Source organism: Desertivirga arenae (genome assembly GCF_017355785.1).
Lineage (GTDB): Bacteria > Bacteroidota > Bacteroidia > Sphingobacteriales > Sphingobacteriaceae > Desertivirga > Desertivirga arenae.
The window spans coordinates 346028-403698 of sequence record NZ_JAFEWE010000001.1 but is presented as its reverse complement, the minus strand read 5'-3'; the positions used below and the strand labels follow the sequence as shown (position 1 = coordinate 403698).

35 protein-coding genes (2 of these 35 running past the window's edge) are annotated in these 57671 nt (G+C 41.3%); 25 read left to right on the top strand and 10 right to left on the bottom strand.

Annotated features, from left to right (window positions below; genetic code table 11):
* Positions 1-639 carry the end of a sulfatase family protein gene (locus J4N24_RS01460; RefSeq protein WP_207531862.1) on the top strand. 1029 nt of this gene lie to the left of the window's left edge, so the window shows 639 of its 1668 coding nt (coding positions 1030-1668); its start codon lies off the left edge, out of view; its stop codon occupies positions 637-639.
* A 204-nt stretch (positions 640-843) separates the two neighbouring features.
* Complete coding sequence (locus J4N24_RS01455; RefSeq protein ID WP_207531861.1) at positions 844-2118, top strand: ATP-binding protein; 1275 nt, start codon at positions 844-846, stop codon at positions 2116-2118.
* An 82-nt stretch (positions 2119-2200) separates the two neighbouring features.
* Here the strand turns inward: J4N24_RS01455 and J4N24_RS01450 are convergent, their stop codons facing one another.
* The 5 genes from J4N24_RS01450 to J4N24_RS01430 form a co-directional block, all read right to left on the bottom strand.
* On the bottom strand, positions 2201-3703 hold the full coding sequence (locus J4N24_RS01450) for a TlpA disulfide reductase family protein (protein WP_207531860.1): 1503 nt from the start codon (positions 3701-3703) through the stop codon (positions 2201-2203).
* 15 nt (positions 3704-3718) lie between these two features.
* Complete coding sequence (locus tag J4N24_RS01445; protein WP_207531859.1) at positions 3719-5113, bottom strand: RagB/SusD family nutrient uptake outer membrane protein; 1395 nt, start codon at positions 5111-5113, stop codon at positions 3719-3721.
* 4 nt (positions 5114-5117) lie between these two features.
* Positions 5118-8366 carry a SusC/RagA family TonB-linked outer membrane protein gene (locus J4N24_RS01440; RefSeq protein WP_207531858.1) on the bottom strand — a complete coding sequence of 1083 codons (3249 nt, stop codon included), beginning with the start codon at positions 8364-8366 and terminating at the stop codon, positions 5118-5120.
* Positions 8367-8539: 173 nt separating this feature from the next.
* Positions 8540-9619 (bottom strand): FecR family protein, encoded by a 1080-nt coding sequence (locus tag J4N24_RS01435; RefSeq protein ID WP_207531857.1) that lies wholly within the window; start codon positions 9617-9619, stop codon positions 8540-8542.
* A 94-nt stretch (positions 9620-9713) separates the two neighbouring features.
* Positions 9714-10328 (bottom strand): RNA polymerase sigma factor, encoded by a 615-nt coding sequence (locus tag J4N24_RS01430; RefSeq protein WP_207531856.1) that lies wholly within the window; start codon positions 10326-10328, stop codon positions 9714-9716.
* A 379-nt stretch (positions 10329-10707) separates the two neighbouring features.
* Between J4N24_RS01430 and J4N24_RS01425 the strand changes: the two genes are divergently transcribed.
* The gene (locus J4N24_RS01425) at positions 10708-13101 is read left to right on the top strand and encodes a glycoside hydrolase family 2 protein (protein WP_207531855.1); all 2394 of its coding nucleotides are present in this window, start codon (positions 10708-10710) and stop codon (positions 13099-13101) included.
* Between the two features lie 248 nt (positions 13102-13349).
* Here J4N24_RS01425 and J4N24_RS01420 read toward each other — a convergent pair whose 3' ends face one another.
* Positions 13350-17387 (bottom strand): hybrid sensor histidine kinase/response regulator transcription factor, encoded by a 4038-nt coding sequence (locus J4N24_RS01420; protein ID WP_207531854.1) that lies wholly within the window; start codon positions 17385-17387, stop codon positions 13350-13352.
* A gap of 394 nt (positions 17388-17781) precedes the next feature.
* On the opposite strand from J4N24_RS01420, the gene J4N24_RS01415 reads away from it, so the two are divergent.
* From J4N24_RS01415 to J4N24_RS01360, 12 genes are all read left to right on the top strand, one after another.
* Positions 17782-20847, top strand: coding sequence for a SusC/RagA family TonB-linked outer membrane protein (locus J4N24_RS01415; RefSeq protein ID WP_242691461.1), 3066 nt, complete (start codon positions 17782-17784; stop codon positions 20845-20847).
* Between the two features lie 20 nt (positions 20848-20867).
* Positions 20868-22406: a RagB/SusD family nutrient uptake outer membrane protein gene (locus J4N24_RS01410; RefSeq protein ID WP_242691460.1), complete on the top strand. Its 1539-nt coding sequence runs from the start codon at positions 20868-20870 to the stop codon at positions 22404-22406.
* Between the two features lie 81 nt (positions 22407-22487).
* Entirely contained in the window at positions 22488-23633 is a 1146-nt protein-coding gene (locus tag J4N24_RS01405) for a cellulase family glycosylhydrolase (RefSeq protein WP_207531853.1), read from the top strand.
* A 29-nt stretch (positions 23634-23662) separates the two neighbouring features.
* A complete protein-coding gene (locus tag J4N24_RS01400; RefSeq protein ID WP_207531852.1) occupies positions 23663-24613 on the top strand; it encodes a glycoside hydrolase family 43 protein in 951 nt (316 codons plus the stop codon).
* Positions 24614-24624: 11 nt separating this feature from the next.
* Positions 24625-26367 carry an exo-alpha-sialidase gene (locus J4N24_RS01395; protein ID WP_207531851.1) on the top strand — a complete coding sequence of 581 codons (1743 nt, stop codon included), beginning with the start codon at positions 24625-24627 and terminating at the stop codon, positions 26365-26367.
* 16 nt (positions 26368-26383) lie between these two features.
* Positions 26384-26590: a hypothetical protein gene (locus tag J4N24_RS01390; protein WP_207531850.1), complete on the top strand. Its 207-nt coding sequence runs from the start codon at positions 26384-26386 to the stop codon at positions 26588-26590.
* A gap of 682 nt (positions 26591-27272) precedes the next feature.
* Positions 27273-27590, top strand: a complete 318-nt coding sequence (locus J4N24_RS01385; protein ID WP_242691459.1) for a fatty acid desaturase — start codon at positions 27273-27275, stop codon at positions 27588-27590.
* Positions 27591-27871: 281 nt separating this feature from the next.
* Positions 27872-28201, top strand: a complete 330-nt coding sequence (locus tag J4N24_RS01380) for an ArsR/SmtB family transcription factor (protein ID WP_207531849.1) — start codon at positions 27872-27874, stop codon at positions 28199-28201.
* Between the two features lie 55 nt (positions 28202-28256).
* Positions 28257-28820: a DUF6428 family protein gene (locus tag J4N24_RS01375; RefSeq protein ID WP_207531848.1), complete on the top strand. Its 564-nt coding sequence runs from the start codon at positions 28257-28259 to the stop codon at positions 28818-28820.
* A gap of 42 nt (positions 28821-28862) precedes the next feature.
* Complete coding sequence (locus J4N24_RS01370) at positions 28863-29279, top strand: arsenate reductase ArsC (RefSeq protein WP_207531847.1); 417 nt, start codon at positions 28863-28865, stop codon at positions 29277-29279.
* The gene (gene arsB / locus J4N24_RS01365; protein ID WP_207531846.1) at positions 29280-30344 is read left to right on the top strand and encodes an ACR3 family arsenite efflux transporter; all 1065 of its coding nucleotides are present in this window, start codon (positions 29280-29282) and stop codon (positions 30342-30344) included.
* Between the two features lie 245 nt (positions 30345-30589).
* Complete coding sequence (locus tag J4N24_RS01360) at positions 30590-33148, top strand: TonB-dependent receptor (protein WP_207531845.1); 2559 nt, start codon at positions 30590-30592, stop codon at positions 33146-33148.
* On the opposite strand, the gene J4N24_RS01355 is transcribed toward J4N24_RS01360, so the two are convergent.
* From J4N24_RS01355 to J4N24_RS01340, 4 genes are all read right to left on the bottom strand, one after another.
* The gene (locus J4N24_RS01355; RefSeq protein ID WP_207531844.1) at positions 33141-33476 is read right to left on the bottom strand and encodes a winged helix-turn-helix domain-containing protein; all 336 of its coding nucleotides are present in this window, start codon (positions 33474-33476) and stop codon (positions 33141-33143) included. The two genes, J4N24_RS01360 and J4N24_RS01355, sit on opposite strands and share 8 nt — an antisense overlap.
* Before the next feature lie 67 nt (positions 33477-33543).
* Positions 33544-34599 carry a PepSY-associated TM helix domain-containing protein gene (locus J4N24_RS01350; RefSeq protein WP_207531843.1) on the bottom strand — a complete coding sequence of 352 codons (1056 nt, stop codon included), beginning with the start codon at positions 34597-34599 and terminating at the stop codon, positions 33544-33546.
* A complete protein-coding gene (locus J4N24_RS01345; RefSeq protein ID WP_207531842.1) occupies positions 34599-36950 on the bottom strand; it encodes a TonB-dependent receptor in 2352 nt (783 codons plus the stop codon). The genes J4N24_RS01350 and J4N24_RS01345 overlap by 1 nt, the downstream gene beginning before the upstream one ends.
* A gap of 446 nt (positions 36951-37396) precedes the next feature.
* Complete coding sequence (locus J4N24_RS01340; RefSeq protein WP_207531841.1) at positions 37397-38455, bottom strand: NAD(P)-dependent alcohol dehydrogenase; 1059 nt, start codon at positions 38453-38455, stop codon at positions 37397-37399.
* Positions 38456-38564: 109 nt separating this feature from the next.
* Between J4N24_RS01340 and J4N24_RS01335 the strand changes: the two genes are divergently transcribed.
* The 10 genes from J4N24_RS01335 to J4N24_RS01290 all read left to right on the top strand — a co-directional run.
* A complete protein-coding gene (locus J4N24_RS01335; RefSeq protein ID WP_207531840.1) occupies positions 38565-38801 on the top strand; it encodes a hypothetical protein in 237 nt (78 codons plus the stop codon).
* Positions 38802-39173: 372 nt separating this feature from the next.
* Positions 39174-40634: a glycosyl hydrolase gene (locus J4N24_RS01330; protein ID WP_207531839.1), complete on the top strand. Its 1461-nt coding sequence runs from the start codon at positions 39174-39176 to the stop codon at positions 40632-40634.
* A gap of 462 nt (positions 40635-41096) precedes the next feature.
* Positions 41097-42233 (top strand): glycoside hydrolase family 26 protein, encoded by a 1137-nt coding sequence (locus J4N24_RS01325; RefSeq protein ID WP_207531838.1) that lies wholly within the window; start codon positions 41097-41099, stop codon positions 42231-42233.
* 290 nt (positions 42234-42523) lie between these two features.
* Positions 42524-46708: a hybrid sensor histidine kinase/response regulator transcription factor gene (locus tag J4N24_RS01320; RefSeq protein WP_207531837.1), complete on the top strand. Its 4185-nt coding sequence runs from the start codon at positions 42524-42526 to the stop codon at positions 46706-46708.
* A gap of 384 nt (positions 46709-47092) precedes the next feature.
* On the top strand, positions 47093-50266 hold the full coding sequence (locus tag J4N24_RS01315) for a SusC/RagA family TonB-linked outer membrane protein (protein ID WP_207531836.1): 3174 nt from the start codon (positions 47093-47095) through the stop codon (positions 50264-50266).
* Between the two features lie 21 nt (positions 50267-50287).
* Positions 50288-51859, top strand: coding sequence for a RagB/SusD family nutrient uptake outer membrane protein (locus tag J4N24_RS01310; RefSeq protein WP_207531835.1), 1572 nt, complete (start codon positions 50288-50290; stop codon positions 51857-51859).
* Positions 51860-51877: 18 nt separating this feature from the next.
* Positions 51878-52909 carry an IPT/TIG domain-containing protein gene (locus tag J4N24_RS01305; RefSeq protein WP_207531834.1) on the top strand — a complete coding sequence of 344 codons (1032 nt, stop codon included), beginning with the start codon at positions 51878-51880 and terminating at the stop codon, positions 52907-52909.
* A gap of 187 nt (positions 52910-53096) precedes the next feature.
* Positions 53097-54332, top strand: coding sequence for a glycoside hydrolase family 27 protein (locus J4N24_RS01300; RefSeq protein ID WP_207531833.1), 1236 nt, complete (start codon positions 53097-53099; stop codon positions 54330-54332).
* A gap of 35 nt (positions 54333-54367) precedes the next feature.
* Positions 54368-55594 (top strand): glycoside hydrolase family 26 protein, encoded by a 1227-nt coding sequence (locus J4N24_RS01295; RefSeq protein ID WP_207531832.1) that lies wholly within the window; start codon positions 54368-54370, stop codon positions 55592-55594.
* Between the two features lie 271 nt (positions 55595-55865).
* Positions 55866-57671 carry the 5' portion of a sodium:solute symporter family protein gene (locus J4N24_RS01290; protein WP_207531831.1) on the top strand. Its footprint extends 99 nt past the window's final position, so the window shows 1806 of its 1905 coding nt (coding positions 1-1806); it begins with the start codon at positions 55866-55868; the stop codon falls past the right edge of the window.

The following is a 57671-nucleotide window of genomic DNA, read 5'->3' as shown; positions in this document are numbered from 1 at the left end:
AAAGATTATTTCTCAGTGGCCAATTCGCTTGATCGCAGTATCGGTAAAATTCTCGACTTTGTTGAACAGAACGGCCTTTCTGATAACACGGTTATTATTTATGCATCTGATAACGGCTTTTATATGGGCGAGCACGGCTGGTTCGACAAGCGTTTTATCTATGAAGAATCTCTTAAAATTCCTATGGTTGTAAAGTACCCGGGTGTAGTAAAGCCTGGAAGTAAGATCAATTCCCTTGTTTTGAATAATGACTGGGCGCCTACTGTTCTGGATATTGCAGGGGTTAAAGCTCCTGGTGATGTTCAGGGAAGTTCTATCCTTCCATTGCTAAAAACCGCCACATCAAGCCAGGCAAAACCTAATTGGAGAAAGGATGCTTATTACCACTATTACGAGTTCCCTCAGCCACATAACGTTTATCCTCACTTTGGCATAAAAACCGAGCAATACACGCTTGTGCATTTTTATGGAGAGATAAATAGCTGGGAACTTTTTGATCTAAAGAAAGATCCATCCCAATTAAAAAACCTCTATGGAACCAAAGAATATAGTGCAAGAACAAAAGACCTTAAACAAAGGCTTAAGGATCTGATCATTAAATATGACGACAAGGAAGCCTTGAGTCTCTTTAACAAATAAAAAACTTATTTTTTTAATCGATAGCCAGGCTGTACGTGAAGATCGTATAGCCTGTTTTATTATCAGTCAAACATAAAAAGAAAGGGAGTTTATCTAGTTCTGATCATCTGCCTAATCCTGGCACCTCTGTATTCCTCTATCTTTAGACCAGGCTATTTGTATTTCTAGCGCACTACCATTATTTTTAGCATGTAAATTATCACAATGATTAAACACACCACGAAGCTCACATCCAGAAGTATAGAACAAGGCGGAATGCCTTCTGATTATAAAAAGGCTATAGCAGAATACATTTGGAATGGGTTTGATGCTGGCGCTACCCGGATTAATATTGATTTTTCAGGAAATTCTGTTGGCTATTTGAGCCATTTTAGTATTTCTGATAACGGTAGTGGTATTGATATCGAAACAATAGATTCGACTTTCGGGAACTTCCTGGATTCTATGAAGGTTGATTCCTATTTGAGTGATAGTTTTATCAAGGGAAAGAAAGGGAAGGGGCGTTTTGCTTTCAGTATTTTCGCAAACAAGTGTGTTTGGAATACCACTTTCCGCACTCCTGAAGCAGGGCTCCTGGAGTATAGTATTAGTATTAATAAAGGAGACCAGCAAAACTTTACGATCGAGGATAGAAGGATTTCTGCTAATACCACTACAGGAACGAAGGTGCAGTTCTTACATTTCTTTGATCTGACGTCGGATCTGCTCGAAAAGAAAGAGTTTGTAGAATATCTTGCAAGTGAATTTGGCTGGTTTTTATATCTGAATCGGGAAAAAGAATATGCCATCTACATCAACGGAACGTCCTTAGACTATAGTCCGATAATAAGCGAGCAGCAGTCATTCTCGCACGTTATTGATGAATACACCTTTACCATCAGCTATATCCGCTGGGCCAGATTGATCGGTGACAAATTCTATTTCTACTTCCTGAACTCGGGTAAGCAAGAAATTTCCAGGAAACATACTTCATTCAATAATAATACGGTGGAATTCTTCCATTCCGTTTATATCGAATCAAGCTATTTTGATAATTTCAGAGAAACGCAGACAGACGCCCCTGTTATGGCATTTGCGGAAAAAAACCAGGCTGACTTAGTATTTAGACACCTATTGAAGTTTCTAAATACCTATGTATTTCAGAAGGAGAAGCAATTTGTAAAGGATACACAGGCAGTTCGATTAATATCTAATTACCATACAGCAGGTATTTTTCCAAAGTTCCAGGATAAGCAGAATGATCTTTCGCGAAAGGAGGATCTCGAACTGGTTGTTAAAGAGCTTTACTGCGTGCAACCCAAAATCTTTCAGGGCTTGAAGAAGGAGCAAAGCAAGACATTAGTAGGATTTTTAAATTTATTATTGGCTAGCGAACAGAGGGAACAGGTGTTAGAAGTCCTTGAAGGGGTTGTAAAATTAACCGATGAAGAAAGGTCAGAACTTACAGAAGTTTTGAAGAAGACGAAGCTTCTAAAATAGCTAGAACTCTCCATTAATTTTTCAGCTCTCTTAATAAAAGGGAGTTAGCACAGGCCACCCCCTTTTATTGCCAGTTTATAGCTTAGTTCGCAGCTGTATTTCCAGATATTGATTCGATCATTGCTGATAATTCATCAACGGCAGCTTCATTGCTTCCATCAAAACCTGTCAACTTGTACCTGATATTCCCAGCTCCATCAATGACGAATTTTGCCGGTATACCATTAACCTTGTAGGAGCTAACAACTTTGTTCGCTTTAGTTTGAGGATCTTTAAGGTCCATCAAAACATCGAAGGTGTATTTGTTGCCAAGTACATAATCTTTAGCATCTTTTGTCGCATCTCCGCCTCGTTCCCAGGTGTGGATGAAGAGGAATTTAACATTTGGATCGTTCTTGTATTTGTTAACCGCCATTTGCATAGCTGGGAAAGATGCTTTACAAGGGCCGCACCAGGTGGCCCAAAAGTCCAGGATCACTACTTTACCTTTCAACTCCTCCAAAGAAACAGATTTTCCATTAATGTCCGTCAGGTTAAATCCGGGAGCTTTTTCGCTCACTTTCTCTTTAGCCAACCTCTTATTCAAATCCTCCAGATAGCTTTTTCTTAACGCCGAGGCATAGTCCGAGAATCCGGCATCGCTACCTTTAACTTTAATATAAAGTGCTTTGAAAAGATCTCCCATCTCGGGGCTTGCCTTGCCTGCCTTTACAACTTGTTCCATTGCTGCATAAGCCTCTTCATTCCTATTCAGGTTAGACAAAATAGTAGCATAACGGTAGTTTAAACCAGGATTTAGACCCTGAGCACTTTTGTACGCCTTTTCGGTATAGATCAATGCTTCGCTGTAATTTTTCTGTTCAAACAGCATGTTGGCGTAGGTGCTGGTGAGTCCCGGGTATCCGGAAGCTGCAAAGCGGGCCGCATTGCTGTTGCCTTTCTTATCATTTGTATAGGACTCAGCATTTTCCATAGCCAGCTTTGCGTATTTCGTCGCCCTCGCCAAGTCGCCTGCCTTATAAAATGCCTGTGTCAAGCCACTATAGGCATTGCCCTTCCAAAAATCCGCATAAAGCTGATTAATCATTTTTGTCGCCTTTTCGGGATTTTTCTCTGTGGCGTAAGCTTGAGCAATGTGAGCGATTACATAATCGTACTCTATCCCATCGTCTATCCCTCCAGTCGCAAACTTCTGTGGTGGAAATTTTTTCAGGGCCTGAATAAAGGCTTTTTCCATTTCTGCCGCTGTTTTCAGTGTGCTGATTTTTTGAAGTTCAATACTCCTTGCCCTTATACCGAGGGGGAATTTCTTAGTTTGCTCCGCCACTATAGAATCGCTCGTTTTGATGTTATTTAAGCGATAATAGTAATTAGCAGCCAGGATCATTTCCCGCTCATTTTTGCTTGCAGCAAGAGTGGCAAGCCTGGTATTCAATTCAGACTTTGACGATGCTTCTTTTGAATTAAGTAGGTTTTCGAGCTCTGTCCTCAAGCTGTCGGTACTGCTGTTTTTCTGTGCCAATGCTGTACTGGCTACAAAAAGGGCAGCTGCAATAGCTGCTCCCTTAAAGATCTTTGTTTTCATTGTATTTGGTATTGTTTAATTATATCCTTTATTCTGTTCATATCCAGCTTGTAGAGACTGGGAAGCCGGGATCGGGTAAAGCTGATAATCTGTTTTGTAGCCGGGTTTCAATGGAGTTAGTACTGCATCCGCCAGGCCGAGGCGTTTCAGGTCAAACCACCTGTGTGCAAATTCACCAAAAAGTTCTGCCTTACGTTCCTGCACTATGGCATCCATTAATGCAGTTTTATTAAAGGTTTGCCCTGCAAATTTATTTCCTAAGCCGGCCCTTGCTCTAAGTACCGTAAGGTCTTCATTTGCGCCGGTCAAGTTATTTTGTTGCGCTCGTGCTTCTGCACGGATCAGGTATTGTTCTGCTAAACGAAACATCACATTGAACTCGTTCCCGGTAGTAGTAGCACTGGCGGTAGCGAGTTTGTATTTATTAATACGGTAAGTGGTTTCAGTACCCGTTACTACCTCATCTATCCAATTAGTCCTGCGGGTATCACCTGCCTCGAAAGTTGTATTCACAAACTGATTTCTTAAAGCGTAAACAGGTTTATTAGGTGCAGTGGAACGGTAATTTGCAGCAATGGTAGAATTGCCGAATTGAGTCGCTTGTTGAAGGATGATCTCGGTACTTGTATTTACAAAATTTGTTACTGGTGAAGGGAGCGAGTAAACTGAAGTTTGACTAATTATAGAACTTGCTTCTTTTTCCGCGTTTACGTAATCCTTATTGTAAAGGTAAACCCTAGCAAGGAATGCAGAAACGGCAGACTTATTTACCCGGGCTCTTAATGTTGTTGGATAAGCATCACCTACAAGATCTTTTGCTGTTGTAAGATCTTTCAGAATCTGTGCGTAAACTTCCGCTACTGTTGATTTGGGGATGCCTACATTATCCAGGGGATTTGAGTTTAAAGGGATCGGTACTCCGCCAAACAGATTAGTAAGATAGAAAAGTTCGTATGCTCGCCAGAAATAACATTCGCCCAGTAACTGGTTTTTCAATGTAGGATTTACTGAATTAGGTCCATTCAACCCTGCGATTGCCTGGTTGGCTATACGGATTACGCCATAAGGATACTGCCACAGCTGACCCGCAATGAATCCGTTTGCAGGCGATATTGTATTTGTGCCGAATTCTGCGATACCCATATCCGTTTGCAGCAGGTAAACCATTTCATCAGAACTTATGCCTCCAAGGTAATTCAGATTCAGGATATGTGTCCTCGTGTTATCGGATGAATATAGAGCCAATACAGAACTCGTAGCCGCAGCATCTGTAGAAAACGCGTCCTTGGAATATATGGAGTTATCCGAAATGGGTATATCAACGTATTCTTTGCAAGAAGCCAATGAGAAGGAAAGTGATATTAGAATGCATCCTAACACAATTGTATTTTTTATAGAGTATTTTTTCATAAATTTAGAATGAGCAGTTAAGACCAATAATTAGTGTGCGCAATTGAGGCATTGCGATATATTGCCCTGTTCCAAGACCGCTTCCAGTTCCTGGAACAGTAGTTTCCGGATCCAGTGTGTATTTTTGCTTTGCCCAGGTAAATAAGTTCTGACCCTGGAAGTAGATTGACGCTGCCGAGATCTTAGCTGGTTTTATCCAGGCCGAAGGAAGTGAATAGGATAAGTTTACTGTCTTTAATTTGAGAAAAGAAGCATCACCCCAGTTTGCAGTAGAAGATCCATAATTGAAAATTGACTGCTGGAAAGAACTAAACGCCTTTGGTAATCCGGTTACTTCTCCGGCCGCTTTCCATCTGTCTAATGCCGCTCCATTTGTGTTTGTTGTTGAACTGCTTCCATAAGGGAGGCCGAGTGAATTATTAAGATAACCGTACCTATGTTCGAAACGGAAAAATACATTAAGCTCAAAGTTCTTATAACTAAGGCTATTGTTTATCCCTCCGTAGAAGGGATTACCTGTTTTCGAGAATATTCGGTCGTCATTGAAAGTAATTGCTCCGTCACCATTCTGATCTTTATACGTCGGTAATCCTGTTGTAGCATCAACTCCGGAGAATTCATACAGCCGGATTGCATTGATGGGCTGTCCAACGAAGTAACTGCTCGAGCTAAACAGGGCGCTCGGATTTTCAATGGAATGCAACTCGTTTCTTAAAAATGTGATGTTAAAATTTGTGCTCCACTGAAAGTCCGCTGATTTAATATTTGTACTATTTAATTCCGCTTCGAAACCTTTATTTTGAACGGTGATTGGAGCATTTGAGGTAATTGCATTCCATCCGACCTGGGTTGGCAGAGCCAGGGAGGCGAGCAGGTTGGAGGATCGGTTACGGAAATAGTTTCCTTTTAGTTGAATTCTGTCTTTAAAAAAGCCAAGTTCCAAAGCGAGATCTAGCTTCTTGTTCGTTTCCCATCCTAGGTTTGCATTAGGTATGGGGCCGGGGTTAAGGGTTGGTGTACCTTGATAACTGTATGCCGTACCTGAAACATTATATAGGTCAGCAAAAAGGTCATTAGGAATCTGATCGTTTCCTGTAACTCCAAAACTGGTTCTTAATTTACCAAAGCTCAACCACGGCGCATTTTTCATGAATCCTTCTGAACTGAAAATCCATGCTGCTCCTATCGCCCCAAAATTTCCAAAACGGTTTCCTTCTCCGAACCTGGATGAACCATCTCGTCTGAAAGAACCATCTAGGAGGTACTTGTCTTTAAAGTTATAATTCAACCTGGTAAAGGCAGATGCATAGCGGTAGGTAAAAGTATTACTATAATTTACAGCTACCGCTCCGGCACCTGTAAGCGTGTTTAGTAAAGCTTCAATTGGATAGCCACTGCCATTAAAAGAGTTTGATGCTGCACGGGTGTTCTGGAATGAAGTACCTGCAAGTGCAGAGATCTTACTACCACCCAATTGTAATTTATAATCGAGCTGAGGCTCTATGATAAATGTAGAGTTCTTACTATCCGCATACCTTAGCGAGCCTGTCGTAGTATTGGAGTTGGAGGCCGCTGGGTTCCTGAGTTTTTGCTCCAGGTTGGTTGAGGTGAATCCTACATTCGTTTTTAGTTTTAATGTCTTCAATACCGAATACCCCAGGCTGAGATTGCTAATCAAATTGTTAGATCTGTTGTCGAAGGTTTTCATCAAATAAGCCAGGGGATTTGTTGCGGTCCAGTTTAACGTTCCGTTGCTATTATACAGCGGATAGTTGGGTGCAAGGCTATACAAGCTACTGATATCCGTTCCTATAAGATCGTTCTTGCCGTAATTATAACTTGCTGAAAGATCTATGGAGAAAAGATTATTCTTGCTCTTATGGCCTGCATTGATCCGGTTCGAAAAATTTTGCGCACTTAGATCTCCAGGAAAAACAGTTCCCTCTTTACGGTAGGTAGAACTAAACAGGAAAGTGTTTTGTGCATTGCCTCCGCTTATGGAAGCATTTGCATTGGTAACATTTGCTGTTCCACCTATTGCCCAATCCTGCCAATCTGTGTAGGCATTCTGATCCCAAACCGTCAGGTCGGGTGCGTTAGTTGCGGTTGGTGTAGTTCCCGAATTGGCAAAGGCCTCTTTGCGAAGCTTCAGATACTCTTCAGTATTAAGCATCGGTATGAACCTGGCAACTTTTCCTGCGCCGGTGTAGACATTGAAATTCACAGAAGTTCTGCCTGCCGTGCCTTTCTTGGTAGTAATAAGCACCACTCCATTAGCTCCTCTCGAACCGTAAATTGCTGTAGCGTCAGCATCCTTCAATACGTCGATGCGCTCTATATCTGAAGGATTAATAAGGCTGAAGGGACTAACACCGCCATTAGCGCCAGAAATGCCATAAGCATTTAGATTGTCATTTGCGGGCTGCCCACCATTGAACAAAGTAAAAGGAACGCCATCTACCACATATAAAGGAATAGTTCCCGAGGATAAACTGTTGTTACCACGAATCTGTACACGCAGACCACTTCCTGGTAATCCATTATCCTGCGTGATCTGAACCCCTGACAAGCGGCCTTGCATTGCTGTAAGCAAGTTATCTACAGGCTGGGCCGATATTTCTGCACTGGTGATAGAACTAATGGAACCAGTATTTAACTTTCGTGTAGTTGTTCCATAACCGACTACGACAACTTCTTGCAAGGCCCCTGCTTTAGCCTTCATCGAAACTCTAATACTGGTATTGGTTCCCACGGCCACCTCCTTGCTTTCAAACCCCAGATAAGTGAATACAAGAGTAGCAGAGGCGTCGGGTACTGCAATGTTAAAATGCCCGTTCAAATCTGTTGCAGAACTTGTTGAACGATCCCCTTTTACGGTTATGGAAACGCCAGGTAAAGGTTCCCCGCGCTCATCTGTTACTATTCCGGTAACACGTACTGCCTGTGCTGCCTGATTCACCTTCGAAAGAACAATCAAGTTGTCTTTAAGAAGCTTGTAGCTGATCCCTGTATTTTGAAGGGTTGCAGAAAGAATCTCAGAAACCTTGGTGTCTGAAAGATTAAGGTAGACCCTGTTTTCAGGTAAAATAGTATTGCTGTATACAAACTTGTATTCAGTCTTTCTTTCAATCGTCTTGAGGACGGTGCTTATAGATGCATTATCCAGATTGATAGACATCCTGGTATCCTGAGAACGGCCTGGAGCCGCGAAGCAAATACAGGATGCCATTGTTAGCATCAGGGTTAATTTCATTACGAACAATCTCCTAAAAAAAGGGTAATACGAAACCAGGGCACGCTTAGTAGTGCTTTTTTGCATAAATTTGAATAATTAAAAGGTTGAAAAACGGGAACGGCTCGCAACTCGCAATTGATCGCTGTTCCTACAGCATTTTAAGATGGGGGAACTTTGTTCCCCTTTATTGTTTAATAGATAATTATTTCGCCATTCTCCTTTCTTCTGATTTTAAATGGATTCGATTCTTGAAGGGCCTTCAATGCCTCATTGATATTCTCTTTCTCAAAGGTTGCTGAGAAATTAAAATTTTGATAGTCTTCGTTTTCCAGAATGATACTGACCCCATACCAGGAATTTAGCTTAGCTATTACCTCAGGGAAAGGCTCATCATAAAATGTGAGTTTGTTCCTGGTCCAGTCTGTTTCAATTACACTTTTATCATCTGTGTGATGGGCAAGTGCTTTTAGCCTGATAGCATTGCCGGCTATCCTTTCGTCCTCATCCTCAATTACAGGTAGTACCAGCTTCCGGTCAGGTACAAGTCTCATTTTTCTGCCGGAATTATCATTGAAAGAAACCTCTACCGAGCCTTTCAATAAGGATGTTTCCATCCTTTGTAAATCAGGGTAGGCCCTTACGTTAAATACGGTTCCAAGAACTTTAATATTAGCCGTTGGAGTGAAAACGACAAAAGGACGTTTTGCATTATGAGTTACTGTAAACAGTGCTTCTCCTAAAAGTTGAACCTCACGTGCATTCTTGTTAAAGTTGCGTGAAATATTCAGCCGGCTTCCTCCGTTCAAAAGAATTGTCGTTCCATCCGAAAGTCTAACGGTTTTTTTACTGCCGGCCGGGGCGAAATAGCTGGTAAGAGTAGGAAAGTCCTGGCCCTTCTTACCGGGGAAGGAATAGAAATAAAGGATTGCCAGTAGGAAGGAAGCTGCAATTCCAGCAGGCATCAGATATTTCCGCCATAAAGGAATAACAGGGGTAGTAATTTTTATTTCATCAATTTTCTTTCTGTCCGGGTAGTTCAGTTGAAGAGCCTTCTTGAAATTGTTATAATCCTGAATGAAGTCCTGTGATGTAATACCTCCATTTAACGATAAATAGAAGCTTTTTGCCGTTTCAATATCCTGCTTCTTTTCCGGGTGTTTCCTGATATAGTTCTCCCAGAAGCCTACTGCATCCGTATCATTCCCTAAACAAAACTTATGGAAGGATTCATCGGATAAGAGCTCTTCTATATTGTACTTTTGGTATTTCATTTCCTCATTTTCCCTATAGAGGGAAGAAGTAAGGATTATTTACCATGAAAATGGAAGTTTTTTTTACTTTTTAACAATATTTCTCCAGAATGAGTTAGAATTCATTAAAAAGTGTGCAGAAAATAGCTAATGTGCTAATGAAATGAGATAGGTTTTGATTGTTTTTTGGGCTAATCTGCGCCCGCATTGTTTTTATTGCCTCGTTAATAATGTTATAAGCCGTTCTTTTGCTGATGCCAAGCTCTTCTGCAATCTCATCATAACTCATGTCCCTGAAAAATTTCATGGTTAGTAGTTCTTTTTGCCGTGCAGTAAGCTTTTCCATTAATTTAAATAAGCTTTCCCTCAGAACTGCGTTCTCCTGTACTCGTTCGAAATAGTCATTATAGGTTAGTTGATCACTATTCGAACCTGCTGCCATTCCTTCTTTAATTTTTCTGAGGTCCTCTGCTTTGAAATGACGCTGTATTTCTCTACGTAAACAGGTAAGGAGGTAAGACCGGGGGTTGTTCACTTCAGGAAGCTGGGTCCTGGTCTCCCATAGCTCAGATAGTACCTTTATAATGTACTCGTTTGCAAGCTCCCTGTCCTGGGTGAATTTCATGCCGTAGTTGATCAGGCCGAGGTAATGCTGGCGATATAATTCCATTAAAGCCTCCTGATCTCCCGAAATGAACTTCCCCCAGGTATGTCTCAAATTCTCCCCCATTAACCCAAAGATACTTATTTGTTAAATTTATCTATAGCTAGCGGGATGAGTGTATAAAAAAATATAGCTCCGCTATCTGCAAGATGAGACGGTGAACTGAGGTGTGAGTAACGCACTTCCGACCTTCCTCATATTCCAGAACTATTGGACTGTTATTACTATTACCTAAAAAGATCTCTTTCGCCCGCGAAAATAAGCCAGATGGCCAGGGGATTGCATTTAGTAAAGGTAATAGTCCAATCGTAACAGTTCTGATACTGAAACTTCAATAGCTTAGTAGTACTTTTGCTTCCAGTTATTCAAAATTTTCATGTTTAAATCTCTGCTCTCCGAACATACAGATCACACCTCATATATTTTTAAGCTATATTTTTTCATCATGATGCTATCATTCCCAGCGCTTACGCAGGCGAATGATAGGAAACAACTTTTTGACAAGGACTGGAAATTTTATCTGGGAGTAGCAGAGGATGCAAAAAAGGTTGAATTTGATGACAAACACTGGCGCTCATTGGACCTTCCTCACGATTGGAGCATAGAGCCCATTAAAAATCAGGTTCCAGGTAAAACGATAGGTCCATTCAGCAAGGAAAGTCCAGGTGGTGCTGCAACCGGCCAGACATTGGGAGGGGAAGGATGGTATCGAAAAACATTTACGATAGCTCCAACTGACGCCAGGAAAAGACATGAGTTGTATTTTGAAGGGATATACAACCAATCGGAAATATGGATAAACGGAAGAAAAGCATGGGAGAATATGTATGGTTACAGCACCTTCCGATTTGACATTACGCCATATTGCAATGCGCCCGGTAAAAAAAATGTAATTGCAATAAAAGTAGTTAATAAAGGAAAAAACTCCCGGTGGTATGCCGGATCGGGCATTTACAGGCACGTTTATATGATCAAGACCGGTCACTCGTATTTAGATGACTGGCTTAGTTCTATTCAGACTACCTCCATACTTAACAACAAAGCAAGGCTGAACATAAGCACAACGGTTATCCAAGCCAAATCGGATAAAGAATTAACAGTTGATGCAGAGCTGATCAGTCCCGCAGGAAAACTTGTTGGTAAGGAACACAAACCTGTCCCTTACGCCGCAAACGATACTACAGCAATGGCTTTTGATTTCACGGTGACTAGTCCGGAATTGTGGAATGTAACAACGCCGTCCCTTTACACCTTAAAGTTGACATTAACTAATAAAAACGGCGTCCAGGATATCGTTAGTTTACCATTTGGTATTCGTACCATTGCTTATTCCGTCGACAAAGGCTTTCAAATTAATGGACAGTCTCTGGATCTGAAAGGGGGATGCATCCATCACGACAATGGCATGCTCGGTGCAGCAGCATATGACCGGGCTGAAGAAAGAAAGATCGAGCTTCTAAAAGCAAATGGATTCATCGCTGTGCGATCTCATAACCCGATGTCAGAAAGTTTTATGAAAGCCTGTGATCGTCTGGGAATGTTAGTAATAAATGAAGCTTTTGATCAATGGGAGAAAAAGAAAAATCCCGATGACTACCACCAATATTTTAAAGAATGGAGTGCGAGAGACATCAGATCGCTGGTGCTAAGGGACCGCAATAAACCCTCCGTCATTATGTGGAGTATCGGTAATGAAATATATGAAAGGCTTACTGACAGAGGGGTGGAAATTGCAGCTTACCTCAGAAAAGAGGTGCTTAGATATGATACAACGAGGGCCATCACTGCCGGGGTAAACAACCAGTGGGATAAAGAACGTAAAAACAGAGTTCCGATCGACAATGCGTTTCTTTCCCTTGATGTGGCCGGCTATAATTACATGTGGCCTTTGTATGAGCGTGATCACGCCAGATTTCCAAACAGGATAATGATGGGCACTGAAAGCGTAGCCACCGAAGCCGTATCTAACTGGAATAAAGTAGAAAAATTACCTTATGTAATAGGTGATTTCATTTGGACAGCGATGGACTATTTGGGTGAATCTGGTTTGGGCAGCTCCATTGAAGTCGATCCGTCGGAAAACCTGCACTTTTTTCAGGATTGGCCCTGGTACAATGCCTGGTGCGGAGATATTGATCTGTTGGGTATTAAAAAACCTCAGTCGTACTATAGGGATATTGTTTGGAAACGACGAAACATTACGATGGGTGTAGAATTGCCTGCCCAACCAGGAAAGATTAGAAAAGTTAGCTTTTGGGGTTGGCCAGAAGAAACCCTGGCCTGGGATTTCCCGGATCATATCGATAAAAAAGTTTCTGTGAATGTATATTCCAGAGCACCAAAGATCAAGCTGTTTCTTAATGGGAAGTTTTTGGCTGAACAGAAAACAGACAGCATTTATAAAGCTACCTTTACCGTTCCTTATCAACCTGGAAAGCTTAAAGCAGTTGAAGATATTAATGGTGTAGCCGGTGATTCCATTTTCCTGGCGACACCAGGAGCGAAAAGAAAATTAAGATTATCAGCCGATCGAAAAGAGCTGCTGGCGAATGGACAGTCGCTTTCTTATGTGTTGATTGAACTTGTAGATGAAAACGGGAATGTCGTTATGGATTCAGATAGAAAGGTTAACATCTCACTAAGCGGAAAGTCAGGTAAGATCATTGCTTCTGGTAACGCCGCACCAAATGACATGGAAAGTTTCAATTCCCTACAACCCAAATTATTTAATGGCAGGGCGATAGTTGTACTCAAATCCGGGTATAAAAAAGGAAGTATATCTCTGAAAGTTGAATCAAAAGGGATAAATGCTAGTAGCTTAAGAATTAGCGTGAACTAAAATTCCTATATTGAATGTGCAGGTACTGACTGCATAAAAGTTGTACAAAGGGAATGCCTCTGCAAAAGCGCACCAAGGGTACAAAAGTGAGAATTTAATATAAAAACTATTCTCAAGTCGAAAGTGGCTTTTTGTATAAAAGGCACAGTTTTAGTAAATCTGTATCAAATGAGCAAGTCTAAGCACATGATAAATACAGATTCAGTTATATTAGAACCGACGACCTAACCTAGACTTAGATGGGGCTTTTATAAGTCTTTATTTATATTAGTTCTATTGCCATTCTTGGAGTTCGCATATTCAGAAGGAGTCATTCCAAACTGTTTGCTAAAAGACCTCGACAACTGCCCCTGAGAACTGAAACCAGTTAATTTAGATACTGCAGCTATCTTATAATCGCTTTCTACTAATAACTCGGCGGCTTTTTTTAATCTCGTGATCAGGATAAGATCTCTGGGACTTAAATTAGAGATAACCTTAATTTTTCTATAAAGAGTAGGACGGCTCATATTCATACATTCTGCAAGCACATCTACATCAAACAAAGGGTTCGCTAAGTTTTTATGAATAGCCTCGTTCAACTTTTCCAGGAATTGTTCATCTGTTTTGTTATAGGCCATCGCTTTAATATGTACCAGCGGAGAACTTGCAAAATGGTTCTTGATCTTCTCCCGGTTGGCAAGAAGACTTGAAATCTGGGTTAACAGATGCTGGGGAGAAAATGGCTTTTCTATATATGCCTCGGCACCTGTTTCCAATCCCTCTATTTTAGCCTGTACTGTACTTTTTGCTGTAAGAAGGATGATAGGGATATGGTTGAACTCTACGTTGTTCTTTACATATTTGCAAAGTTCCAGGCCATCCATCACTGGCATCATCACATCACTTACAATTAGTTGAACAGCATTTTCTTTTAGAATTTGAGTAGCCTCGTGCCCATTGTTTGCGCGTAACACAAAGTATTGGGAACTCAGCTTTTGTTCTATAAAATCCATTATCTCCACATTGTCTTCTACTATAAGTATTGCCGGAAAACCAGACTCACGTTCGTCGGGAAGATTCCCCTCCGACCGGTATTGATCTTCTTCAGCAACGGGTACCAAGTCGAAGCTTTGTGCATGATTGAAGGGAAGGATCAGACTGAACACATTCATCCTGTTGCTATCTGTGCTGAGTGTTAGCTCCCCTTCGTGAAGTTCAGCGAGCGACCTAGCCAATGGCAAACCTATCCCTGTACCTCGTTTATTTTTATCAGCCTCCATTCTATAAAAAGGCTCAAATATCTTATCACGATCGGTATCAGGAATAAGATTCCCATCACTAATTACTTCTACCACAAAAGTTTTCGGCATAGCCCGCCCAGCGTACAGTCGAAGCCTGATATGGCTGATTGCATACTTTACTGCGTTGTCAATAAGATTACTTAAGATTTTATTCATTGCTTCAGGATCAGCATAAGCTATTACAGCTTCTTTAGGAATATTGAGATCGACATTGAGTCGCCGCTGGTCCACAGCTGGTTTAAACCGGTTGTAGGTGTCAACAAGTAGTTTCGAAATATCTGTCGGTATAAAGTTCAGACGGAAGCCCTTACTTTCAGTTTTCCTAAAGTCCAGAAGCTGGTTAGTGAGATCGAGTAAACGGTTCGTGTTCTTCTTGATGGTCAATAAGTTCTTATTTACCTCAGCACTTCCCTTCACCTGATCCAATACGTCCTCTAAGGGTGCTTTTATCAAAGTTAAAGGTGTTCTGATCTCATGGGTAACATAAGTAAAAAACTCAATTTTAGCATGGTATAGTTCTTTCTCTTTTTGGCTTTCCAGTTCTTTTAAACGTTCTCTATTTCTCCTGTTTGCCCGTTGATTGTATTCGCGTATTAACAGATATCCAAGCGCCAGAGCAATTATTAAGTAAAGGAGATAGGCAATTTTACTCGCCCAGAAGGGCGGAGTTATTATTATTTTAAGCTGGGTAATATTCTCGTTCCAGATACCGCTACTATTGGAAGCTTTAACTTTGAAAACATAGCTTCCGGGAGCAAGATTAGTGAAATATACTTTCCGGTTAGTTTTAAGGTATATCCATGACTTGTCCAGGCCCTCCATTTTATAGGCATACTGGATATTTTCCGGAGCTGAAAAGCTTAGGGCGGCAAAATCTATACTAAAAGTGCTCTGGTTAAAATTCAATCTGATCTCTTTGCTCAAGGTTATCGATTGTTTTAATGGTGATCCCTCCGTTTTGATATGAAGTTCATCATTGTCTACCTGGATTCCGGTTATATATACAGGAGGACTGAACTTACTTTTGGAAAAAGTTGAAGGATTAAAACGAAGAAGGCCTTTAACGCTGCCAAAGTACATCTGGCCATCTTTACGCTTGAAGGCGGAACTATAGTTAAACTGATCAGTAAGGAGTCCATCGGATTTAGTATAATTTTCAATTTTTCCTTCTAAAGGGTTAAAACAGGCTAATCCATTTCCTGTACTTATCCATAAGTGCTTAGAATTATCCTCCAGGATCTTATAAAAGATGTTACTCGAAAATCCATCTTTTTTACTGAAAACATTAAAGTTCTGATCGCTGCTATTGTATCGGCAAAGACCATTTTCGGTGCTTACCCAAAGGTGGTGCTGCGAGTCGATAAAAAGGGAGTTTACAAAATTACTGCTCAAACTATTCTTATTATCCGGATCGTTCATAAAAGAGCCCTTTTGACGTGTGCGGGGGTTGAAGTAATATAAACCATCCCGTAACGATCCTACCCAAATTGTTCCATTTTTATCTTCAATCACAGAGACATAGTGCAAGTTTGGGGGTACTTCTTTAACCGAAGAAAAATTTTGCCGGACCCGGTTATATTTATAAAGTCCGGCACTTGTGCCGATCATAATATCGCCGGCTCTCGTTTTATAAAGAGTTTCTATAAAGTTGCTTTTAAGACTATTACTATCGGGTCCACTTGTAAATCGTTTAATGGCTTTTCCCCCGGGTAGTTGCAATACAGATATACCATCTTGAAATGTGCCTACCCATAGTTGATCACCATCCGCCAGTAGTCCATGGATATTTGTAAAGGGTACTGTAGTGGCAGACAAATAATGGGTAAATGTATGATCATCAGGGGAAAGCCTGTTTAAGCCCTCGTCCTCTGTCCCCACCCACAGATTCCCGTATTTATCTTCGGCCAGTTCCCTTACTGCTTTTCCTTTTAGTTCAGAGGCTGCGCCTTTGTTGAAGAAGTTGTGAAATGAATTATACTGCCGGGGGTAATAGTTTATTCCTCCAAAATAAGTTCCCACCCAAACACCGCCTTCCCGGTCTTTAGTTAAAGCATATACCGAGTTGTCTGAAAGAGAGTAAGGGTCGTTGTAGTAATGTCGTAGTTTCTTATAGCTGCGATTTTTGAGATCAAAGATGAAGACTCCTGCTTCTGATCCAAACCAGTAGGTGTCCCCGCCCATGTAGAGAATGTCTCTGGCATGAATAGCGGATCCATTTTCATCTCTTGGCAGAATATCCTGAAATGATTTATTTGCGGTATTAAAGATCTTGATCCCTTGTGCTGCTGTACTTACCAGAAATAAATTACTAGCTGCAGAATACATTTTTTCTATAAACAGATCATTACTTCCGTGCTGAATGGTAGAGATATTATAGCTTTCTGTATAGTTCTTACGAAAGTTGAAACTCCTGATATAACCGTTCTTTGTAGAAAACCAGATCTTATCCTGATCAATGGAACCAATTGAAGTGGCGTCTGAAGCCTCTTTGTCGTAGAAATGTACTTGCCGGGTACTTGTGTTGTACGATGTTAATATCAAGCTGGCAATAAACCAAACATGGGCTTTGGCGTCTCCTTTAATCTCCCGGATAATGTAATTTCTGGTTCCTTCTACCAGAGTGAATTTTTCTGTTGCAGGATCAAAATTATACAAGCCGCTATGGGTTCCAATCCAAAGGATTCCATTTTTATCTTCAAATAAGGAATAAATAATATTGTCTCCCAGTGCCGCTTGATTAGTAGGATCTCTTTGGTAAATCTTAAAAGTATAACCATCAAATCTATTTAATCCATTCTTAGTTCCGAACCACATAAATCCCTTCTTATCCTGCATGCTGCAGAGAACCGAATTATAGGAGAGTCCGTTTTCTATCTGGTAATGCTTAAATACAAAGGATTGCGCCTGAACCACTCCGCCACTTAGAAATGCCTGCAGAAAAAATTGCAGGATCAAGAGTCCAACTAACAGATTTCTACAAAAAAAGGCTTTTAATCTTCTCAAGGGATAATTGGTTTCAAGTAAAAATAGTACGAATTATTGGTAAGGACGAGGGCCTGAGGCTACTTTATTTATCAGATCTCTTAATTGAGATAAATGGCTAAAATAATGAGACGGATTGCGAAAAATTGTCAATTTAACATCCGGTAATCTTGCTTGATTTATCGCATTTACGGCCTTGTAAACATATTTTCTACCTTGTTTTTTGCTTTTTTGTCTCATTCTGATATGGCTGTTTGCTGGTTTTTACCGCAGAATTTGAGGCAAAATAATGCGATTGAGACAAATTGCGAAGACATTGATCAACCGAGTATTTTTTAGCTCCTCATCTTTGTTACCAGGCAGCTGATGTTTCTCAAACCTGCTGCCGAAGGTCTTTTTAAAACTAACCAGTATTATGAATGTAAGTCTATTTCTTCAGTCGAAGGGTGGCAACAGAAGTTGGCATCCTACCAAGGACAATCAGAGTAACATCAGAGTTTCATGGACAATGCTTCTGATCTTATTTCAACTGTTTATTAACCTGATAGCAGGGGCTCAACAATTAACATCAGTATCGGGAACGGTTACAGATGTTAAAGGGGAAAAGCTGATCGGAGTAAGTGTGAAGGTGAAAGGCACTAACAGGGGAGGTAGTACCGACTCAAACGGTCGTTACAGCTTAAATGCCGTTGATGCTAACAGTACCCTGGTATTTACCTACGTAGGATTTTCCACCCTTGAGGTTCCTGTGAATGGCCGCTCCAGAGTTGACGTGAAATTGCAGGATCAAACTACTGAATTGAGTCAGGTGGTTGTAGTTGGCTACGGAACTCAGCAAAAGAAAGATCTGACAGGGGCGGTATCGGTTGTTAAATCAGCAGACATCCAAAAAAGACAGGCCACCACAGTAGCTGAGGCGATGCAGGGACTCGCCTCTGGGGTAAATATTCGCGGCGGCGGCCAGCCTGGTTCTGAAGCCCAGATCCAGATCAGAGGGTTGAAGAATTTAAGTAATACAAATCCCCTTTACGTTATTGATGGCATGATAACTACTGCCAACCGCGATTTCAATCCTAATGATATAGAGTCTTTACAGATCCTGAAAGATGCTTCGGCTGCAGCAATATATGGATCGAGGGCTGCTAATGGCGTTATCATTATCACCACCAAACAGGGAAAGGAAGGTCCGATGAAAGTGGATTTTTCCGGAAAAAGTAGTATTCAGACTATTCCAAGGTATGACCTTGCCGGTACCGAGGAATTCAGTCGACTTAATTTTATGGCTTACGACAACGCAGGTGCCACAAGGCAGAATTTGAATACGGAGATAAACACTAACTGGCAGGATGAAGCTTTCAGAACCGGGAACATACAAGATTATAACTTGTCATTCTCAGGCGGAAGCAAGAACGGTGGCTATATGGTTTCTACCAACTATTATGGAAACAAAGGAACCGTTATCGATACTAAGTTCGACAGGTTGAGTTTTAGAGTAAATACAAGAGGATCTAAGGGGATTTTTAGTATTGGTGAAAACCTGGCGATTTCCAACGCGAAGGCAGATGAGATGTCGGGCAACCCTATTATAGATGTTGTAAGGTTACTTCCAACTATCCCGGTTTTCGATCCTGCAAACCCTGGCGGATACGGATATGGCAGTGAATCAAGGGCCAGAACTTTCGGAACAAATCCTGTCGCTATTGCAGATTTGGAAGATCGTACGAATGAGAACCTGAGGATAAGAGGTAATATATGGTCAGAGCTGGGTATTCTTAAATCTCTGAAGTATCGTCTAAACGTAGGCTACGAAACAAGTAACGACCACTATAACTATCTAAGAAAAAAAGGCAACTGGACTTTGAATCAACCCGCCGATCCAACTATCGTCAACGAGAATCGTGCTGGTTCTTCCAATGCACTTATCGAAAATACCCTAACTTTCAATAAGCAGTTTCAAAAACACAAGGTAACCTTACTGGCAGGTCAAACCTACCAAAATCAGAAGTATCAGCAGATATGGGGTACTAAAAGAAACCTGGTTCCTAACTCAAATGGAAGTTATTATACTCAACTGGACCAGGGCAATGAACCTCAAACCGGAGGTTTTATCCAGAAGGCTATTCTGCTTTCCTATCTTGGAAGAGCTGAGTATAGTTTCGCTGATAAGTATCTCTTAAACGCAGTCTTCCGTCGTGATGGAACTTCCCGATTAAACGAAAAGAACCAGTGGGGGAATTTCCCTTCTTTCTCCGCAGCATGGAGACTTAGCGAAGAGCCTTTCTTCAAGAATAGTCTGGTGAACGATCTTAAGTTAAGGGCAAGCTGGGGAAAACTTGGAAGCAGCAATATTGGCTATTGGGATTACCTGGCTACTATCAATAATTTCTCGACGATAGCGATGGGGCAGGACCAACACATAGAGGCAGGCGCAACACAAGTTAAGCTGGTTAATAATGATCTAAGGTGGGAAACCCTTGCTCAAACCAATATTGGTTTGGATGCTTCCTTATTGCAAAACAGGTTTAGCTTTTCTGCTGAATATTTTATTGCCGATACAAAAGACGTGTTAACTGGCATGCCTATCGCGTTAACTACGGGTAATGATGGCGGAAATCCGCTGGTGAATGCCGCAAGTTTGAAGAATTCTGGTTTCGAGTTTTCAGGTACTTATCGTCAGCATAAAAAGGATCTTGATTTTAGTGTTACTGCAAACCTTACTACCCTTAAAAATAAGGTTACCAATCTTGGTTATGGAAGAAGCAAGATCTTCGTAGGAAATACGGTAACTGAATTAGGTCAACCTATCGGTATGTGGTACGTGCTTGAAACTGATGGATTGTTTCAAACGCCTGAGGAGGTAAATGATTATAAGAATGAGCAGGGAAAAATCATTCAGCCGAATGCTAAACCGGGAGATATCAGATTTAAAGATAATAATGGCGATGGGCAGATCACTAACGCAGATAAGTCTGTTGTAGCCAAGTCTAATCCCGACTATCAACTCGGTTTAAACTTTAATGTTTCCTTCAAAAGAGTAAGCTTTAATATGGATTGGTTCGGTGCTTTTGGATCAACTATTTTCAATGGCCCAAGAAGTGTTACGGATCGTTTTGATGATAATTCTAACTACCGTGCAGGTATTCAGCCATGGACTCCTGAAAACCCTGATACCAGTGTGCCGCGGGCATACTATGGTTCTACGCTTAACTCAAGAGGTGATACGGATCGCTGGCTCGAAGATGGAAGCTTCCTTCGGTTAAAATATGTAAGCCTTGCTTATGCATTACCGGCAAGCACTATTAAAAGAGTAGGCTTAGCTAATGCCTCGATCTCTTTATCTGCTCAGAATATCCTGACCTTCACTAAATACACCGGCCTGGATCCGGAATTCAGCAACGGTAGCATCTACGAAAAAGGATATGACTTTGGTGCCTTCCCGAATGTGCGAATGATTTCACTTGGGTTGCAGCTAGGTTTTTAATCAACATTTATAACAACACAATGAAGAAGATATTTTATACAATAGCCAGTTTAAGCTTAATGCTTTGCATCTTCCTGAACTCCTGCAAGGAAGATATTTTAACTATTGAAAATCCAAATACCTTAACGGAAGCAGAGTTCTGGAAAACAGAAGATGATGCTCAAAAAGGACTGAATGCAGCATATGCCATGTTCTATAAGCCGGGTTTGTGGTCGCGTTGGATCTACTTCCGGCTCGATTTAACGTCGGACGAAGGATACAGCAAAAGTCCCTGGATAGAATTGGCCGACTGGACCCGCTTTCAATACATCAATTACAACTTTTGGGAAGGTAATGTAGTAACCTGGAGAGATACCTATAAAGCGATTTTCAGATGTAACCAGGTGTTGGATAAAGTCCCCGGCATTACATTCGCAGATCCTGCAAAACAAAAGCAAATAGTAGCTCAGGCCAAGTTTTTAAGGGCCTTACATTACTATCACGCTGCGTTGCTATGGGAGAATGTACCTATCGTGCTGAACGCGTCCAAACCCGACGACCAACCAAAGCAGAGCACCCTGGCTGAAGTTTGGGCTCAAGTTGAAAAGGACCTGACAGAAGCGGAAGCTGACCTGCCCGTTACCTGGGACGCGCCAAATGTTGGCAGACCTACAAAAGGTGCTGTAAGAGGTTATCTCGCAAGAACTTTGATGCAGCAGCGTAAGTGGAACGAAGCAAAAACTGCGCTCGACTACTTCTTTACCGGTCAGGGTAAAGATAAATATTCATTGGTGAGCAAGTTCAGAGATAATTTCACTGCTGATCTGGAGAATAACAGCGAATCTGTTTTCGAAATTCAATTCTCAGATGTGAACAAAGGTGGCGATGGAGATGATCCGAATGCTACTATGAGCAATAACAGGCCGCAGTTCTTCGCCCCAAGAAGTATTGGCTGGTCTGACGGACAAGCAAGGTTCTGGTTAGTGAATGCTTTTAAGGAAGAGCCAACCTTATCAGGTGGTATCGATGAGCGCTTAAGATACACCTTGTTCTATCCTGATCTGACCAAAGACTTCGGCGATAAGATTTACGGAAGGAACTGGGAATGGGATAATAACGAAGCCTGGTTTAAAAAGTATTCAAGAGATTATTACCGTAATAACGAAGATTACTTCGCACAGAATAATTATCGCTTAATACGGTATGCCGACATATTGCTGATGTATGCAGAAGTACTTAATGAGTTAAGCCTTACTACAACAGCTGCCCCTTATGTCGACCTGGTTCGTGCGAGGGCAAATCATGCACCACTGGCTACAGCATATCCTGCTGCTCTTCTTAGTAAAGATGCATTCAGAGAGCGCATTAAAAAGGAACGGGTATTGGAGTTGTGTGGAGAGAGCGTTCGCTGGGCCGACTTAAAACGCTGGGGAGATCTGGAGACTGCCGCAAAGGTAAGCCAGGTTGCCCAACGAGATCCTGATTTCAATAATTTTGTAGTTGGCAAACATATTCGCTTGCCGCTTCCGCAAGACGAGGTATTAAACAATCCGAATTTAGTTCAAAACCCACTGTATTAATTTCTCATGGGCTGCACCGATCCTTGTGCAGCCCTAAATTATTCGTTGATATTCTTTTTAACACTTAATAATTCTTAAAACATGCACTTAAAAAAACTTGCACTCATATTCTCCTTTGCATGCCTTCTCCTGCAACAGGGGATCGCTCAGAAAAAAACAAAAGAACGAGGGGTATGGACCGCGAAACAGGCAAATGCCTGGTATAAGAAACAGCCCTGGCTTGTGGGCCCTAATTTTCTTCCCAGCACAGCTATCAATCAACTGGAAATGTGGCAGGAGGATACTTTTGATACTGTATCTATTGATAAAGAACTGGGGCTTGCTGAGTCAATAGGGATGAACACAGCCCGTGTCTTTCTTCACGATCAGCTTCATCAGCAAGACTCCATCGGTTTGTATTTAAGGATTAATAAGTTCCTTGAAATTGCCCAACGTCATAAAATAAAACCTTTACTGGTGTTTTTCGATTCCTGTTGGGATCCTTTTCCAAAAGCAGGAACACAACGGGAACCTAAACCTTTCGTCCACAATTCAGGATGGGTCCAAAGTCCCGGACAAGTTGCTTTAAAGGATTCCAGCTCTTACCCTCGTCTTGAAGCCTACATTAAGGGTGTGATCAGAAAGTTTGCTACAGACAAAAGGATATTAGGTTGGGATGTTTGGAATGAACCTGATAATATGACCGGGCCTTCTTATGAGAAAATAGAACTACCCAATAAGGTTGATTTCGTGCTGCCTTTACTGAGAAAAACATTTATCTGGGCCCGGTCGGTGAACCCGTCACAGCCACTTACTTCTGGTATTTGGGCTGGTAACTGGTCGTCGGATCAAACTCTTAAACCAATAGAAAAATTGCAGGTAGAGCAATCAGATATCATCTCTTTTCATAATTACGATAAGCCGGAGCAGTTCGAGATGAAAATTAACCAGCTTCAGCGTTACAACAAACCTTTGTTATGTACAGAATACATGGCCCGCCCAAATGGAAGTACGTTTGAAGGTTTCCTTCCGTTGGCGAAGAAGCATAACGTAGCGATGTTTAACTGGGGATTTGTATCCGGAAAGTCGCAAACTATTTATCCATGGGACAGTTGGACAAAGACCTACACTTCTGAACCTCCGCTATGGTTTCATGATATATTCCACACGGATGGCACTCCTTATAAACAAGAGGAAACCTCTTTTATCTCCACTATCACAAAGGGAGCTACTAAAGGCAAAAAATAAACTCAAACTTTTAAAATTTAAATAATACAATGAGAAACCTTTGCTTGATACTTCTGCACTGTCTTTTAATGCTGAATGTTTCTGCTCAGCAGAACAAAGACACCCTAAAGCTTGCAGACCCAACCATTTTTCTTGATAAAGGAACTTATTATTTATACGGTACTTCTAGTCCCAATGGTTTTCTGGTTTATACTTCAAGGGATTTGAAGCATTGGTCGGCACCTGCAGGTAAAAGAAACGGACTTGCATTGTTGAAAGGGGATAGCTACGGTAAATCAGGCTTTTGGGCTCCACAGGTTTGGACTAGCAATGGCAAATATTATATGGCCTATACTGCAGATGAAAATATTGCTATTGCAGAAAGCAATAGTCCGCTTGGCCCTTTTATCCAAACAGCACCGAAACGTATCTCCGGCTCAGATAAACAGATAGATCCCTATGTTTTTAAAGACAGTGATGGGAAGCTATACCTTTATCATGTAAGGCTCCAAAGTGGTAACCGCATTTATGTAGCCCGATTGAAGGAAGACCTTAGTGATATCTATCCGGAAACTGCGATAGAGTGTATTAATGCGGAGGAACCCTGGGAAAATACAGACAAAGTAAGCTGGCCTGTAGCTGAGGGGCCTACGGTGATTAAACGGGAAAACCTTTACTACTTGTTCTATTCCGCTAACGACTTCAGGAACAAAAGTTATTCGGTAGGCTATGCAACCTCAGAGTCGCCTTTAGGACCATGGAAAAAATTTGCCGGGAATCCGATAATCAGCTATAAAAATACAGGACACAATGGTAGTGGACACGGCGATATATTCAGCAGTACGAAAGGTACGCTCTACTACGTCTTTCATACTCATTCATCTGCTCAGAATGTAGGTCAGCGAAAAACTGCCATTGTTAATCTGGCTTTTTCTAAGCAAGGTTCTGCAACTATTGATCCTGCCAGCTTCCGTTTCCTTTTTGAAAATAAACCCCGGTAAAGAATTACAAGATGAGACATCGTTTTAAGCCATTGTTATTATTGTTTATTCCACTTCTTGGTTTTACTGATTGTAAGAAGAAAGCTGCCGCGGAAATACAGCCCCAGCCCGAAGCCGCAATTTCCGCTGTACCTTATACTGGAGGAGTACGGATCTCGTGGGACTATAGTACGTTAAGGAAAATTTCAAAGGTCGCAGGTTACAATGGGTATGCCCGTATGATAGAAGCGGCTGATCATAGCTTTATCTGTGTGTATGAGTCTAACGGTAATGTTGTCGTAACCAAGAGTAGTGATAAGGGCATCACCTGGTCGCCACCGGTAACTGTAGAAGAAAAAGCAAACGGAATTAATATGTCTGTTCCCGATATCTTGCAGCTGAATGACGGAAGTCTCCTGGTTTGCTATAATCCCAGACCTTCACAGCCTACCCGAAGGTTTAGCATCCGGACAAAGAAAAGCTACGATGGTGGGCTTACCTGGACCGACGGCAAGCTTTTATATGAGGCAGATTATTATTTCGAGAATGGCTGCTGGGAGCCTTCTGCAATTCAATTGCCGGGAGGAGAGATTCAACTGTATTTTGCGAATGAAGGGACCTTTTTAAGTTCAAACGAACAGAATATATCCATGCTTCGATCGCGTGACAACGGAATAACCTGGACCAGCACTCCGGAGGTTGTAAGTTACAGAGCTGGTTCCAGAGATGGAATGCCGGTGCCCTTGCTCTTAAATAATAAGAAAGATATCGTGGTTGCGATCGAAGATAACGGCTTCTCAAACTTTAAACCCTACATCATCCGGAATAGCCTTTCCCAAAACTGGACAAGCTATGTAAATAGTTCAAGCGCTGACCGTAGCTATGCCCTGTCGCAGCGCATTGCTGATAATATTTATGCCGGGGCTCCCTTTATCCGCCAATTGGCCTCTGGTGAAACCATTCTTTCTTACCAGGGAACTGAAGGCAGGAACAATACCATGGATAATGCAGATATGAAAGTAGTTATCGGGAATACCGAGGCTCGCTCCTTCGATATTAAAAGTAGTCCCTTTACTATTCCGGAAAATAAATCTGCTTTATGGAATAGTCTGGCAGTAACCAGCGACAATAAAGTAATAGCTCTTACTTCTACCAATGCATTTTCAGCTAATTCTACTGAAGTATGGATGATAGAAGGACATGTCATCTCGAACGTTAAGGCAGAACAGTCGTCAATAAATGTTGACGGACAATTCAATGAAGATGCCTGGAATTCTCCATTCCCATTATTTGTAGGCCATAAGGGAGCTACGCAGGTAAGAGCTGGCGTAAATTATGACAATGAGAATTTATATGTTCTTACCGCTGTTAAGGATAATATGATTTCGGCTAATACTAGTCCCGATGAAAGTGACGGCGTAACTTTTTACGTAACAACGCTTAAGGATGGCTATAAGGTACCAGTTAAGGGGATCTTTTCCTTTCTTGTGACGGTCGATAATAAAATTGTGGTACGAGAAGGGGAGAATGGAGGCTGGTTGAAAAGAGAGATTAGTTCGGTTCGTAGTGAAACCACAAAAACTAATAATTCTTATAGGCAGGAAATAGCTATTCCGTGGACTCTATTAGGAGGCAAGCCTGCTTTGGATAGTGAGATTGCTTTGAATTTAGGAATCACAGAAGCCTCGGGGAAACAAGTAGCAGATTACCGCGAAACAATTACTAATTGCATGGAAACACAGTCAAGTACATGGCTTAGATTTAAAATTAAATAAAGGAATCTGCTTGCTAATGCAGAGATCTTTTGCTCCAGAAACATTCATATTGACCAATTGCTGCCTTAGAGGTTGCTCCGTTTACTATAATTATATGGTTGGGGTATCTCAAAATGGGCATTCTAACGGTACCATCAGAGATAATCAGATTTATGAGAATGGAGCTGAAGGCCTTACTATAGACATCAGGAGTCACAATAACTGTGTTTACAATATAAATTAATCATGTATAGAAGTATGAGGGTTTACTACGACTATAGGCTTTAAAATAATTATAATGGATTTTGAAAAGATTAACAAAGTAAAAAAGCGGGATTGGAAAAGAACGCGAGAAACACCACAAAAAACAATTTGTGAGTTTGTTCAGATTTACCCCAAGCCTAACAATAAAATAACAGTTAAAGATATAAGAAAAGCTTTATGATATAACCCGAATACCTTATCGCCGTCATAATTGGTTAAATTAAATTGGTTCGTTATTGCCTCCATCCGCCCGGATTGGAGGCATTAACATTTTATTTTTATTATAAATAAATCAGGGACCAGAACGGTATGACCTTGTTTCTAATAAATTTAATTACTTCAAAGATTATAAATTCAAGTAACCGCCATAAGCTGCTCCATGCCTTAAAAATAATGCTTGTTGCACGGCCTCTATTTACCAGATGGTAAAAAATGAGCTTTGGCGGACACGGGTGGGCTTAATTCATCACACTCTATTTATCCCAAGTTTTAACACCCTATTGCATTGTCATTACATGATTTTTACTCGGAAGTATACCGATCCGAAGATAGCTTATCTATTATTAGTTTCTTCTAGTTGCTAAAAAGTTGTTGTAAAGTTTCTAAGATCAAGTCAGAGGTACTACTATCGATTCTTACCTAGTTTTCGGCTAAGTCTTATTTTGTCAACAGCCCTTAGTTGGTCAAGTGCTAACTGTTTCTATTTCCAAATACACTTCCTGATTTATCATATAATTATTATGGTTATTGGCGAATTTCTGATGTCATTCTTTGCAGTTTGGACAGTTCATCATGATACTGAAGAAAACCCTGAAATGGCAAGAACACAAAGAGGAGGGTGGAAGAATAAGATTACATTTAGCATGTTCTACCATTTGGAACATCATCTGTTTCCAGCAGTACCTACAATAAAACTTCCTGAATTAGCCAAGAGAATTGATCAAGTTATACCAGAGCTCGAGAAGAAACAGACATTTTGATTAAATGATAATCGAGAAGCTTTTTGTAATTAAGGTCTGGATTACTACCATTATCTCCGACTCCATAATATAACAGAAACTGTCCTCAGCTGGGTCAACAAGTTGCTATCAAAAAGGAAAAAATACTAGTGTTTCTGGACCTAATTTTTGAACCCTACTTTTAAGTGCATCTTTGAGAGAATGGTTAAAAAGTGACAGGGGCCAAAAAGTTATGGCTTTCTCAACCTGGTATCCTTAAATATTTATTGAATAAAAAATATAATCGTAATATTGCGATGTAAATGGGAATTACAAAAACAGAAATATTTTCCGAAGAGCAGAATAAGCTGGCGGTGCTGCTGAAAGCAATAGCACATCCTGCCCGTATCGCTATTCTTCAGGAGATCATTAAAGCAAATGCTTGTATTTGCGGAGATCTTGTAAATGAGTTGGGGTTGGCACAAGCCACTATATCCCAACACCTGAAGGAGCTAAAGAATGCAGGCTTAATACAAGGAACGATAGAAGGTGTAAGTGTATGCTACTGCATTCATTCGGAAAATTGGAGGTTACTCGAGAATCAATTAGGACATTTCTTTGCCTCCTATAGAGGACCATCAAGCTGCTGTTAAAAAAATTTGAGCTATTATATCGCAAAATTACGATAGATAATAAAAACAAAAGAACATGAACAATCCAAATGCTATGAGCTGGTCAGCTTTCAAAGCAGAGCTCACCGGAAATCAAGATCTTGATTTGCAGTTTCAATATGCTGAAGGCGAATGGGTGAAGCCCTCATACCATATTACTGAAATTAAGCAAGCTCCAATTACTTCTGTTGATTGCGGTGGCAAGGTGAATACCTGGACCGAAATTATTGTTCAATTATGGGAACCTGAAGAAAAGCATCAGGAAAAACCGATGAAAGCAAGTAAAGCTTTGTCTATTGTTGAACTGGTGGAAAAAGCCATCGAGCTTAATCCATCTGCAGAAGTGAAGGTCGAGTTCGGAAACTCCAAATTTGATACCCGTCAGATGTTTCCTTCGGAAGTCATAGTCCAGGGAGAAAACCTGATAGTGAATTTAAAGGCGGATACAGTGCAATGCAAGGCCTTAGGGAGAAACCAAACCTGCGGTGCTCCCGATACTGAAGAAGCATGTTGTTCTTCTACAACAGAAAAAAAGCCAAAAATTACTCTAAAAAACCTCGCCACTGCTGACTGTTGCACCCCAGGCTCTGGTTGCTGCTAGTTCGGGTAAGTACATTTAAGTTTAAGAATGAACAATTAAAAAATGAAGAATATACTAGTATTATGTACAGGCAACAGTTGCCGGAGTCAGATTGCAGAGGGGTATCTACAATATTTTGCCGGAGAAAAGGCAAAGGTTTATAGTGCAGGTGTGGAAACGCACGGAGTAAATCCAAGGGCACTCCAAATTATGGCAGAGGATCACATTGATATCTCTGGCCATACCTCCAATAATGTAGAGGAGTATGTAAATATCCCTTTCGATTTTGTGATTACCGTTTGTGACAATGCTAAAGACCGCTGCCCTTACTTTCCAACAAATGCAGTTAAATTTCATTACAACTTCCCTGATCCGGCAAAGGCAACAGGAACCGAGGAAGAGATTCTAGAAGAATTTAGAAGGGTGAGAGATATGATTAAGGTTTACTCCCAGAACTTTGTTAACCAACACTTAGGGTAAATGAGCGCTAACAATTGTGCTCCTGTGGCAGAACGAAAGCGGCTAAGTTTCTTAGACCGCTATCTTACTTTATGGATATTTCTGGCAATGGCCGTAGGAATCTGTATAGGCTTCTTCTTTCCTTCGTCATCATCCTTGATCAATTCTTTCTCTTCAGGAACCACGAATATTCCCCTGGCTGTCGGACTAATTCTGATGATGTACCCGCCATTGGCAAAGGTTAAATATGAGAATATGGGGGAAGTTTTTAAGGACACCAAAGTGCTTACGGCTTCTTTATTTCTCAATTGGATAGTCGGCCCTGTTGTGATGTTTTTCCTGGCTATTTTCTTTCTGTCCGATTATCCGGAGTATATGGTCGGACTGATTCTGATAGGTCTGGCTCGTTGTATTGCAATGGTGGTGGTCTGGAATGAGCTGGCCGAGGGAAACCGTGAATATGGAGCAGGGTTAATTGCATTAAATAGTATTTTTCAGGTTCTGTTATACAGTGTTTATGCTTATATCTTTATCACTGTACTACCTCCGTTTTTTGGTTTAAAATCACTACAAATTAATATCACTATTGGTGAGATTGCACAAAGTGTAGGAATCTATTTAGGAATTCCTTTTGCCTTGGGGATTATCAGTCGCTATACTTTAATCAGGATCAAAGGCGAAGATTGGTTTCAAAGAAAATATGTTCCCCTAATTTCTCCAATCACTCTTGTAGCTCTGTTATTTACGATTGTTATTATGTTCAGTCTAAAAGGGGAGCTAATCGTGCAAATCCCGATGGATGTGATAAGGATAGCAATTCCCTTAGTAGTTTATTTTGCACTGATGTTCTTAGCCAGTTTCTTTATAGGTAAGCGTTTTGGTGCTGATTATTCAAGAAGTACGGCGATTGCCTTTACTGCTACCGGCAATAATTTTGAATTAGCCATTGCCGTAGCTATCGGGGTTTTTGGTATTAATTCGGGACAGGCATTTGCGGGTGTAATTGGGCCATTGGTTGAAGTGCCGGCTCTGATAGCCTTAGTGAACGTCTCGTTCTGGCTTAGAAATAGGTTCTATTCCAAATAGTATTATTGTATGTAATCATTCTTCATGATACCAATTCGTTTGAAATTTCATTATTTAAGGACTTTCTGAACCTGCCTTTTTAGCCCGCCAAACGGAGGATTGCAACTGAAGTTCAGAAAGTTACGGCTTTCTGAACCTGATTTTACATAGGTCGTAGAAGATAAATTTTCACTTCCTCAGAAGTTTTATATAATTTCACCACCGTTATATAAAAATTAATACAACGCTTTTTATCTATCTTAATTATGTCTCGCAACCTGGTCTTTCTTTCTATTTTTTTACTTTCTGGTAATTTATCAGCACAGGTATTACTTAAAATAACAAGAGATTCTTTGAAGAAAGACACCTTAGATGAGGTTATTATTTCAGCCTCGCGTGTGTCCGAGAAAATAATGCAATCCCCGGTTAGTATTGAGAAAGTTTCAGGCAAAGATTTACTTTCAAAAGGGAGTGTTTCTTTTTTCGATGCTCTGGAAAACGTTAAAGGCGTACAAATGATCACTCCAAGTGTGGGTTTCAAGGTTATTAATACTCGTGGCTTTGCTAACCCTACCAATGTCCGTTTCGTGCAATTAGTAGATGGAATAGATAACCAGGCTCCGCATATAGGGGGACCTATCGGGAATGCACTGGGCCCAAATGATCTGGATATACAAAGTGTTGAGATTATACCAGGAATGGCTTCTGCCTTGTATGGCATGAATGCAATCAACGGTCTTGCAAATTTTTTAACCAAAAGCCCTTTCGATTACCCCGGCATTTCCTTTATTCAAAAAACCGGAGTGAACAGGGTGGGCGAAAGTTCAGGAAAGCTTTTTACTGAAACAAGTTTCCGTCTTGCTAATCCCTTTTCTAAAAAGATTGCGCTTAAACTGACAGGTTCTTTTACCAGGGGAAATGATTTTACAGCCAACAATATTAATGACTTAAATCCAGCCATCAATGCTACGTCCGGTCTTTCTGGTATTAATCCTGCTTATGATGCTGTAAATGGGTATGGGAACGAGTCTTCCAATAGGAGAACGCTTAACCTGGGCGGTAAAAATTATGTTGTTGCACGCACAGGTTACTTTGAGAATGAGGTGGCAGACTACAGTCTCCAAAATCTGAAAGGCGACGGGTCATTTCACTATCGCATCCGTCCTTTGACCGAGCTTACCTACACCTATCGTTTTGCCTTGCTAAACAATATTTACCAGCGCTCCAATCGCTTCAGGCTGCAGGAATATTTTCTTGGACAGCAGGTACTTTCCTTTAAGAGCCAGGTTTTACAATTCAAGGGATACCAAACAACAGAAAATACAGGAAAGTCCTACAACTTAAGGTCTATGGCTGAAAATTTAGACAGAAGCTTTAAAAGTGATGATACCTGGTTCAACGATTTTACAAGGAGCTTCACAGAGGCGACCGCTGCAGGGAAAAATATAGCAGGTGCTATGGAAAGTGCAAGACAGGCAGCAGATCTGGGGAGATTTGAACCGGGTAGTTCTGCTTTTAATCAAGAGTTAACAAGGCTTCAGGATATTAATAACTGGGATATAGGAGCCGCGCTTCGTGTAAAGTCAAGACTCTACCATGCCGAGACTCAGCTTAATGTTTCTTCTTTTCTTTTTGATGAACTATGGCAAAGAATGAGGATGACTATTTTGCTGGGAGCAGATCATCGAACTTACAGCATCACGCCGGACGGCAACTACTTTATTAATCCAGTGCAGGGAAAAGAAGGGAAGGACTTGCTTTACTCGAAAACAGGAGCATTTATTCAGCTGGATAAGAAAATGCTGAATGATAAACTAAAGCTGGGGGCAACCTTAAGGGTGGATAAGAATGACTACTTCGACCTAAAATCGACGCCACGGTTTACTGCTGTTTTTGCGCCTGCGACTCTGCATACTTTTCGAGGCTCTTACCAAAAAGGATATCGTTTCCCTTCTGTGTTTGAAGCTTTTTCGAATGTGAATAGTGGCGGAGTCAAACGGGTAGGTGGCCTGCCCGTAATGTCGAGTGGAATTTACGAAAATTCATACCTGAGAACATCTATAGATGCTTTCCAGGCTGCAGTAATCAAGGATGCTAATAGTGGGGTGTCAAAGACTGAGGCAATTATCAGAAATGAAAGTTTGTTAAAAAGGAACAGCTATTCGTATTTGAAACCGGAAGAGTTACGATCTTTTGAGTTAGGATACCGCGGTATATATTTCCAACAGAAGCTGTCTCTGGATGTCGACTTCTATTATAATCGCTACAAAAATTTCATAGGCCAGATTGAAGTTAATATCCCTAAAACAAAAAATCCAGATTCCATCTCTTTCTTTCTTAATGATAAGAAACTTCAGGATAGATATAGGATGTGGACCAATTCTAATACCACGGTTTACAACTACGGCGGAAGCTTTGGTATAAATTATAAGCTGCCGAAAGGATTTAAGACCTCGGGTAATGTATCCTTTGCTAAACTGGATAGGAAGACGGGGAATGATGGGTTGGAAGACGGCTTTAATACGCCTAAGTGGATGACTAATATTTCTGTAGGAAATCCATCAGTTTTCAGAGCTATTGGTTTTAACCTAACAGGAAGGTGGCAAAGTTCCTATTACTGGCAATCTTTCCTTGTGAATGGCCAGGTCCCTGCCTTCTTCACGCTGGATGGACAACTGAATTATAGGTTTACAAAAAGAAACTTAACGCTAAAGGTTGGTAGCTCAAATCTAACGAACAGGAGTTATTATTCTTTCCTTGGGGGGCCTCAGATAGGAGCTTATTACTACACAAGTATTACTGCCGACTTGGGGAAATCTAAGTAGCAAATTTGGCGGTCTGCTCAGCGAGAAAGGCCTGGAATTCTTTATTAAACTGTTGGAATAGTGAAATTAGACGTTTCCCTTCCTCGGTCACTTCTGCAGAACCTCCGCCTTTACCTCCTCTTTTCGAAATAACCAGAGCTGTGTTGGCACGAGTATTCATTTGGTCGATAAAATCCCAGGCTTGCTTGTAAGAAATCTTCATTTCTAAAGCTGCTTGTCTGATTGACCCTAATTCTTCAACTTTTTCAAGAAGTTCAATTCTCCCGTATCCTAGAAAAGCTCCTTCCGGCGAATCAATCCAAACCCGGCCATTTGCTATAAGTTTCATGCTGTAAAAATAATCTTAAACGCATCAGTTTCTAAATTCTGCTTTATGAGGCACCTTCTTCCTTAACTTATCTGCGCTTCTTCTTTCTATACCATAGGGCGAATCCTGTTATAGACAGTAAACCAGGAGTTAATCCGGCAAGGCAGTAGATCAGTTTAATAATAGTGTTTCCCCAATGTCCTGAGTGCAAAGTATAATCGATAGCATCCCATTGCTCCATCAGTGAGGTAGAAGTAATATTAGATCGTCTCACTTCTTTCACCTGATCTGTTTGAAATTCGATGAAGTTCGAATATTTATCAAATAAAGAATTTTGACTGGACACGGCTCCATATATTCGCATATTATCTTCCTTACTTTCAGGAAGCAGAACAGCCGCTGGAGCAAAGCCTTTGAAAGTAGATTTTGAAGTGTGGACTAACGAATCAAGACTCACTGAAAAGGGGGTATTAACCAGCTGCTGTTTACTTTGCTGCTGATAAGTGGAGGGTTGGAAAACATAACGCAACATCCAAAATCCAGTAATTGCAAATATTAGGTTAAATATTAACGACCAAACCCCTATTATGCGATGTAAAGATGAGGAAGCTTTGCGCCAGTTGGAAAAGGAGAATTTAATTTTAAAGGTAATTACTTTAAATAAATGCTTCCTGTAAACCACTAATCCGGTAATTACTGAAAGCATCAGCGTGATGGAAAGTATTGCCACTAAAAGTTCTCCTATAGTCCCGCCCAATAAAGAGTAGTGTAATAACAGTACCCAACCGATAAAATACGTTCTTGCATTCCGACTGCCTGTCAATTTGCCGGTATAAGGATTTATATAGGCAAACGTCCAGTTTTCTCCTTTTTCTACAGAAAATTCAATGGAATGATTGCTTTGGGCAGGCAGTTGTCTAATCCTGACAAATCCACCAGGAAAGCTTTTGAGTGCTGTGCGGTAGGCGGAATCCAGGGAGACCTTTTCATGGCGAGGAGTAACCTTTAATATATCCGTATTTAAGGCATGATCTATCTCATCGCTAAAAACAAGAATAGAACCAGAAAGACTAATCACAAGAAGTAAAACTCCTGTGATTAGTCCTAAAATGCTATGGAGAGCAAAAAGCTTTCTCCCTTTCATTAAAAGCGATACCCAACTGTTAAACGGAAACTACGTGGCATTCCCGCCCAGAAAATCCCTCTGCCATATCCTCCGGTATAATGCCTTTTATCAGTAAGGTTATAGACGTTTAAAGCAAAGGATGCTCCTGCCACGCGGTAATTTAATCCTGCATCAGCTATCGTATAGGAAGGAAGTTTAAATCCAGCCGTGAATGTATTCCGCTCTCCCACATGCTGTAGTCCTCCGTTAATGCTCAGGCCTTTAATAGCGCCATTGATAAAGCTATATTTTGCCCATAGGTTACCGGTATGCTGAGGGGCGTTTGCATACCATTCACCTTGCAGTCCTCCGAATTCCCCCCCGTTTGTATTCTTAGTTTCGTTATATGTGTAATTGGTAACGACGCTCAACTGCTCAGATACATTTCCCTGAACGGTGATCTCGATTCCTTTACTTCTGGCCTCACCTGCCGAAGTTTGTCTTAATCCGGTCTCATCAGTAGCGTCAGGAATAAGGATATTCGATTTCTTTAAATCATATAACGCTAGCGTTGGTACTAATTTCCCATGAAGTAACTCTGCTTTTACCCCTACTTCGTACTGAACTCCTTTTTCCGGATCGAAGGGACCGCCGGCGGTGGAGAAGTTGGAGTATTGGGGTTTGAAGCCTTCACTGTAACTTCCGTAAATAGAAACATTAGGATGAGGAAGATAAACAAGCCCTAGTCGAGGTAAAAAGGCGTCTGCCTTTGATGAATCTCTTGTGATAGCACCAGGTGCTGTATCATCCGTGGAGCTCGTTGTATAATCATAGGTGTCCAAACGTAAGCCTATTAAGGCCTTTAAGCGACTGCCGAAATCAATCTGATCCTGAATATATCCTCCTGCTAAAACAGTTTTTTCTTTCGTTTCACCACCAAAGTTCAAGTTATCAGCACTTTTATCTACCGGAAAATCGTTAGAAAAATTTGGAGAATAGATATTTAAATCAGGACCACCCCAAGCTCCATAATAATACGTACGACCGCTGCTACCAAGGTCTAATCCTCCAACAATGGTATGATGAATTCCACCAGTAGCTAGCTTAACTTCAGCATAAGCATTCGCCTGATAAGCATATAAGGGATCTTGTTTAAAGAATTGCCAGTAACGATTTTTAAGTATATTTTCTCCCTCTTTTACCAAACTATTAAAGTTGCTGGTGTAATCTTCCTCTTCCTGGGTTGTATTTACCGCACGACCTAAGAAATGGAAAGAAATTTGATCATTTAACTTATGACTGAACCGAAGTTGGCTCGAAATACCTTTGGTGTGACTATTATCATTAGGGTTATTCCTGGACCAACGGATAGGTAGTGCCTCAAGGTTATAGGTGCCATCCGCTCTCTGTAAAGCCAGAATGCCTCTTTCATATCCTATAGTGCGTTGATCATTGTAAATATTTAATTCTAAAGTAGCATTAGTTCGCTCTGAGAAATTATACCTTAATGAAGGTGCAATGAAGAGGTGGCTTATTTCCTGGTTTTTACTAAGGGCATCCGCATTTTCGTACCCAACAATGAAGCGATAAGCAAGTTTTGAACTTAAAGGACCAGTGGCATCAGCCATAAGCCGGTATTGATTATAGGTCCCATAGGTGGCTTGAACTTCATATTTTTTAGTAAACAAGGGTTGCTTGGTGACAATATTTACCACGCCTCCGGGACTTGCAGTACTAAAAAGGGAAGAAGCAGGGCCTTTTATGGCTTCGATCCTCTCCACATTATACAACTGTCCAGGAATATCAAATTGGTAAAGTGCTCCCCGTACCCCATTATAGGCAAAGTTTCCGTCATTTGACCGAAAACCACGCATAGTATAATCCTGGTAGGTGGAAAAATTGTTCATCCCGGCTACATTTCTAATTACTTCGTTAATGGTAAAGGCCTGCTGATCTTTAATCACTTGCTGTGTGATAACCTGCACAGACTGAGGGATCTCTATCAGTGGAGTAGAGGTACGGGTTGCCAAATTGGTGCTTTCATTACGATAGGAAACATAGCTCTTAACAGTTACTTCGGTTAATTCGGTGGAATTTTGGTCAAGAGTTAATTCGATTTTAGATGCCTTTCCAGCTTCAATTGTAACTGACCCTTGAGCAGTACCGCCAATGGTTTTAGCTGAAATAGTATAGGTACCAGGCTTTAAACCTTTAATCCAAAACTCACCCGTTTCATTTGTAATCGTAGATTTTAGGTTTTTAATTGTTAACGAAATATTACCAGCAGGTTTTTTATCTGCAGTAAACACCTTTCCTGATAAATCTCCGGTTTGTGCTTGAAGTCCAATACAAGCCAGAAGAATGTTCAGAGTAAGTAAAAAAGATTTCATTTCAAAGAAAGTTATAATTAGATCAAAATTTGTTTGAGAAGTAAGATTGCATTACACTTGTTTCTATTAAAGAACAGAAGTTGCTTCAAAAGCAATGCAATGTTACAAATTATTTTTAATTTGTCTAAATAAGAGTAGAAATACGATTGTTTGCGTTAATAGGATTTTCGTTTAAGAGCATATTTCCTTCTGAAATCTAAGACTGTTACCAAGGGCTTTTGACACTACTTTTTGGTCTTGGATTGCGACGTTTTCTGTTCAGGTCCAGAAAGTTATGACTTTTGGACCCAAAAAAGAAAGGCAATCGTCAAACGATTGCCTTCTAATATAAATTTATTTATTTTTTATACTGTTCATCTGTAACCTTTTCCATCCAGTCGACCACCTTTCCATCAAGTTGTTCCTGGATAGCAATGTGAGACCCTATCCTCGTAATTTCCATATCATTAATTCTTTAATGAAGCCATATCAATTACAAAGCGGTATTTCACATCGCCTTTAAGCAGGCGCTCGTAAGCTTCATTGATATTCTGGATATTGATGATTTCAATATCGGCAGGAATGTTATGTTCAGCGCAAAAGTTCAACATCTCCTGAGTCTCGGCAATTCCGCCTATCATTGAACCGGCAAAGCTTCTGCGTGCGGGGATTAAGCTGAAAGCAGCAACCGGAAGCGGCTTTTCGGGGGCTCCTACCAAAGCTAAAGAACCGTCTACCCGGAGAAGATTTAGATAAGCATTAATATCGTGTTCTGCAGAAACACAATCGAGAATAAAGTGCAGCTTACCTCGATAGGCCGCCATTTGTTCAGCGTCTTTTGATAGCACTACTTCATCAGCGCCAAGCCTTTTGGCTTCTGCAAACTTAGACTCAGAAGTAGTAAAGGCTACTACATGTGCACCCATTGCTTTCGCAATCTTAAGGCCCATATGTCCCAAGCCTCCAATGCCTACAATACCAACAGTTTGACCGGGGCCCACCTTCCAATGATGTAAAGGTGAATAAGTGGTGATCCCTGCGCAAAGTAAAGGGGCAGCCGCAGCGGGATCAAGATTTTCAGGGATACTTAGAACAAAGTTTTCATTTACTACGATGCTTTCAGAATAGCCACCGAAAGTTGGATTTCCGGGAAAGTGCTTGTCCGGAGAATTATACGTTTGCGTCGCGCCCGGTTCACAGTATTGCTCCAGCCCCTCTTTACAATACTGACATTCCTGACAAGAATCAACCAAACACCCTACACCAACCATCTGGCCCACTTGAAATTTGTTAACATGAGCACCCACGCTAACAATTCTACCTACGATCTCATGTCCGGGAACACAAGGATACATGGAAGGGCCCCATTCGCTTCTTGCTGTATGGAGGTCTGAATGACAAACTCCACAGAACAAGATCTCTATTTCTACATCGTGTGGAGTAGGCTTCCTGCGGTTAATATTCAGTTGATCCAGGGGAGCTGTTGCTTCCGCCGTTCCGTATGCTTTAATTTCTTTTACTTCCATTGGTCTCTTTTATTTTTTTATAACAGGTTAGATTAACTTATGTTGCGATATCCTTTTCAACAATCGAGGCGCTTTATCTATTGAAAAAAGAAAGAAATACTATCGTTGGTTGTCGAAAAAAATAGAGGAAGAAATAGACCAAAACATTGATAAGCATAGTAGAACACTTATTGTTTCCAACATCGAGCTTCTACTCAATTACTGTATTCGGTACTATGGCAGGCAATTTATACCCAGGAATAATTTGAATAAAGACCTTCTGGTACGCTTTGGAAACCTGCTTGAAGACTATTTTAAATCGGACAAGGCACAGACCTTGGGTTTGCTCAGGGTCACCTGGCTTTAAATACCAACAATCGCTACGATATCTAGCGCCTGCCGTTTTCGGAATCTTTCTAACTTCAACCAAGAATTAAATGCCACAGCCCTTGAAAAAATAAATAGGAAAATTTTACTTCTTCACATCATCAATTGTTAATTCCTCCCTTATCCCTTTTACATTATCAACCCCTTTTCTATACAAACAGAACTTTTGCTACCCCTACTTTTGACCTGACAACTAATTATAGCAACTGAATTCAGGATCTCTCAGCAGAGTTTATCCAAAGGAGTTCAGATGCAATTGTAAGAACAATACTTCCGGTCTTTTTATACGGAAAAACAGGATTGTCTCATCAGACAGCGAAACCACCAATTAAACTAAATAAATTAAACACAGATGAAAGTAACAAATCTTACAAAAGTCCTATTAGCATTCCTGTTTATTCAGAGCCTCCTCTCAGCATGTAAGAAGGAAGACGAACAAGGTACATCACTGAAGTTACAAGAGGTAATTTCTGGTAAACCGGGCGGGGGAACAACAACTCCACCACTTACAGGGCCAATATTAGAAGCTGAACAAGGCACATTATCAGGTGGTGCAGTAGCTGTGGCAGATGCTGGGCGTTCCGGAGGCTTTTTTGTCGAGCAGAACTCTGGTTCCGTTTCTTTTCAGGTAAGTATACCCTCAGACGCTTACTATAATATCTATATCAATGCAGCTTCTCCTTATGGAGAGAAAACAAACATTGTTGCCATTGATGGGGTATCCTCCAATTTTACAATTCCGGCCAGTGCAACTTTTACTGATTATAAAATTGTAAATAGCTTCAAACTAACAGCGGGAACACATACCCTTGCAATCAATAATTCATGGGGATATATGCAAATAGATTTCCTGAAATTAGAAGCCATTGATCCCAGCTCTCGCTTCAATATTAACACCTCACTAGTCACCCAGGGCGCAAGTATACAAGCTAACAAGGTTTATCAGTTTTTACGAGATAACTATGGTAAGAAAATACTATCAGGCGTAATGACCTTGAATAGTTTTGACGAAACAAATTGGCTGAAGCAGAATACAGGCAAGGAACCTGCAATTATGGGCGTCGATTTTATGCATGTAAACCGTGGCTATACCTGGTATGATGATAAAACCAGTGTTCGTGATGCTAAAACGTGGTGGGATAGGAATGGTATCCCTGTATTTCTTTGGCACTGGAGGGATCCTTCCCGCCAAACCGAAGAGTTTTATGCAGATAAAACAACTTTCGATGTTTCAAAGATACTTTCTGTTGGTTCTCCTGAGTATAATGCGATGATCAGTGATATTGACTACGTGTCTGGCTTATTAAAGGAATTACAAGTTCAGAATGTACCAGTTATCTGGCGACCTTTACATGAAGCAGCAGGGGGCTGGTTTTGGTGGGGAGCTAAAGGACCTGAACCTTGCAAAAAGCTTTATCAGATTATGTATGACCGTATGGTTAATTATCACGGCTTAAAAAACTTGATTTGGGTGTGGACTCGCGAACCTAATGATGAAGCCTGGTATCCGGGTGATGCTTATGTTGACATCGTTGGAAGGGACATTTATAAGCAGGGTGATCATAGCTCTCAATCAATTGAGTTTAACAATATGAACGCGTTGTATGGGGGCAAGAAAATGGTAGCACTTTCTGAATGTGGTTCTAATCCCGACCCAGATAACCTTGTTGCAGATGCAGCAGCATGGTCTTGGTTTATGACCTGGTATGGCGATTATACAAGAATGAGAACTTACAATACCTTAACGCTTTGGAAAAAGATCATGGCACATCCTTATGTAATTACCTTGGATGAAATGCCATCCCTGAAATAAAGGATAGTGATAATTTTCAACCCGGGTGGTTGGTTGAGATTATTCTTAATGTTCGAACAGCGGCTTTATAAACATATAGCCGCTGTTCTATTTTACAGTGTACGCATAGGAGGCAAACTTAAAGGTATTAAAGGCGAAACTTTAACATTTCAAACCCTATTTGTGAAAGTTCACAGCATTAAGCTCTTCTACATTTGTAGTACGAAAAGGAAGATAATTCCCTCGTCGACTTCCGTTAGGAAGGTTTTTTTAAGTCCCTTCTAAATTGGTTTATTATATTTATTGGTTATGCAGAACCTCCGGTTTCCCAGGCCGCGAGGTTCTCTTTTTAATGACAACTTCAAAAGCACAAGAGACAATTAGAGAAATTTAACAAACCAATACCTCTTTTTAATCAATGCAGCCCTGAACGCGGTCTAATTTTGCTAATACCCTTTGGGGAAAAAATAATACACACGTAGAATGCACAAAGTTAAAGATGTTAAAACGGTTTTATTACTGTCGTTTATGATGTTATTTTTCGTAGCGGATGTAATTGGTCAAAAGCGCAGGCTGATCGATAAGAAGGCCACAAAAGAAACAAAAGCCCTTTTCAGGAACTTATTTAAACTCTCAGCCAAACATACCCTTTTTGGGCACCAACATGCCACCGAATACGGGCACGGATGGAAAGGTGATGAGGGGCGATCAGATGTGAAATCTGTCGTAGGCACTCATCCTGCAGTGATCGGTATTGACCTTTCTGGTTTGTCTGGATTGCCTGAAGATCAGATAAAGAAAAATGCAGCTTTTTTAAAACAGAACGTATTAGATACCTATAAAAGGGGAGGGGTGACTACTGTAGCCTGGCACTTCTCAAATCCTGTATCCGGAGGCGGGTTTTACTGGAAGGATTCAATTTCTTTGCCAGCAGTCAGGTATATTATTCCCGGAGGAAAGAATCACGAGGATTATAAGAAAATACTATCTACGGTTGGTGATTGGGCTAAAAGCCTGAGAACTTCTGATGGAACTTTGGCTCCAGTGATATTCAGGCCTTTTCACGAGTTGGATGGAGATTGGTTCTGGTGGGGAAAGTCACATTGTACCGAGCAGGAGTTCAAGGATCTGTGGCGGTTTACTATTTCTTACCTGCGAGATTCATGTAACGTTCACAACTTTATTTACGCATTCTCGCCTGATAATACTTTCACTACAGAATCTGAATATTTAGAAAGGTATCCCGGTAATGAATGGGTAGATATGCTCGGAACCGATAATTATGGCGATATGGGGCGCGATGGGTACAAGCTTGATTTAGCTGCAGAGAAACTTGGCATTGTTTCAAATATTGCTGCCCGTTCCAGTAAACTCGCTGCCTTTACCGAAACCGGACTTGAATCTGTAGCTAACCCAAACTGGTGGACAGAAGCTTTATTAAAAGTTATAAAAAGAGACTCGATCCGGATTGCCTACGTATTGGTATGGCGTAATGATGCAACTAGTCCCACGCACTATTACGCGCCATTCCCCGATCATCCTTCCGTCCCGGATTTCTTAAAGTTTTATAATGATCCCTATACCTTGTTTGAGTCGGATCTTAAGCAGATTTACAAATAAGGCAAATCTTTTCTTGATATGAAGATAGCAATGGCAGGTGTTTTAAAAGACCCTGCTTTGCTGTTTTATGGTTCCTTCCTTAACATTTCAGCCCTTATTTTTTACCAAATTAGCCCTCTGCCCTTATTAGATTTGCAATGTTAACAGAGAGTTCTCCATTTGTTAAGCGTAAATAGCCCGATTTACAAAGGAGAAAAGCTGCATAGAAACACTCCTGGTAACCGTTATAAAACAATAACGTATACGATTTGAGCTAACCATGTATTATACTGTATTTGAATAGCCTGTTTATGTTTACAAGACTGATAATCATTTTACTAGTTTCCTTCAATATAAGCAGGGGTTATGCACAGGGGCATTTATATCATTTTTCTCATCTGACAATAAAAGACGGGCTGCCTCATAGCCAGATAAATTGCATTTATAAAGATCAGAAGGGGTTCGTTTGGTTTGGCACTATGGCAGGCCTTGCCCGTTATGACGGCTATTCGTTCAGAACTTTTCAGCATAGATCATCCGACTCTACAACAGTTGGCGATAACGACATAAGAAGTATAGCGGAGGGGCCGGGCGGAAAGCTTTGGGTAGAAAGCAGAATTGGAAATCAGGTTTACGATCCAGGCACCGACCGTTTCTCTTCTGTTACTAACGAGCTTAGAAAAATAAATATTTCAGAAAACTCTGCACGCGGAGTAAGAAAAGACAAGTTAGGTTGGTATTGGTTTATCTCGCTTAATACCGGCCTCTATCATTATGATCCCAAATCAAATGAAACCGATTATTTAAACCACGTTCTTCGTGATAAATACAGTATATCAGCCAGTCCTATCATCGATCTGCGGTTTGGAACTAGAAACGACATCTGGATTATTCATGCGGATGGTCTATTAGAAAAAATAGACAGAGCAACCCTTAAGGTTGTAAAGCGGGTACATGTTCAAAGCAATGTTATTAAGACTGAAAATGATACCTACAGGATCTTTGTAGATAATGATGGTGATCCTTGGGTGTACGATAGTATGTTTTCTCCCGGTGTATTTCTGATCGACGCTGCTTCTGGCTCAATTACTACAATTAACAAGGCCTCGTCTCCGCTTCGATTGAGCTCTAATATCGTTTCAGGTATTGTTCAGGATGATAAGAATAAGTTATGGGTTGCAACCGATCACGGCGGTCTTACTTTGCTGGATAAGGCAAATTTGAAAGTAGAGTACATTTCGAGCCAGGAAGATAATGACAAGTCTTTAAGTCAGAATAATCTCTCAACCATCTACTACGATAACACCGGCACGGTATGGGTTGGCACTTATAAAAGAGGAGTTAATTATTACCATCCAGGAATCGTTAAGTTTGATCTGATAAAGCACTCCAGTTCTCCTAATAGTCTAATTTATAATGATATTAACGATTTCGTTGAAGATAGATCGGGGAATTTATGGATCGCTACCAATGGAAAGGGGCTTGTATATTTTAATCGCAAAACAAGGACTTTCAAAACCTACCAGCACAATCCTTCCGATCCTCAAAGCCTGGCTCATAATGCAGTTGTAAGCTTATATATTGACAAAACCGGGAAGCTTTGGGTGGGGACCTACTCCGGTGGACTGGATTGCTTCGATGGAAAAAACTTCCTGCATTTTAAAAATAATCCTTCCAATCCCTCCAGTATCAGCGATAACAGGATCTCAGCAATTTATGAAGATTCTGCAAATAGATTTTGGGTGACCACCATGGGAGGGGGTATAAATCTTTTTAATAGGAACACCAAAACGTTTAAAGCCTTTACCCTGCAGGGAAAGCAGCTCAACTCTAATTACGTGTTTTGTATCTTAGAAGATTCAAAGGGAAGTGTTTGGTTTGGAACCGGCTACGGACTAAGCGTACTGGACCGGGGTGCAAAAAAGTTTAGAGCCATTATCAATAGTGGAGATAACGGAAATAGCCTAATCAATAATACGATTAACTGTCTCAGGCAAGACAGAGCCGGGAACATCTGGATCGGAACGAGAGAAGGCTTAAGTATTTATACCCCCTCTAAGAAACGGTATATAAACTATACCACCGAAAATGGCCTGCCAGACAATAATATTCAGGAGTTGGAAGAAGATCGTAAAGGCGCTTTTTGGATAAGTACCTCGAACGGATTAACAAAGGCAACCATTGGAGACAAATCGACACTTAGCCTGCGCTTCACAACTTTTGATGAGAGCGACGGACTTCAAGGGAAGGAATTTAACCGGAATGCTTCTTTAAAATTAAGATCCGGAGAATTGGTTTTCGGGGGTGCCGATGGTTTCAATCTTTTTGATCCCCAAATGGTCAAAACCAATAAAACCAAAAGCCCGGTTTATATAACCGACCTTCAGCTCTTTAACAAAACAGTGCAGGTCGGAGAAGCTATAGATGGGGATATTATTCTCAGGCAGTCCATCCTTGATACCAAAGAGATTGTTTTGAAAAGCTACCAGAACGTTTTCACCATAGCTTTTGCTTCCCTTAACTATTTGGAAGCGCACAAAGTTAAACATCAATATATGATGGAAGGCTTTGACCATCAATGGACCACCGCCGATAATAATATTCGTAAAGCAACTTACACCAATCTAGACCCCGGAGAATATACTTTTAAGGTACGAGTATCCAATCCTGATGGTACATGGACGGAAAATGCAGCCTCATTGAAAGTTCGGATTTTGCCCCCTTTCTATAAATCTTCGTGGGCTTATGTATTATACGCATTGGCCTTTATTGCCTGTTTGTACCTGTTGAGACAAAGAGGCATTCGGAAGCTCAAAGCTGAATTTGCAGCAGAACAGGAAAAGTTGGAAGTGCAAAGGCTTATTGAACAAGAGAAAGCGGAAGCTCGGCTGATCATTGAGCAGGAAAGGGTTGAAGCAATGCGTTACAGAGAACTCGATGCTCTGAAAATTAAATTCCTTACTAATATCAGTCACGAATTCCGTACGCCTCTTTCTTTAATTCTGGCTCCTGTAGAGAAATTGCTTAAGCAGAATACTGAAGATAAAAAGGCCTTGGAGCAGATCGGTATGATCCAACGCAATGCGCGAAGACTCTTACACTTGGTAAATCAGTTGCTGGATTTCCGGAAGATGGAGTTGAAAGAGTTAAGAGTGCAAAAGCGACCTGGGGACTTTGTGAAGTTTGTGAAAGAGATTTCTTTTTCTTTTAAAGACATTGCAGAACAGAAGAATATCCAACTTTCATTCAATTCGGCATTCGAAGGCCTTCTATTCTCCTTCGATCACGATAAGCTGGAACGTATCCTGTTTAACTTGCTATCGAATGCTTTTAAGTTTACCCTCGAGAATGGCAAGGTGAACGTTGCGCTTGACCTGACTGCCGACGAAAAGGTAGAAATAAAAATAAGGGATACGGGCATCGGCATTGAAAAGGACAAGCAGGACAAAATCTTTGAAAGCTTTTTTCAGAGCGAGATTCCTGATGTCATTATTAACCAGGGAAGCGGTATAGGCTTGTCTATTGCAAAAGAATTTGCTCGCTTGCACAGAGGAGATATTGTTCTAGAGAGTGAGCTTAATTTCGGAAGTTGCTTTACGGTTATTCTTCCGCTTGAAAGGGTTTCTGAACTCACAAAAACGGAGGACTTACTAGAAGAAATCCTAGTTGAAGAAAAACAACCTGCAGACATAATGAAGCCAGCAGAAATGGTGGTTTCCAGTAAAAAGCTGACAGTACTAATAGTAGAAGACGACGTTGATTTCAGGTTTTATCTTAAAGACAACCTGAAAGAAGATTACAATGTTATCGAAGCCAATAATGGGAAGGACGGATGGCAGAAAGCCTTGTTCTATCACCCTAATATCGTTGTTAGTGATATTTCCATGCCTGAAATGGGAGGTATTGAACTTTGTAAAAAGATCAAAAGCGATAACAGGACCTTCCATATTCCAGTGATCTTGCTGACGGCGATGACAGGGGAAGAAAGTCAACTGAAAGGACTGGATTCGGGTGCCAATGACTATATGACCAAGCCATTTAGTTTCGAGATCCTTCAAACCAAATTACGTAACATCCTACAACAGCAGGAATCCTTCCGTAAAACCTATCAGAAACAGGTGGAAGTAAAACCAGCAGATGTGGAACTAGAATCGGCAGATGAAAGGTTCCTGCAAGAAGTCATACAGATCATTGAAAAGAATATCTCCAATACCAATTTTTCTGTAGACGAGCTTAGTAGCCTCCTATATGTAAGCAGGGTTACCCTTTACAAACGGATCCTTAACTTAACAGGCAAAACTCCTCTAGATTTTATTAAATCCTATCGCCTCAAAAGAGCCGCCCAATTGCTGGAAAGAGGAGATTTTACTATTTCCCAGATCTGTTACAAAGTAGGATTTAAAACCTCCAAAAATTTTGTAAAATCCTTTAAAGCCGAATTCGACGTAATACCTTCCAAATACGCGGAGAGTAAGGAACATAGCGGGGAGGAATGATCGGCGGAGAGCTTTACCTGCCACTTGCGTTGAATTGATTTTTCCAGAGGCACACGCCAGTCAACAAACGCAAAAAGAATCCCCATATTCTCCTCGATTTTCATTAAGGCAATGGTTTAACTAGTTGATTATAAGTATCTTTTTCGTGGTTTAACATTTGAGACCCTGTTTTTTAGCAATACAGTTTTGTAACCAATCTACTTTTACTTCACAAACCAATTACTAACCAACAACATCAGTGGAGCACTGAAACCTTTGTTAGTAAGCGAAAAATTAACCGGGTAAAAAGATGACTAATTATTTAAACAAATGAAACCATGAAGTGAAAAATTTACTAAAAACAAGTTCGACCAATTATGACAAATTCCAAAAATGCTAATCAACATGAAGAAAGATAATAGTATAAAATTTATTCCACTGGTATGCCTCCTGCTAGCTCTGCTATCAGTATTTGGGGCCTATGCTCAAGATACCCGGGTGATAACCGGTATTGTTATAGATGATACGGGATTGCCTCTCCCCGGCGCTTCTGTTAAACTAAAAAATGGAACCGCTTCAGCTCAAACAGCGGATAATGGTAGTTTCTCGATCAGGGTTCCCCAAAGTAATGCAGTGTTGCAGATCTCCTTTGTTGGCTTTCAAACAAAGGAAGTAAGTGTAGGAAACAACAACATTGTGAAAGTAACCCTAAATCCATCTGCGAGTAACAAGCTGAACGAAGTTGTGGTTATAGGTTACGGCGCAGCAAGAAGAGCCGAAATAACTTCATCCATTGCCTCAGTATCAGAAAAAGACATTAAAAATACACCTGTTGCAGGTGTTGATCAGGCAATTCAGGGTAAAGTAGCCGGCGTTACTATAAGTACTAACGGTGGTCAACCTGGAGGCGGTGTTTCCGTACGTATCGGGGGTATTACCTCTGTAAATGGCAACGAACCCCTTTATGTTATCGATGGTGTTCCTATCGGCGGTGCGCCAAGTACCAATTTCACAGACGGAGGTGCTGGAGCTGCCCAAACCGCTCAAAGTCCACTTGCGAATATAAATCCAGCTGATGTGGCCTCTATTGATATCCTTAAAGATGCATCAGCTCAAGCTATTTACGGATCCCGCGCTGCTAATGGGGTTGTAATTGTGACAACAAAAAAGGGTAGGGCAGGTGAATCGAAGATTTCCTATGACGTATTTGCTGGTGTTTCTCAGATTCAGAGGAAGCTTGACATGATGAACCTAAGTCAGTTTGCTCAATATGAGAATGAAGTGCTCGAAGAGATTGCGACTGTAAACGAGAATTCCTATGTACCAATTCCTGAATACCGGGATCCATCTGTATTGGGAAAAGGAACCGACTGGCAGGATGCATTATTTCAAAGAGGGAACACGCAACAACATCAGGTTTCATTCTCAGGAGGAGCCAATAAAACAACCTATTATACCTCTGTAAATTATTACGATCAGTCAGGTGTGGTTATTGGTTCTGGCTTGAAGAGATATGCCATACGGGTCAACCTGGATCAGCAGGTGAAAGATTGGTTTAAGGTGGGACTAAATTCAACCTTCACCCGTTCTAATCAGCAAGTTTCATTAACGAATGGTTCAGCTACCCCTATCAGTGTTGCCGTATCAAACAGCCCTGCTGCTCCTATTCTTGTTGGTGATCAATTCGCACCTGCAATTCGCATCGGTGGCTATAACTTTGGTGAAAACCGTAATCCAATAGCTCTCGCTTCCCTGAGAGATATTCGTAACATTCAGGCGAAGGCCTTAGCAAGTTTATATGGTGAGGTTTCGCTAAGCAAGAATTTCTCTTTCAGGTCTCAGCTTGGAGTAGATTATTCAGTCAACGAAGGCAATTTTTTCGAGCCGCAATTAATTTACGGCACTACTGCAATAATCCCTGTTAGCCGGATCAACTTATCAAGAGGAATAGCCTCTTTCTGGAGTATAACCAACTATCTAAGTTATAATCAGAAATTCAATAAGCATAACGTCTCAGCTCAATTAGGACAAGAAGCCTGGGAGTCTAAATGGGATGGTTTAAGTGCAGGCAGAAGAGATTTGAACCTGAACTTCCAATCCATCGCTGCAGGATCGGCGGTAGGGCAGGAAACCGGGGGAAGTTTAAGCGAGCAGGCAATGGCTTCATATTTTGGCCGTGCCGGATACTCTTACGATAATAAATACTCGGTTAACTTCTCTATCAGAAGGGACGGTACATCCTATTTCGGTCCCGATAACAGGTATGGTTATTTCCCGGCCGTTTCTTTCGGTTGGACAGTTACTAACGAGAAGTTTGCTGATAACTTGAAACTGTTGAATTATTTGAAGTTCCGCTTTGGCGCAGGTGCTGTAGGAAGAGGTGTAACTAATTATGCAAATGCCTATACTGCGGGGTTAAGACAACAAACAGGTGCATTTGGTCCCGGAAGCTGGCCTAGTAATGTTCCTAACCCAGCTTTAAAATGGGAATCGGTAAATACCTATAACGCCGCTGCGGATGCAACCCTTTTTAATAAGAAACTGGAACTAACCATTGACGTGTACAGGAAAATTACTACCGATATGCTTTTGCCATCTAATTTGCCTGCATTTACCGGAATTGGAACCAATTGGGATGATATTCAATCTCCGATTACAAACGCTGGCAAGATCCAAAACACTGGTATCGATGTTTCGGCTACTAGCTACAACATTCAACGGGGGCCTTTTACCTGGAGAACCTCCTTTAACATTACCCATTATAAGAACGTGCTGAAGGAGTTGAATGCAGGTACAAGTGCAATTACTTATTCAGCTACTGATGCCCTGAATGCTGACCGGGTTGTTACAAGAACGGTTATCGGCAAACCGGTAGGTCAGTTTTACGGATACATTGCAGATGGTCTGTACAGGTCCGAACAGGAAATTAACAGCAGTGCCAGAAATCCACTAATTGCTATCGGACCAAAAGGTATTTGGATGGGCGACGTGAAATACAGGGATCTTAGTGGACCCAATGGTAGTCCTGACGGAAAGATCGACTCCTATGATATCACATCTATAGGTAACCCCAATCCGAAGTTCACATTTGGTTTAACCAATAACTTTACTTTCAAAAGCTTTGATCTTTCTGTATTCCTTCAAGGCAGTTATGGAGCAGATATCTTAAATTTCACCAAGCTATTGACAGAGGGTTCATACAAAGTTTACTATAACCAGTCGGTAGACGTTTTAAACAATCGTTATTCTGTTAATAATCCTCAAGGTTCATTGCCTCGTTATAATCAATGGCATGGCGACAACCTATCTTTATCCTCAAGGTTTGTAGAGGACGGCTCCTACTTAAGAATACAGAATGTAACACTAGGGTATAACTTACCTAAAACATTGATCAGTAAAGCGAAGATTTCTAACGCTAGAGTGTTCATTCTGGGCCAGAACCTATATACCTTCACAAAGTACTCCGGCTTAGATCCGGAACTGGGCTCATATAATAATAATGCCCTGATGTCTAATGTTGATAATGGCAATTATCCTAATCCCCGGACTTTTACCATAGGAGCTAATATCACATTCTAACCATTACTAACGAAATCAGAAATGAAACATAAATTATTAGTCCTGCTAACAGCGGCCACTTGCATGGTCTCCTGCAGCAAAGATTTTCTAGAAAAACCAGACCCTAATGCTCCTACACTGGAGACATATTATACAAACGCTGCACAAGTGGAGGGAGCAACCGGTTTGCTATACGGTGCAGCCTGGCAACCTTTCATGGATCGTGCCTGGTTAAGTATAGGAGATATCATGGGCGGCACAGGGATCACTTCTGGTCCTGGTGATTATGCCCCCTATATGAACTTCACCGTATCTGAAAACGATGCCCAGGTAATGAAGGCCTGGAAATCGTTCTACAAAGTAGCTGGCGTTTCAACTATACTCATCAATGCCTTCGAACAAAAGAAAGCTAAAATTGGAGACCAGGAATTTTTAAATAAGGGAATTGCAGAAGCAAGGTTTATGCGGGCCGTTGCCTACTTCTATCTGACGAGAGTATTTAAAGATGTGCCTATCATTACAGATCCTGTAGCTCTGGCTGCCGGTTCAGACTTCAATGTTCCCAGGCATAAACAGGCCGACGTATTAAGATTCATCATAGAGGATCTGAAAGCTGCAGAAAGCGGGCTTCCTTTAATAACCTCAATTCCAAGGAAAAGGGTAAATGCCTATTCTGCCAAAGGGATGATGGCCAAAGTTTACTTGTACATGAAGGATTATGCCAATGCAAAGGAAAAAGCATGGGAAGTGATAAAATCCGGTCAGTATAAGTTATATCCCGACTACTACCAGTTGTTTTCAACTGCTGCAGCAAATGGTAATGAGGAGTCTCTTTTCGCTTTTCAATGGATAGAAAATGGCGATTGGTCTTCTGCAAATCACGTTCAAACCAACATAGGTCCTGGTGCTCTTCTTGACCCTCTGGGAGCAGGCGGTTATTCTTCTGTAGTCCCTTCTATTAATTTACTTACGGCCTTTGAACGAGGCGACTTAAGGCGGAGAAGCGTAATGGAGCATGGCTTTCATCGTACCGATTGGGTGAACAATAATTTTCCCACGGGTTTTACCTACGATACCCTGACCACAGACAACTCCAAAAGAAGTTATACAGCAACACGTACAAATACTGCTAAATACATAGTTGGGCCCGGCGACGGCGTCACAAAGGTTATTGGTGTAAGTAATAACATGTGTACCTATGTTTTGAGATACGCGGATGTTCTGCTCATATATGCTGAAGCCGTTCTAGGAGACAATGCATCTACCTCAGATGCAACAGCGCTGGATGCCTTTAACGAAGTTCGTAAGAGGGCTGGATTTACAGAAAGAAAGACCTCAATAACGAAGGACATGATCCTGCATGAGAGAATGATCGAGTTCAATTTTGAAGGCGAGTTCTGGTTCGATGTCCAGCGTCAGGGCTTTGCAAAAGCAAAGGAAATCCTTGAAAACCAGGAACGTGGTGAGTATGTAACAAACAACGGTGTAAGAACTATTAATCATGCAGATGTTAAAGGATATTTTACATCAGAAAGCCAGTTGTTCCTTCCAGTTCCTGCCGCTGAGATCTTATTAAACCCAATGTTAGCTCAGCCATCAGTAAACTATTATTAACCTTAAAAGGAAATTGAAATGAACTTATTAAAATATATCCGGATAAATTGCACGGCTGCAATTGCCGGGGCCTGTATCCTCTTTACTTCTTGTGAAAAAGACTCTAATGGCATGAACGAGTCGGGTCCGGGAGAGCTCAATATTCAGGAGGTGGGCCCGGGAGAAGGCTCAGGAGGCGACGTTCTGATTGTCAAGGGTTCGGGATTAGGAGCCATAGAGAGCGTTGTGTTCGAGAAAGACAGCGTACCTGCAGGATTCAATCCTGTATTTAATAACGAGAACGCTATTGTGTTCCGCGTACCGGATACAGCAAGCGGCGGTCCTCAAAATATTATATTCACGAATAAGGCTGGAAAAGTTGTAAGAGTACCTTTTAAAGTTATCGCCCTTCCAACAGTCAGCGAGGTATCAGCGAAAGATGTTGAGGCAGGATCACGGGTAACGCTTACTGGAATAAACCTTGAAGATGTAAGCAAAGTGCTGATTGACGGAACCACGGATGAAGCTGTTGTGGTTTCAAAATCTAAGAAAGAACTGGTGATAGATATGCCAGCAAGTACACAAAGCCGCGCAAAGCTCTTAATCACCAATTCTTCAGGTACCAAAGCAACAGAGCAGGAGGTGGTATACATCTCCAATGCCTACCAGATTTTTACTGAAGGGCAACCAGCGAATGTTGATTACTGGGGATGGAGTATTAATTATGCAACTGCAAATACCTTTTCTGTGAGTGGTTCCAATTCCCTGAAGGCTACCTACACTGGTTCATGGGGAGGATTTCAGTTACACATGAAGAATCCGGTAGATCTGGCACAATATAAATACGTTACATTCTGGGTAAAGGGAGCTGAGGTTGATAAGGTAATAAGCTTTAACTTCAACTGGGCCAATACTCAGGCGCTTAATATCCCAGCTAACAAATGGACCTATTTCAAATTCGACCTCGATTTATTCAAAGGGTCCGGAGTTTCTAAACTCGACGACTTTATTATGCAGGTTAACGGCGATCCGGCTACCTTTTATCTGGACAATATTCTCTTGGTTAAATAAAGCAGGCTCTACTGCACCTATCCCTGGTTGCATAGGCAACCAGGGAGTTTATGGCTTGAACCACCCTCTCTTTCGTGTGGCTGGCCCGGATTATTCCGGGAGTATAAGGGTGCGTCCGTAAACGGGGAACTATCCTTTCGATTAGAGTTGATTTGAACATTAAACAAACACTTAGATAATTAATAAAATGAGAAAAACAATACTTGGCCTGGTTGCGGCATTGGGCCTATCCTTAAGCGGCTTCGCCCAGGGAAACAACTATGCTCAAAATTACACCAAGTTTGAAGGCCTGGCTTTAACTCCGCCTATGGGATGGAACAGCTGGAATAAATTTGCCTGCAACGTGGATGAAAAAATGATACGGGAAATCGCAGATGCCATGGTATCGTCCGGAATGAAAGACGCGGGTTATACCTATATCAATATCGACGACTGCTGGCATGGAGACAGGGACAGTCTTGGCTTTATTCACCCCGATCCCAAACGCTTTCCTTCAGGAATCAAGGCCCTTGCTGACTATGTTCATGCAAAAGGGTTGAAACTGGGAATTTATTCTGATGCAGGATCCCAAACCTGCGGGGGCCGTCCTGGCAGCAGAGGTTTTGAATTCCAGGATGCACAAATGTATGCGAAATGGGGTATTGACTATTTGAAATACGATTGGTGTAATACAGAGGGGCTAAAAGCGGAAGGCGCTTATAAAACCATTGCTGCTGCATTACGCAAAGCAGGAAGGCCGATTGTATTGAGCATCTGCGAATGGGGAACTGATAAGCCCTGGGAATGGGGCCAGAATGTCGGCCACTTGTGGAGAACTACAGGAGATATTTTCAACTGCTTTGATTGTATCGAAGATCATGGTACCTGGAAATCCTGGGGAGTTATGCAGATCCTTGACAAACAAGAAGGACTTCGCGAGTACGCTGGACCAGGGCATTGGAACGACCCGGATATGCTGGAAGTAGGGAACGGAATGCCTGCCAATCAAGACCGGGCTCATTTTTCTATGTGGGCAATGATTGCTGCTCCTTTGATCTCAGGCAATGACCTAAGAAACATGAACAGGCAAACGGTAGAGATATTGACTAATAAAGAGGTTATCGCCGTTGATCAGGACGAGTTGGGAATCCAGGGATTCCGGCATAGTGTGAAAGACAGCGTTGAAACATGGTATAAGCCATTGAAGAACGGCGATTGGGCAGTTTGCTTCCTTAATCGTTCTAAAAGTCCTAAGACCATAGAAATGAACTGGGAGGCCAATACGATCAGCGATTCTTTTGCCAAACGGGAGTTAAACGCCCGGACTACGACATATAAGGTTCGTAACCTATGGTCGAAAAAAGATCAGGGCACTACGAAGAAGGTCTTAAAAGCCAATATACCTGCACAGGATGTATTGATGCTAAGATTAGGAAAAAGATAAGAGTGGTTGATTAAAAAATAAATAAAGCACGCAATATGCATTTTAACAAAATAGCGGTCTTCCTGATCCTTGCAGGTTTCTGTTTAGTTTCCTGCAAAAAGAAGAGTGGAGGAGAGCCAGCTCCTGAGCCGGCACCAGAGGAGACGGAGGTAGTGCCTGAACTATCGACAGTGAAGTTATGGTTGGTAGATAAAAATGTCACACAAGAAACAGCCTGGCTCTTCTATAACCTGAAAAAGGTTTCGAAGAAGAACATCCTTTTTGGACACCAGGATGCAACCAAAAGGGGAGTAATAAATGCATCAACAGGTTGGGCAAACGAACAGCATCTTCCGGCTGTATCAAAAGAAAGGTCAGACGTTAAGGATGTTACCGGCTCTTACCCTGTAGTTTACGGACACGACTTTAATTATATAGCCGGATGGGCAGAAGGTGGATGGTTTGATTACGAGAGAAAGATTGCCAAAGAGTTAACGATAGAGGCTTATAACAGGGGAGGGATAAATACCTATTCCTGGCATTACAGCAACCCCGTTTCAAAAGGAAGTTTCAATTGGAATGAATCGCCAGTGGAAGCAGTAAGTAAAATTCTTCCTGGCGGATCGCATCACGAGGTGTACAAAGGCTCCTTAAAGCAGATTGCGGACTATGCTAAATCCCTTGTTGGAGCAGACGGCAAGCTCGTACCTGTTATCTTCAGGCCTTTTCATGAAATGGATGGGGCCTGGTTCTGGTGGGGCAAAACGCATTGTACTCCTGCCCAATACAAGGAGCTTTTTCAATTTACGGTTAACTACCTTAAAAACGAACTTGAAGTTCACAACTTCCTTTATTGCTGGTCGCCGGGTGGAGAATATAATGGCTTAACGCAATACCTGGAGTTCTACCCCGGAGATGATTATGTTGACATTATAGGTACCGATAACTATGCCTTGAATAGCAATGTAAGCAATTCCACCATTTCTAATAAACTAAAGATCGTTTCTGATTACGCCAAACAGAAGAATAAAATAGCTGCCTTTACCGAAGCGGGACAGCAAAACCTGACCACTACTAACTGGTACACGCAAAAACTTCTTGCCAGTCTGCAATTGCAACAGATTGAAATGGCTTATGTGCTGGTTTGGGCTAATACAACTTCGTCTTATTGGACACCTTACAAAAATCATCCGGCTGAGGCTGATTTTGGTGTGTTCAAAAGCAGTTCTTATGTAATGTTTGCTTCAGAGCTCAAACGGCAAATGTACACGTCTCCAAAGTAGACGAAAATATATACTAAAAGTTGGTTTATGGTAAAGCAGGTCTCCCAATTCGGAGCCTGCTTTTTTTATACAAGCCCAGCCTATCCTTTACACTCAGCCTGGGTCATATATAGCGTATGATCCGATTGTAAATAAACATTTCGACCCCCTTTTTTAAGCAATAAGGCCTTTAATCCTGCTCAAATTTGATCCATTAATTAACAAATGAGTAGGCCGGAAGTGCCCATTCTACTCGCCATTATAAACAAACGAAACAATTGCATCAGGAGAAATGAATTTAACACTTATCGACGTCTCATTGATCGTCTTTTACCTCATTATGATGGTAATGATCGGTTGGTATTATCGCAATAAAGCCCGCCAGAACAAGGAAAGTTATTTGATGGGAGGAAAGAAATTACCATGGTATATGCTGGGATTAAGCGATGCCTCAGATATGTTCGATATCAGCGGGACAATGTGGATGGTCTCCTTATGCTTTGTATATGGATTAAAAAGTATCTGGATTCCCTGGCTTTGGCCGGTTTTCAACCAGGTATTCAATATGATGTTCCTGGCGAAGTGGCTACGCCGTTCTAATGCCGATACTGGTGCAGAATGGCTGGCTACCCGCTTCGGTCTCGAAGGGAAAGGCGTAAAAGCTTCACATAATATTGTGGTAGCCTTTGCCCTGATCGGTTGTCTTGGTTTCCTTGCTTACGGCTTTGTAGGCCTGGGCAAATTCATTGAGATCTTTGTTCCATGGAATATCGTGCAGCCCTATCTGCCCTTTTATGTTCCTGCCAGCTACGTAGCGCATTTCTATGGGATCATATTTACCCTTTTCGCCATGTTCTACTCCATTCTGGGTGGCATGCACAGTATTGTTTTAGGCGACGTGATCAAGTATGCCATCATGACTGTGGGTTGTATTGCCATCGCCATTATTGCGGTAAGTAATCTGCAAGGAAATGATCTGCATGTGCCAGAGGGATGGCGTGATCCATTCTTCGGTTGGAAGCTGGATCTGGATTGGAGTAATATCATACCAGCAGCAAATAAAAAGATCGAAGAAGACGGGTTTGGTCTGTTTGGAATATTTTTCATGATGATGTTGTTTAAAGGAGTGCTTTCGAGTTTGGCAGGACCAGCACCGAACTACGATATGCAGAAAGTACTATCTACCCGCTCTCCTGAGGATGCCTCTAAAATGACCGGCTTCGTTTCAATTGTGCTGCTTCCGATCCGTTACTCCATGGTGATAGGCCTTACTGTTCTTGCCTTACTGTATTTCAATAAGCTTGACATTACTACTGAAAGTGGAGCTTCTGACTTCGAACGGATCCTTCCTGCAGCTATCAATACCTTTCTGCCGGTGGGTATACTGGGACTTGTGTTAACAGGTTTGCTAGGCGCTTTCATGGGAACATTTTCTGGTACGTTGAACGCAGCTCAGGCTTATATCGTGAATGATATCTACCTTAAATACGTTAATCCCGGGGCTTCTACTCAAAAGATCATCTCTGCCAACTACCTGGTAGGTATTGTGGTAGTGGCTATCGGCGTAACCCTAGGCTTCTTTGCCAAAGACGTCAACAGTATCCTTCAATGGATAGTGGGGGCGCTCTATGGTGGTTATATCTCAGCAAATGTGCTTAAGTGGTACTGGTGGCGCTTCAATGCCAACGGATTCTTCTGGGGAATGGCAGCAGGAATTGCCGCGGCCCTTGTTTTCCCTTTTATTTTTCCGGATACTTTACCGCTTTACGTATGGCCTTTGTTATTCCTTATTTCTCTGGCCGGTTGTTTATTCGGAACATATTCTGCGCCTCCAACAGACGAAGCTATCCTTATAAAGTTCTATAAAACAGTGCGTCCCTGGGGATTTTGGACACCTGTTCTGGAAAAGGTAAAAGTCGAAGATCCCTCATTTGAACCAAACCGGAATTTTAAGCTCGACATGTTCAATGTAGTTGTAGGTATAGCAGCCCAGCTTTGCCTCACCGTACTTCCCATGTATCTCATTCTCGGTATGAAAATGCCTCTTTTAGTAACAGTGCTGGTTTTGGTAGTGTTGGGAATCATTTTAAAGCGAACC

Coding starts and splice junctions, on each gene's coding strand:
- J4N24_RS01380 (WP_207531849.1), top strand. CDS start 27,872: ATGGGAATTACAAAAACAGAAATATTTTCCGAAGAGCAGAATAAGCTG.
- J4N24_RS01430 (WP_207531856.1), bottom strand. CDS start 10,328: ATGGGGGAGAATTTGAGACATACCTGGGGGAAGTTCATTTCGGGAGAT.
- J4N24_RS01445 (WP_207531859.1), bottom strand. CDS start 5,113: ATGAAAAAATACTCTATAAAAAATACAATTGTGTTAGGATGCATTCTA.
- J4N24_RS01455 (WP_207531861.1), top strand. CDS start 844: ATGATTAAACACACCACGAAGCTCACATCCAGAAGTATAGAACAAGGC.
- J4N24_RS01440 (WP_207531858.1), bottom strand. CDS start 8,366: ATGAAATTAACCCTGATGCTAACAATGGCATCCTGTATTTGCTTCGCG.
- J4N24_RS01435 (WP_207531857.1), bottom strand. CDS start 9,619: ATGAAATACCAAAAGTACAATATAGAAGAGCTCTTATCCGATGAATCC.
- J4N24_RS01295 (WP_207531832.1), top strand. CDS start 54,368: ATGCATTTTAACAAAATAGCGGTCTTCCTGATCCTTGCAGGTTTCTGT.
- J4N24_RS01450 (WP_207531860.1), bottom strand. CDS start 3,703: ATGAAAACAAAGATCTTTAAGGGAGCAGCTATTGCAGCTGCCCTTTTT.
- J4N24_RS01390 (WP_207531850.1), top strand. CDS start 26,384: ATGCAGAGATCTTTTGCTCCAGAAACATTCATATTGACCAATTGCTGC.
- J4N24_RS01400 (WP_207531852.1), top strand. CDS start 23,663: ATGAGAAACCTTTGCTTGATACTTCTGCACTGTCTTTTAATGCTGAAT.
- J4N24_RS01375 (WP_207531848.1), top strand. CDS start 28,257: ATGAACAATCCAAATGCTATGAGCTGGTCAGCTTTCAAAGCAGAGCTC.
- J4N24_RS01405 (WP_207531853.1), top strand. CDS start 22,488: ATGCACTTAAAAAAACTTGCACTCATATTCTCCTTTGCATGCCTTCTC.
- arsB (WP_207531846.1), top strand. CDS start 29,280: ATGAGCGCTAACAATTGTGCTCCTGTGGCAGAACGAAAGCGGCTAAGT.
- J4N24_RS01360 (WP_207531845.1), top strand. CDS start 30,590: ATGTCTCGCAACCTGGTCTTTCTTTCTATTTTTTTACTTTCTGGTAAT.
- J4N24_RS01325 (WP_207531838.1), top strand. CDS start 41,097: ATGCACAAAGTTAAAGATGTTAAAACGGTTTTATTACTGTCGTTTATG.
- J4N24_RS01410 (WP_242691460.1), top strand. CDS start 20,868: ATGAAGAAGATATTTTATACAATAGCCAGTTTAAGCTTAATGCTTTGC.
- J4N24_RS01415 (WP_242691461.1), top strand. CDS start 17,782: ATGAATGTAAGTCTATTTCTTCAGTCGAAGGGTGGCAACAGAAGTTGG.
- J4N24_RS01305 (WP_207531834.1), top strand. CDS start 51,878: ATGAACTTATTAAAATATATCCGGATAAATTGCACGGCTGCAATTGCC.
- J4N24_RS01425 (WP_207531855.1), top strand. CDS start 10,708: ATGATGCTATCATTCCCAGCGCTTACGCAGGCGAATGATAGGAAACAA.
- J4N24_RS01310 (WP_207531835.1), top strand. CDS start 50,288: ATGAAACATAAATTATTAGTCCTGCTAACAGCGGCCACTTGCATGGTC.
- J4N24_RS01340 (WP_207531841.1), bottom strand. CDS start 38,455: ATGGAAGTAAAAGAAATTAAAGCATACGGAACGGCGGAAGCAACAGCT.
- J4N24_RS01300 (WP_207531833.1), top strand. CDS start 53,097: ATGAGAAAAACAATACTTGGCCTGGTTGCGGCATTGGGCCTATCCTTA.
- J4N24_RS01370 (WP_207531847.1), top strand. CDS start 28,863: ATGAAGAATATACTAGTATTATGTACAGGCAACAGTTGCCGGAGTCAG.
- J4N24_RS01315 (WP_207531836.1), top strand. CDS start 47,093: ATGAAGAAAGATAATAGTATAAAATTTATTCCACTGGTATGCCTCCTG.
- J4N24_RS01355 (WP_207531844.1), bottom strand. CDS start 33,476: ATGAAACTTATAGCAAATGGCCGGGTTTGGATTGATTCGCCGGAAGGA.
- J4N24_RS01345 (WP_207531842.1), bottom strand. CDS start 36,950: ATGAAATCTTTTTTACTTACTCTGAACATTCTTCTGGCTTGTATTGGA.
- J4N24_RS01330 (WP_207531839.1), top strand. CDS start 39,174: ATGAAAGTAACAAATCTTACAAAAGTCCTATTAGCATTCCTGTTTATT.
- J4N24_RS01320 (WP_207531837.1), top strand. CDS start 42,524: ATGTTTACAAGACTGATAATCATTTTACTAGTTTCCTTCAATATAAGC.
- J4N24_RS01395 (WP_207531851.1), top strand. CDS start 24,625: ATGAGACATCGTTTTAAGCCATTGTTATTATTGTTTATTCCACTTCTT.
- J4N24_RS01350 (WP_207531843.1), bottom strand. CDS start 34,599: ATGAAAGGGAGAAAGCTTTTTGCTCTCCATAGCATTTTAGGACTAATC.